This is a genomic window from Pseudofrankia asymbiotica, assembly GCF_001983105.1.
Taxonomy (GTDB): Bacteria; Actinomycetota; Actinomycetes; order Frankiales; family Frankiaceae; genus Pseudofrankia; species Pseudofrankia asymbiotica.
This window is the reverse complement of the sequence record NZ_MOMC01000029.1, coordinates 57,672-102,264: the sequence shown is the minus strand read 5'-3', so window position 1 is coordinate 102,264 and position 44,593 is coordinate 57,672. Positions and strand designations below refer to the sequence as shown.

At 70.4% G+C, this 44,593-nt stretch carries 36 protein-coding genes, 4 tRNA genes and 1 pseudogene (1 of these 41 running past the window's edge); 10 read left to right on the top strand and 31 right to left on the bottom strand.

Going from position 1 to position 44,593, the window contains the following annotated elements:
* From BL253_RS15940 to rpsL, 3 genes are all read right to left on the bottom strand, one after another.
* Positions 1–267: GTP-binding protein (locus BL253_RS15940; RefSeq protein WP_116438861.1), on the bottom strand; the 267-nt coding region annotated here is incomplete at its 3' end.
* A gap of 6 nt (positions 268–273) precedes the next feature.
* Positions 274–744, bottom strand: a complete 471-nt coding sequence (gene rpsG, locus BL253_RS15935) for a 30S ribosomal protein S7 (RefSeq protein WP_076817685.1) — start codon at positions 742–744, stop codon at positions 274–276.
* Positions 744–1,118, bottom strand: coding sequence for a 30S ribosomal protein S12 (gene rpsL / locus BL253_RS15930; RefSeq protein WP_007514810.1), 375 nt, complete (start codon positions 1,116–1,118; stop codon positions 744–746). The genes rpsG and rpsL overlap by 1 nt, the downstream gene beginning before the upstream one ends.
* Positions 1,119–1,957: 839 nt before the next feature.
* On the opposite strand from rpsL, the gene mug reads away from it, so the two are divergent.
* The gene (mug, locus tag BL253_RS15925; protein ID WP_076817683.1) at positions 1,958–2,599 is read left to right on the top strand and encodes a G/U mismatch-specific DNA glycosylase; all 642 of its coding nucleotides are present in this window, start codon (positions 1,958–1,960) and stop codon (positions 2,597–2,599) included.
* A 45-nt stretch (positions 2,600–2,644) separates the two neighbouring features.
* On the opposite strand, the gene BL253_RS15920 is transcribed toward mug, so the two are convergent.
* Entirely contained in the window at positions 2,645–3,034 is a 390-nt protein-coding gene (locus BL253_RS15920) for a winged helix-turn-helix transcriptional regulator (protein WP_076817681.1), read from the bottom strand.
* A gap of 73 nt (positions 3,035–3,107) precedes the next feature.
* Between BL253_RS15920 and BL253_RS15915 the strand changes: the two genes are divergently transcribed.
* The gene (locus BL253_RS15915) at positions 3,108–3,827 is read left to right on the top strand and encodes an SDR family NAD(P)-dependent oxidoreductase (RefSeq protein WP_076817679.1); all 720 of its coding nucleotides are present in this window, start codon (positions 3,108–3,110) and stop codon (positions 3,825–3,827) included.
* Between the two features lie 168 nt (positions 3,828–3,995).
* Here BL253_RS15915 and BL253_RS15910 read toward each other — a convergent pair whose 3' ends face one another.
* The 11 genes from BL253_RS15910 to BL253_RS15860 form a co-directional block, all read right to left on the bottom strand.
* Entirely contained in the window at positions 3,996–4,415 is a 420-nt protein-coding gene (locus tag BL253_RS15910) for a PIN domain-containing protein (protein ID WP_076817677.1), read from the bottom strand.
* Positions 4,412–4,720: a type II toxin-antitoxin system CcdA family antitoxin gene (locus BL253_RS15905; protein ID WP_076817676.1), complete on the bottom strand. Its 309-nt coding sequence runs from the start codon at positions 4,718–4,720 to the stop codon at positions 4,412–4,414. Before BL253_RS15905 ends, BL253_RS15910 begins: the two co-directional genes overlap by 4 nt.
* 154 nt (positions 4,721–4,874) lie before the next feature.
* Positions 4,875–8,768 (bottom strand): DNA-directed RNA polymerase subunit beta', encoded by a 3,894-nt coding sequence (locus BL253_RS15900; protein ID WP_076817674.1) that lies wholly within the window; start codon positions 8,766–8,768, stop codon positions 4,875–4,877.
* Positions 8,769–8,865: 97 nt separating this feature from the next.
* Positions 8,866–12,288, bottom strand: a complete 3,423-nt coding sequence (gene rpoB, locus BL253_RS15895; RefSeq protein ID WP_076817672.1) for a DNA-directed RNA polymerase subunit beta — start codon at positions 12,286–12,288, stop codon at positions 8,866–8,868.
* Between the two features lie 1,363 nt (positions 12,289–13,651).
* The gene (gene rplL / locus BL253_RS15890) at positions 13,652–14,044 is read right to left on the bottom strand and encodes a 50S ribosomal protein L7/L12 (protein ID WP_076817670.1); all 393 of its coding nucleotides are present in this window, start codon (positions 14,042–14,044) and stop codon (positions 13,652–13,654) included.
* 120 nt (positions 14,045–14,164) lie between these two features.
* The gene (rplJ, locus tag BL253_RS15885; RefSeq protein ID WP_076817668.1) at positions 14,165–14,725 is read right to left on the bottom strand and encodes a 50S ribosomal protein L10; all 561 of its coding nucleotides are present in this window, start codon (positions 14,723–14,725) and stop codon (positions 14,165–14,167) included.
* Positions 14,726–15,442: 717 nt separating this feature from the next.
* Positions 15,443–16,156, bottom strand: coding sequence for a 50S ribosomal protein L1 (gene rplA, locus BL253_RS15880; RefSeq protein ID WP_076817666.1), 714 nt, complete (start codon positions 16,154–16,156; stop codon positions 15,443–15,445).
* A 105-nt stretch (positions 16,157–16,261) separates the two neighbouring features.
* Positions 16,262–16,696 carry a 50S ribosomal protein L11 gene (gene rplK / locus BL253_RS15875; RefSeq protein WP_076817664.1) on the bottom strand — a complete coding sequence of 145 codons (435 nt, stop codon included), beginning with the start codon at positions 16,694–16,696 and terminating at the stop codon, positions 16,262–16,264.
* Positions 16,697–16,838: 142 nt separating this feature from the next.
* A complete protein-coding gene (nusG, locus tag BL253_RS15870; protein WP_076817662.1) occupies positions 16,839–17,615 on the bottom strand; it encodes a transcription termination/antitermination protein NusG in 777 nt (258 codons plus the stop codon).
* A gap of 301 nt (positions 17,616–17,916) precedes the next feature.
* A complete protein-coding gene (gene secE, locus BL253_RS15865) occupies positions 17,917–18,165 on the bottom strand; it encodes a preprotein translocase subunit SecE (RefSeq protein WP_076817660.1) in 249 nt (82 codons plus the stop codon).
* A gap of 33 nt (positions 18,166–18,198) precedes the next feature.
* A tRNA-Trp gene (locus BL253_RS15860) sits at positions 18,199–18,271 on the bottom strand.
* Between the two features lie 218 nt (positions 18,272–18,489).
* On the opposite strand from BL253_RS15860, the gene BL253_RS15855 reads away from it, so the two are divergent.
* Entirely contained in the window at positions 18,490–19,689 is a 1,200-nt protein-coding gene (locus BL253_RS15855) for a pyridoxal phosphate-dependent aminotransferase (protein WP_076817659.1), read from the top strand.
* Positions 19,690–19,776: 87 nt separating this feature from the next.
* On the opposite strand, the gene BL253_RS43765 is transcribed toward BL253_RS15855, so the two are convergent.
* Both BL253_RS43765 and BL253_RS43760 read right to left on the bottom strand, forming a co-directional pair.
* Positions 19,777–20,172 carry a MaoC/PaaZ C-terminal domain-containing protein gene (locus BL253_RS43765; protein WP_338013719.1) on the bottom strand — a complete coding sequence of 132 codons (396 nt, stop codon included), beginning with the start codon at positions 20,170–20,172 and terminating at the stop codon, positions 19,777–19,779.
* Between the two features lie 105 nt (positions 20,173–20,277).
* Positions 20,278–20,727, bottom strand: a pseudogene (locus tag BL253_RS43760) (FAS1-like dehydratase domain-containing protein); the annotation flags it as partial.
* Between the two features lie 153 nt (positions 20,728–20,880).
* Here BL253_RS43760 and BL253_RS15845 point away from each other — a divergent pair.
* A complete protein-coding gene (locus tag BL253_RS15845) occupies positions 20,881–21,297 on the top strand; it encodes a VOC family protein (RefSeq protein WP_076817657.1) in 417 nt (138 codons plus the stop codon).
* A gap of 193 nt (positions 21,298–21,490) precedes the next feature.
* Here BL253_RS15845 and rpmG read toward each other — a convergent pair whose 3' ends face one another.
* The 3 genes from rpmG to BL253_RS15830 all read right to left on the bottom strand — a co-directional run bounded on the left by rpmG (position 21,491) and on the right by BL253_RS15830 (position 22,500).
* A complete protein-coding gene (gene rpmG / locus BL253_RS15840; RefSeq protein ID WP_007514786.1) occupies positions 21,491–21,655 on the bottom strand; it encodes a 50S ribosomal protein L33 in 165 nt (54 codons plus the stop codon).
* A 608-nt stretch (positions 21,656–22,263) separates the two neighbouring features.
* Positions 22,264–22,337 (bottom strand) — tRNA-Met (locus BL253_RS15835).
* 90 nt (positions 22,338–22,427) lie between these two features.
* Positions 22,428–22,500 (bottom strand) — tRNA-Thr (locus BL253_RS15830).
* A 635-nt stretch (positions 22,501–23,135) separates the two neighbouring features.
* On the opposite strand from BL253_RS15830, the gene BL253_RS15825 reads away from it, so the two are divergent.
* Positions 23,136–24,782: a GH25 family lysozyme gene (locus BL253_RS15825; RefSeq protein WP_081438355.1), complete on the top strand. Its 1,647-nt coding sequence runs from the start codon at positions 23,136–23,138 to the stop codon at positions 24,780–24,782.
* A 232-nt stretch (positions 24,783–25,014) separates the two neighbouring features.
* Here the strand turns inward: BL253_RS15825 and BL253_RS15820 are convergent, their stop codons facing one another.
* The 3 genes from BL253_RS15820 to BL253_RS15810 form a co-directional block, all read right to left on the bottom strand.
* Positions 25,015–25,557, bottom strand: coding sequence for a gamma-glutamylcyclotransferase family protein (locus BL253_RS15820; protein ID WP_076817656.1), 543 nt, complete (start codon positions 25,555–25,557; stop codon positions 25,015–25,017).
* Between the two features lie 161 nt (positions 25,558–25,718).
* Entirely contained in the window at positions 25,719–26,486 is a 768-nt protein-coding gene (locus BL253_RS15815) for a TIGR01458 family HAD-type hydrolase (RefSeq protein WP_241834829.1), read from the bottom strand.
* Between the two features lie 327 nt (positions 26,487–26,813).
* A tRNA-Tyr gene (locus BL253_RS15810) sits at positions 26,814–26,898 on the bottom strand.
* A 127-nt stretch (positions 26,899–27,025) separates the two neighbouring features.
* On the opposite strand from BL253_RS15810, the gene BL253_RS15805 reads away from it, so the two are divergent.
* Positions 27,026–27,514: a YajQ family cyclic di-GMP-binding protein gene (locus BL253_RS15805; RefSeq protein WP_076817652.1), complete on the top strand. Its 489-nt coding sequence runs from the start codon at positions 27,026–27,028 to the stop codon at positions 27,512–27,514.
* 93 nt (positions 27,515–27,607) lie between these two features.
* On the opposite strand, the gene pyrE is transcribed toward BL253_RS15805, so the two are convergent.
* From pyrE to BL253_RS15790, 3 genes are all read right to left on the bottom strand, one after another.
* Entirely contained in the window at positions 27,608–28,150 is a 543-nt protein-coding gene (pyrE, locus tag BL253_RS15800) for an orotate phosphoribosyltransferase (RefSeq protein WP_076817651.1), read from the bottom strand.
* Positions 28,151–28,353: 203 nt separating this feature from the next.
* Positions 28,354–29,220, bottom strand: coding sequence for a zinc metalloprotease HtpX (gene htpX, locus BL253_RS15795; RefSeq protein WP_076817649.1), 867 nt, complete (start codon positions 29,218–29,220; stop codon positions 28,354–28,356).
* A gap of 227 nt (positions 29,221–29,447) precedes the next feature.
* Positions 29,448–30,521, bottom strand: a complete 1,074-nt coding sequence (locus tag BL253_RS15790) for a Rossmann-like and DUF2520 domain-containing protein (protein WP_081438353.1) — start codon at positions 30,519–30,521, stop codon at positions 29,448–29,450.
* Positions 30,522–31,208: 687 nt separating this feature from the next.
* Here BL253_RS15790 and BL253_RS15785 point away from each other — a divergent pair.
* The 4 genes from BL253_RS15785 (at position 31,209) to BL253_RS15770 (ending at position 38,195) form a co-directional block, all read left to right on the top strand.
* The gene (locus BL253_RS15785; protein WP_076817648.1) at positions 31,209–33,095 is read left to right on the top strand and encodes a 2-oxoacid:acceptor oxidoreductase subunit alpha; all 1,887 of its coding nucleotides are present in this window, start codon (positions 31,209–31,211) and stop codon (positions 33,093–33,095) included.
* A complete protein-coding gene (locus BL253_RS15780) occupies positions 33,092–34,165 on the top strand; it encodes a 2-oxoacid:ferredoxin oxidoreductase subunit beta (RefSeq protein WP_076817646.1) in 1,074 nt (357 codons plus the stop codon). Before BL253_RS15785 ends, BL253_RS15780 begins: the two co-directional genes overlap by 4 nt.
* Positions 34,166–34,430: 265 nt before the next feature.
* Positions 34,431–36,329 (top strand): hypothetical protein, encoded by a 1,899-nt coding sequence (locus BL253_RS15775; RefSeq protein WP_076817644.1) that lies wholly within the window; start codon positions 34,431–34,433, stop codon positions 36,327–36,329.
* 282 nt (positions 36,330–36,611) lie between these two features.
* The gene (locus BL253_RS15770) at positions 36,612–38,195 is read left to right on the top strand and encodes a hypothetical protein (protein WP_131831499.1); all 1,584 of its coding nucleotides are present in this window, start codon (positions 36,612–36,614) and stop codon (positions 38,193–38,195) included.
* A gap of 84 nt (positions 38,196–38,279) precedes the next feature.
* Here the strand turns inward: BL253_RS15770 and BL253_RS15765 are convergent, their stop codons facing one another.
* The 5 genes from BL253_RS15765 to nuoK form a co-directional block, all read right to left on the bottom strand.
* Positions 38,280–39,281, bottom strand: a complete 1,002-nt coding sequence (locus BL253_RS15765; RefSeq protein WP_076817641.1) for a polyprenyl synthetase family protein — start codon at positions 39,279–39,281, stop codon at positions 38,280–38,282.
* 7 nt (positions 39,282–39,288) lie between these two features.
* Positions 39,289–40,875, bottom strand: coding sequence for an NADH-quinone oxidoreductase subunit NuoN (gene nuoN, locus BL253_RS15760; protein WP_076817639.1), 1,587 nt, complete (start codon positions 40,873–40,875; stop codon positions 39,289–39,291).
* Positions 40,872–42,434 carry an NADH-quinone oxidoreductase subunit M gene (locus tag BL253_RS15755; protein ID WP_076817637.1) on the bottom strand — a complete coding sequence of 521 codons (1,563 nt, stop codon included), beginning with the start codon at positions 42,432–42,434 and terminating at the stop codon, positions 40,872–40,874. The genes nuoN and BL253_RS15755 overlap by 4 nt, the downstream gene beginning before the upstream one ends.
* Before the next feature lies 1 nt (position 42,435).
* Positions 42,436–44,409, bottom strand: coding sequence for an NADH-quinone oxidoreductase subunit L (gene nuoL, locus BL253_RS15750; protein ID WP_076817635.1), 1,974 nt, complete (start codon positions 44,407–44,409; stop codon positions 42,436–42,438).
* A 151-nt stretch (positions 44,410–44,560) separates the two neighbouring features.
* On the bottom strand, positions 44,561–44,593 hold the 3' end of the coding sequence (gene nuoK / locus BL253_RS15745) for an NADH-quinone oxidoreductase subunit NuoK (RefSeq protein ID WP_076817633.1). It continues 267 nt past the right edge of the window; 33 of the gene's 300 nt are visible here — the last part of the coding sequence; the start codon falls outside the window, past its right edge; the stop codon is at positions 44,561–44,563.

Here is a 44,593-nt window from a genome sequence, read left to right as displayed (position 1 = left end):
GAAGTCGACGTGGCCAGGGGTGTCGATGATGTTGATGGTGTGGTCACGCCAGATGCAGGTGGTGGCGGCGGAGGTGATGGTGATTCCCCGCTCCTGCTCCTGCTCCATCCAGTCCATCGTGGCGCCGCCGTCGTGCACTTCACCGATCTTGTAGTTCACACCGGTGTAGTAGAGGATGCGCTCGGTGGTGGTGGTCTTGCCCGCGTCGATGTGGGCCATGATCCCGATGTTGCGGGTCGTGGCCAGAGTGGCACGTACGTCAGCCATAACAGGTCACCAGCGGTAGTGGGCGAAGGCCTTGTTGGACTCCGCCATCTTGTGGGTGTCCTCCCGGCGCTTCACGCTCGCGCCGAGACCGTTGCTCGCGTCGATCAGCTCGTTCATGAGCCGCTCGGTCATCGTCTTCTCACGGCGGCCGCGCGAGTAGGCGACCAGCCAGCGAAGCGCCAGCGTGGTGCTGCGGCCGGCGCGGACCTCGATCGGCACCTGGTAAGTGGCGCCACCGACCCGGCGGCTGCGCACCTCCAGCGTCGGCTTGACGTTGTCCRGCGCGCGCTTGAGTGTCACGACCGGGTCGTTGCCGGTCTTCTCACGAGCGCCCTCGAGCGCGCCGTAGACGATCCGCTCCGCGATCGACTTCTTGCCGCTCATCAGCACCTTGTTGACCAGAGAGGTCACCAGCGGCGACCCGTACACCGGGTCGACGACGACAGCGTGCTTGGGAGCGGGCCCTTTGCGCGGCATTAGCCCTTCTCCTTCTTCGCGCCGTAGCGGCTACGAGCCTGCTTGCGGTTGCGGACACCCTGGGTGTCCAGCGCGCCACGGACGATCTTGTAACGAACGCCCGGAAGGTCCTTCACTCGGCCGCCGCGCACCAGGACCATCGAGTGCTCCTGGAGGTTGTGGCCGACACCCGGGATGTACGCGGTGACCTCGATCCCGCTGGACAGCCGGACACGGGCGACCTTGCGCAGCGCCGAGTTCGGCTTCTTCGGGGTGGTCGTGTAGACCCGGGTGCACACGCCACGACGCTGCGGGCTCCCCTTAAGGGCAGGGGTCTTGGTCTTCTCGACCTTGTCCTGCCGGCCCTTGCGGACCAGCTGCTGGATCGTGGGCAACTGCGCTCCCGTTCCTCTTCCGTCGCGGTGCTGTTCTCCTCGCCTGGCGTGCCGGACACACCAGGACGGCTGCCACCTGGGCTTCCAGGTTGCCCGCCGACCCACGCGGTCGGGCGTGTCGCGCCTGTCAGTACCTCTCGGCTGTTGCCGAGCCGTCCTGAGAGGAGCGCGCCTTCCTGCTCATCAGCACAGTCCCGCCGGCATCCGCCGACGTCCCTGAGATGAAGCAGGCCCGACAGTCGCCGACGGCGTCCAGTTCGCCAACCATCTCTGGCCGCGGCCGGCCCGGGGATACCCGTAGGTCACCCGTGCTCCGCGGCCCGCGTCATCTACCCGGGGAGAACTCCCCAGACAGAGACGCCCGGTTGTCAGTCTGGCGCCACAGCGCCACATCGGGGCGCAGGACACACGCCAGAGTCACGTGGACTCTGGCCACAGGACGCAACATTACTCCACGCCCACGTCAAGTGTCGAACCGGGTGTCATCCGCGCCCACGGCCCTTCTCGGGCCGCCCGCCGAGCGCCACCAGAGGGTGCGGCGCCTCGCGCGCCGCCCTCTGAGATGACCGTCGAGTCCGGGGTGTCCCCAGGCTCGCACAGCCGGTCGGTTCGTCGCCGTTGACGTGTCGTGTGCTGGCTATGGGGCCAGCCGCCCGGTTCCGCTGCTACCGGTCTTCCGGTAGCAGGCCTCGCCCGTGTTGCGGTGGGTTACCTATGTCGGTCCCGCGGGTGCCATTGTGCAGCTCTGGCAGGCTGAGCGGGAGCGAAACGACAAGGTTGGCGTTATGGAGACACCGGGGTCACCGGGTCTTCGCCCAACGATGACGATGGGAGCGCGCATGGTGARCACAGACACCACGACAGACGCAGTACCAGGCGCCAGCGCCGGTGCGAAGACCGACGAGGGCACGTCCGCGGAGCCGCGCCGAAGGCCGACTCGAGCCGAGCTCGACGCCGCCTACGGACGCGCTGTCCCAGACCTGATCGCCCCTGGGCTGAAGGTGCTCATCTGCGGGATCAACCCGTCGCTCGCCGCCGGCGCGACCGGATTCCACTTCGGCGGCACCGCCAACCGCCTGTGGGCGACGCTCCACCAGGCCGGCTTCACCGACCGCCAGCTGCACCCGTCCGAGACCGGCGACCTGCTCGCCCGCGGCATCGGCATCACCAACATCGTCAACCGCGCCACCGCCCGCGCGGACGAGATCCACGACGACGAGATCCGCGCCGGTGTCGGCCGGCTCACGGCCACCGTCGAGCGCTTCCAGCCTGGCTGGCTGGCCTTCCTGGGTCTCGGGGCCTACCGCGTCGCCTTCGGCCAGAAGAAGGCCCCTGTGGGCCGCCAGCCCGACCACCTGGGCTCGACGGGAGTCTGGCTCCTCCCCAACCCCAGCGGCCTCAACGCCCACTACTCGCTCCCGGCCCTCGTCGAGGCCTACCGCGAGCTCCACGACGCCGCCTACGGGCCTTCCCTTCCGTAACGGGTTTGGGGACCTGGGCGCGCATGCCGCCCCTCCGTGTCGCCGTCACGCCGCTTGGCGCCGTACCACCCATTCGGCGAGGCCGGTGAGTGGCACGAGCAGGCTTCGCCCCTGATCGGTGAGGGAGTAGTCGACAGCCGGCGGAACGGTCGGATGGACCGTACGGGCGACCAGCCCGTCGGCCGTCAACGTCTGCAGTGTGCGGGTAAGCATTCGCTGGCTGATCCCGGCGATCCGCCRCCGAAGCTCGTTGAAACGGTGTGGCCGCTCGGCCAGGAGCATGAGGACCAGTAGGACCCATTTGTCGCCGAGCAGGTGAACCATCCTCGTCACCGGGCAGGCCTCGTAGTCCTCCGACTCGACCTGCTCCGGCAGCGCCACCGTCAGCGCCGTAGGGATCCGGGTAGCGGTCACATCGGTGTGCGCAGCGGACATGAATGTGCCTTCTTTCGGATTCCGCGGGCGGCGATCAGGGTTGGTCTCCGACGACGCTACGTGGGAGGACATCATGAATTCGACGGGCACGCTGGTGGTTTTGGGTGCGGGGCCGGGCCTGGGGATGTCCGTGGCCCGACGGTTCGGCGCGGCGGGATACGCGGTCGGCCTGATCTCCCGCGGTACCGACCGCCACGACGACTATCTGGCCGATCTCGGACGCGCGGGAGTGCGCGCGTTCGCGACAGCCGCGGATGCCCGCGACCCCGGCCAGCTGCACCGTGCCCTCGACGAGACGCAGGCCGCGCTCGGCGCGGTCGACGTCCTCTACTGCGGGCCCGGCGCGGACGACCCGGCGGCCTACCCTGTCGAGATCCTCCAGACCCAGCCCGGGGATGTCCTCGAAGCGGTCGCGGCGGCCGTTAGCCCCGCTATCGAGGCCACGAACCGCCTGCTGCCAGCCATGATCAGGCGCGGAGCCGGCGCGCTGGTGTACGTGACGGGCCTGAGCGCCGTCGTACCCCTGCCGTTCCTCGGCCCGCTCGCTCCCGCGTCGGCGGCGCTGCGGACGTACGCCCTGACGGTCGCCGAGGCGGTGGCCCCACGCGGTGTCCAGGCCGGCGCCCTCGTCGTCGGCGGTCTCATCGAGCGTGGCGACATCCACCGCCTGGCCACGGCGGCCGCTCCGAACGGGGCATATCCGACCCTCAACCCCGACGACCTGGCCGACGCCGTCTGGCGGATCGCCATCAATGGCGAGCGTGAGGTCATCGCCAGCGCATTGCCGGCCTGAGCGAAGGGACGTACACAGCCGACCTCGTGCTCATTACCCGGTCCTCATCGAGGCGGTCGAAATTGGGCCAGAAAGCGCGGTCACGGCCCAATTTCACCTGCCTCGACGCGCCGACCCACCCGAACGAGCAGCGGTCACGCCTCTCCCAAGCCGTGACGGATCCCGGTGCTACTTGCTGCCCAGCTCCTCGATGACCACCGTCCGGTAGGGCGCGGCCAGGCGGGACAGGTCGTCGGGATCGCCGGTCAGCACCACCCCACCGCCGACCTCGACCGCCGCCGCGACAGCATGCGCGTCCGCGAGGTACTCAGAACCGACGTGTGCCTCCGCGAGGATCGCCCCAACGAGGCGGGCAAGTCCGCGGTCGGTGTCGCGCAGCAGCAGGGCGGCTGACTCACGCGCCAGCATCGCGTCCAGGGCACGGTTGCGGCCGGCGCCCCGATAGAGCTCCGCGAGTGTCACGGTCGGGACGACGACGTCACGGCCGAGTCGCTCGGCCGCCGTCATCGCGCGTCGAACGGCGAGCCGGGCCGGATGYCGCTCCTGAATGAGCGCGTTGACCGCCTCCGCGTCGAGGACGACGTTCACCGGACGGGACCGCGCCGCGCGGCCGGCTGCTCAGCCTCGCCCACCGGACCGCCCAGCAGTCGCATATACCGCGCGATCTCCTCCTGGTCCTCGGCGGTGTCGAGAGGACCATCCTGCTGGTCGAGCCGGTCCAGCAGGGCTCGCAACGCGCGCCGACGGCGGCGGCGGGCCAGCTCGTCCCGGAGCACCATGTTGACCTCAGCCGACAGGTTCTCGCCGCCGGATTCCACCTCGGCGACGAGGTCCGCATCGAGTGTCAGCGACACCTTCCGCTTCGCGGGCTGGGGCTGAGGCTCCCGGATCACGGAGCCAATCCTACTCCCATCCTCCTCCAGTCCTACCCTGGCTGTGTCGAGGGAGGAGCGGCGGAGGGCATGGTGAGGAGGCAGCCGAAACGCCGATGGCGGGCGTCCCATAGGGGCGCCCGCCATCGTTCGTTCTGGTTCGTTCCAGAGCCGACTAGCGGTAGTCGCGGCTGCCGAAGTCGAACTCGTCGAGCGGGACGGCCTGGCCGGTGCCGCCGCCGAAGGCGCCGTACTCGACCGTGCCACCGTCGTCGAAGCCGCCGACCGTGTACATCGCGGCCCGCGCCTCCTCGGTCGGCTCGACCCGGATGTTGCGGTACCGCGTGATGCCGGTACCGGCCGGGATGAGCTTGCCGATGATGACGTTCTCCTTCAGGCCGACCAGCGAGTCCGACCGGGCGTTGATCGCCGCGTCGGTGAGCACCCGGGTGGTCTCCTGGAAGGAGGCCGCCGACAGCCACGACTCGGTGGCCAGCGACGCCTTCGTGATGCCCATGAGCACCGGCCGGGCCGACGCCGGCTGGCCGCCGGACTCGACGACGCGCCGGTTCTCGCCCTCGAACCTCGTCCGCTCGACCAGCTCGCCCGGCAGCAGGGTGGTCTCACCCGACTCGAGGACGTTCACCCGCTTGAGCATCTGGCGGATGATGATCTCGATGTGCTTGTCGTGGATCGACACGCCCTGCGACCGGTACACCTCCTGCACCTGGTCGACCAGGTGCAGCTGGACCTGGCGCGGGCCGAGGATGCGCAGCACCTCGTGCGGGTCGACGGCACCGTCGATGAGCTGGGTGCCCACGTCGATGTGCTCGCCCTCGGCGACCCGCAGGCGCGAGCGCCGCGGCACCGGGTAGGCGATCTCCTCCGAGCCGTCGTCGGGGACGATGACGACCTTGAAGGTCTTCTCCGTCTCCTCGATCTTCACCCGGCCGACGACCTCGCTGATCGGGGCCTTGCCCTTGGGGCTGCGGGCCTCGAACAGCTCGACCACTCGCGGCAGACCCTGCGTGATGTCGTCACCGGCGACGCCGCCGGCGTGGAACGTACGCATGGTCAGCTGGGTGCCCGGCTCGCCGATCGACTGGGCGGCGACGATGCCGACCGCCTCGCCGACGTCGACGAGCTTGCCGGTCGCGAGCGAACGGCCGTAGCACTGAGCGCACACGCCGCGGCGCGACTCGCAGGTCAGCGCCGAGCGGATCCGGACGTTCTCGATCCCGGACTCGAGCAGCTGACCGATGACGACGTCGCCAAGGTCGGCGCCCGCCGGCACGATGACCTCGCCACCAGAGTCGACGGCGTCGGTGGCCAGCGTCCGCGCGTAGGCCGACGTCTCCGCGTACCGGTCGCGGACCAGCTGGCCGCTCGCGCGGTCCTTCGTCGCGATGCGGGTCATCACACCGCGCTCGGTGCCACAGTCGTCGTCGCGGACGATGACGTCCTGGCTGACGTCGACGAGCCGGCGGGTCAGGTAGCCGGAGTCGGCGGTCCGCAGCGCCGTGTCGGCGAGTCCCTTGCGGGCGCCGTGCGTGGAGATGAAGTACTCCAGCACGGACAGGCCCTCGCGGAAGTTCGCCTTGATCGGCCGCGGGATGATCTCACCCTTCGGGTTGGAGACCAGACCACGCATACCCGCCAGCTGGCGGATCTGCATCATGTTTCCGGCCGCGCCCGAGTTGACGAGCGTCGCGACCGGGTTGGTCGGCGGGAAGTGGTCCTCCATCGCCTTCGCGACCTCGGCCGTCGCGTTGGTCCAGATCTGGACCAGCTCGCTGCGGCGCTCGTCGTCGGAGAGGAAACCGCGCTCGAACTGCTTCTGGACCTTCTCGGCGAGGTCCTCGTACTTGGTGAGGATCTCGGTCTTGTTCGGCGGCGCGATGACGTCCTCGATCGCGACGGTCACACCGGACCGGGTGGCCCAGTAGAAACCGGCGGCCTTGAACGCGTCCAGCGTCGCCGCGACCTGGGCCTTCGGGTACCGCTCGGCCAGGTCGTTGAYGATCGCGGCCTGGTCGCGCTTGTGCAGCAGTTCGTTGATGAACGGGTAGCCCTCCGGCAGCGCCTCGTTCAGCAGGCAACGCCCGAAGGTCGTCTCCAGGGTGAACGGGTCGCCGGGGATCCAGTCCGCGGGCGCCTCCCAGTCGGTCGGCGGCGTGTGGTCGCGCAGCCGGACCTTGATGAGCGCCTGCAGGCCGATCTCGTGCGCGTCGAAGGCCATCTGCGCCTCGGACACGCTGGAGAACGACCGGCCCGCGCCGAGGCCGCCGTCCTCGGCCAGCCGGGTCAGGTGGAACACCCCGGTGACCATGTCGAGGCTCGGCATGGCCAGTGGGCGGCCGGACGCCGGCGAGAGGATGTTGTTGCTCGACAGCATCAGGATCCGGGCCTCGGCCTGCGCCTCGGCGGACAGCGGCAGGTGCACCGCCATCTGGTCGCCGTCGAAGTCCGCGTTGAACGCGGTGCAGACCAGCGGGTGGATCTGGATGGCCTTGCCCTCGACCAGCTGCGGCTCGAAGGCCTGGATGCCGAGACGGTGCAGCGTCGGCGCCCGGTTCAGCAGCACCGGGTGCTCGGTGATGACCTCCTCGAGCACGTCCCAGACGACCGGCCGCGCGCGCTCCACCATCCGCTTGGCGGACTTGATGTTCTGCGCGTGGTTGAGGTCGACCAGCCGCTTCATCACGAACGGCTTGAACAGCTCCAGCGCCATCTGCTTGGGCAGGCCGCACTGGTGCAGCTTCAGCTGCGGGCCGACGACGATGACCGACCGGCCGGAGTAGTCGACGCGCTTGCCGAGCAGGTTCTGGCGGAACCGGCCCTGCTTGCCCTTGAGCATGTCGGACAGCGACTTGAGCGGACGGTTGCCGGGCCCGGTGACCGGGCGGCCGCGGCGGCCGTTGTCGAACAGCGCGTCGACGGCCTCCTGCAGCATCCGCTTCTCGTTGTTGACGATGATCTCGGGCGCGCCGAGGTCGAGCAGCCTCTTGAGCCGGTTGTTCCGGTTGATGACCCGGCGGTAGAGGTCGTTCAGGTCCGACGTGGCGAACCGGCCGCCGTCGAGCTGCACCATCGGGCGCAGGTCCGGCGGGATGACCGGGACGCAGTCGAGCACCATCCCCATCGGGGAGTTGCGGGTGTTCAGGAACGCCGAGACGACCTTGAGCCGCTTCAGCGCCCGGGCCTTCTTCTGGCCCTTGCCGGTGCGGATCGTCTCCCGCAGCGACTCGGCCTCGGCATCGAGGTCGAAGTCGGCGAGGCGGCGCTGCAGCGCCTCCGCGCCCATGCCGCCCTCGAAGTACTGGCCGAACCGGTCGCRCAGCTCGCGGTAGAGCAGCTCGTCCGGCTCCAGGTCCTGGACCTTCATGCCCTTGAAGCGGTCGAAGACCCGGTCCAGCTCGTCGATCTTGCGCTGGGCGCGGTCACGGATCTGGCGCATCTCGCGCTCGGCCGACTCCCGCACCTTGCGGCGCGCGTCTCCCTTGGCGCCCTCGGCCTCCAGCTGGGCCAGGTCCGCCTCCAGCTTGCGCTGGCGGGCCTCGACGTCGGCGTTCTTCCGGTCCTCCATGCCCTGCTTCTCGACGCCGATGCGGGCCTCGAGGGTCGGCAGGTCACGGTGGCGCGCGTCGACGTCCACCTTCGTGATCATGTAGGCGGCGAAGTAGATGACCTTCTCGAGGTCCTTCGGCGCCAGGTCCAGCAGGTAGCCGAGCCGGCTCGGCACACCCTTGAAGTACCAGATGTGCGTGACGGGCGCGGCCAGCTCGATGTGGCCCATCCGCTCACGGCGCACCTTGGCGCGGGTCACCTCGACGCCGCAGCGCTCGCAGATGATGCCCTTGAACCGGACCCTCTTGTACTTACCGCAGTAGCACTCCCAGTCCCGGGTCGGACCGAAGATCTTCTCGCAGAAGAGCCCGTCCTTCTCCGGCTTGAGGGTGCGGTAGTTGATGGTCTCCGGCTTCTTGACCTCGCCGTGCGACCACTGGCGGATGTCGTCCGCGGTGGCCAGGCCGATGCGCAGCTCGTCGAAGAAGTTGACGTCCAGCAAGACTGTCGCCTGCTCTCTCTTTCTCAGTCGGGACGCTCAGTCAGGTCAGCGGGTGTTGGCCGGGCCGCCCGCGATCGCGGGCGGCCCGGCCGGCCGCCTAAACCTCCTCGACGCTGCTCGGCTCCCGCCGAGACAGGTCGATCCCAAGCTCCTCCGCCGCCCGGAACACGTCCTCGTCGGTGTCGCGCATCTCGATCTGAACGCCGTCGCTGGAAAGCACCTCGACGTTCAGGCACAGCGACTGCATTTCCTTGATGAGCACCTTGAAGGACTCGGGAATCCCGGGCTCCGGGATGTTCTCACCCTTGACGATCGCCTCGTAGACCTTGACCCGGCYGTGGACGTCGTCGGACTTGATCGTCAGCAGTTCCTGCAGGGCGTAGGCGGCGCCATACGCCTCCAGCGCCCACACCTCCATCTCGCCGAACCGCTGGCCACCGAACTGCGCCTTACCACCCAGAGGCTGCTGGGTGATCATCGAGTAGGGACCGGTCGAGCGAGCGTGGATCTTGTCGTCGACGAGGTGCAGCAGCTTGAGGATGTAGATGTAGCCGACCGCGACCGGGTACGGGTACTGCTCACCGGTTCGGCCGTCGAACAGCTTGGCCTTGCCGGACGACCCGATCAGCTGGACGCCGTCCCGGTTCGGGAGGGTGGAGTCCAGCAGGCCGGTGATCTCCTCCTCGCGGGCGCCGTCGAACACCGGGGTGGCGACGTTCGTGCCCGGGTTGGCCGCGTCCGCGCCGATGCCGCGCAGCCGCTCCTTCCACTCCTCCTTGCCGGTGTCGACCTGCCAGCCGGTCTTGGCGACCCAGCCGAGGTGGGTCTCCAGGATCTGGCCGATGTTCATACGACGCGGCACACCGTGCGGGTTGAGCACGACGTCGACGGGGGTGCCGTCCTCGAGGAACGGCATGTCCTCCTGCGGCATGATCTTCGCGATGACGCCCTTGTTGCCGTGCCGGCCGGCGAGCTTGTCACCGTCGGTGATCTTCCGCTTCTGGGCGACGTAGACCCGGACCAGCTCGTTCACGCCGGGCGGGAGCTCGTCGCCGTCCTCGCGGGCGAACACCCGGACGCCGATGACCTTGCCGGACTCGCCRTGCGGCACCTTCAGCGAGGTGTCCCGGACCTCCCGGGCCTTCTCACCGAAGATCGCGCGCAGCAGCCGCTCCTCCGGGGTCAGCTCGGTCTCGCCCTTGGGGGTGACCTTGCCGACCAGCACGTCGCCGGGGTTCACCTCGGCGCCGATCCGGATGATCCCGCGCTCGTCGAGGTCGGCGAGGACCTCTTCGGCGACGTTCGGGATGTCGCGGGTGATCTCCTCCGGACCCAGCTTGGTGTCCCGGGCGTCGACCTCGTGCTCCTCGATGTGGATCGAGGAGAGGACGTCGTCCTGGACGAGCCGCTGAGAGAGGATGATCGCGTCCTCGTAGTTGTGCCCCTCCCACGGCATGAAGGCGACCAGCAGGTTCTTGCCGAGCGCCATCTCGCCGTTGTCGGTGCACGGACCGTCCGCGATCACCTGGCCGGCCTCGACGCGGGCGCCCTCGTCGACGATCGGCTTCTGGTTGATGCAGGTGCCCTGGTTGGAGCGGCGGAACTTCGCCAGCCGGTAGGTGCGCCGGGTGCCGTCGTCGTGCATGACGGTGATGTAGTCGGCGGACAGGTCCTCGACCACGCCGGCCTGCTGGCAGACGACCACGTCGCCGGCGTCCTTGGCGGCGCGGGCCTCCATGCCGGTGCCGACCAGCGGCGACTCCGAGCGCAGCAGCGGCACCGACTGGCGCTGCATGTTCGAGCCCATGAGCGCGCGGTTCGCGTCGTCGTGCTCAAGGAAGGGGATCATGGCGGTCGCGACCGACACCATCTGGCGCGGCGAGACGTCCATGTAGTCGACCTCATCCGGCGGGATGAACTCGACCTCTCCGCCCTTCCGTCGCACCAGCACCCGGTCCTCGGCGAAGGAGCCGTCCCCGGTCAGCGGGGCGTTCGCCTGGGCGACGACGTGCCGGTCCTCCTCGTCCGCGGTCAGGTAGTCGATCTGGTCGGTGACCCGGCCGGCGACGACCTTGCGGTACGGGGTCTCGACGAAGCCGAACGGGTTGACCCGGGCGAACGTCGACAGCGAGCCGATGAGGCCGATGTTCGGGCCTTCCGGCGTCTCGATCGGGCACATCCGGCCGTAGTGGCTCGGGTGCACGTCGCGGACCTCCATGCCGGCCCGCTCGCGGGACAGACCGCCGGGGCCGAGCGCCGAGAGGCGGCGCTTGTGAGTGAGGCCGGCCAGCGGGTTGGTCTGGTCCATGAACTGGGACAGCTGGCTGGTGCCGAAGAACTCCTTGATGGAGGCGACGACCGGCCGGATGTTGATCAGGGTCTGCGGCGTGATCGCCTCGACGTCCTGGGTGGTCATCCGCTCGCGGACGACGCGCTCCATCCGGGCGAGGCCGAGCCGCACCTGGTTCTGGATCAGCTCGCCGACCGTACGCAGGCGCCGGTTGCCGAAGTGGTCGATGTCGTCCACCTCGTACGCCGGGTCGGTGCCCTCGTGAAGCTTCACGACGTACTCGATCGTGCGGACGACGTCCTCTTCGGTGAGCACGCCCACCGGGCCCTCGACGTGCAGGCCCAGCTTCTTGTTCACCTTGTAACGGCCGACCTTGGCCAGGTCGTAGCGCTTCGGGTTGAAGAACAGGTTCTCCAGCAGCGTCTGCGCGGACTCACGCGTCGGCGGCTCGCCCGGGCGGAGCTTGCGGTAGATGTCGAGCAGCGCGTCGTCCTGGCTGGAGGTGTGGTCCTTCTCCAGCGTGACGCGCATCGACGGGTAGTCGCCGAAGCGCTCGAGGATGCGCGCCTCATCCCAGCCGAGCGCCTTGAGCAGCACGGTGACGGACTGGCGGCGCTTGCGGTCGATGCGGACACCGACCGTGTCCCGCTTGTCGATCTCGAACTCCAGCCAGGCACCCCGCGACGGGATGACCTTGCAGGAGAAAAGGTCCTTGTCGGACGTCTTGTCGAGCGACTTCTCGAAGTACACGCCAGGCGAACGGACGAGCTGGCTGACGACCACCCGCTCGGTGCCGTTGATGACGAACGTGCCCTTCGGGGTCATGAGCGGGAAGTCGCCCATGAACACGGTCTGGCTCTTGATCTCACCGGTGGTGTTGTTGGTGAACTCGGCGGTGACGAACATCGGCGCCGAGTAGGTCATGTCCTTGTCCTTGCACTCCTCCACGGAGTACTTGGGCGGCTCGAACCGGTGATCCCGGAACGACAGGGACATGGAACCGGAGAAGTCCTCGATTGGAGAAATCTCCTCGAAGACCTCCTCCAGACCCGAGGTGAGGGGAACATCGTCGCGGTCGGCGTCGACGGCCTCCTGAACCCTCTCCTGCCAGGCATCACTGCCGATCAGCCAGTCGAACGACTGCGTCTGCAGGGCGAGCAGGTCCGGGACCTCGAGGGGTTCGACAATCTTGGCGAACGAGATGCGGGAGGCGGAGCGCGAGGCGGCCAAGGTGGTCCTTCCGGGGGCCTGGCGTCGGGCGGGAGACGCCGAGGAGCCGTCGGGGCGGTCAGGTGATCAGTGTCTCGCCGTGTTTACACGCGGCGTTAGCTGGGTAGTGCGGCAGGTTGTCTCGGTGAGGACCGTCACGCCAGATCGGGCCGGATGCCGGGCCGTCGGACACGTCCGTCGGTCCCGGTCGCGCGAGGCGCGGCACCAGGAGGTCCGGAGTTCGTCCAAGGGCGGGCGTCACAGCCGCCGTGCCGGCTGACGCCGGCGGGCGGGACGAGCTGGCGGTGGCGGTTTCTCGTGGGTGGGCGGGCAGAGACCGCACCGGTACGACCGGGGCGATCACGCTGACCCCTTTTCGCCGCACAGAGCCCATCAGACCTGGTCCCACGGGTGCACGGACCCACCGGCCTGAACGTGAGGCGGCGGGAAGTCGCCCCAGCGGCCCTTGTGGGAGGAGTACCGGCGGGTCCGCCACGGTCGGCGGAGCGGATCTGAGAGGCTCAGTGCAACGAAAAGGACAGCGCAAACTAGCAGTGTAGCCCTAGGCCGCACTGCTGACAAGCCCCGTCGTCATGTCCGTTGTGCACTACTTCCGCGCTGCTCGCTGTCTGCCGCCGACCCGCCGTGTTCCCGCCGCTCCCGCCCTTCCCGCCCTTCCCGTTCGTCTACCGGCCGCGCGCCTACCCGGCGCCCGCGGCCCTTCGACCACCGCCACGCTGTGTCGCCGTGGTGGGATCGCCGCGACCGGCCAAGCCGAGGCCCTCAGGCCCGACCCACCGGCCACGCGCCGCTCCGGCTGGTCGGCTCGGGTTGCCCCGATGGGAGATACCCTGCCCGACTTCGTCAGATCACGGCGGTGGTCCGCCAAATGATGGAACTCCGTTGTTGGGGATGGAGTCAACCCCTCAGACGGACCGCATGTGCGGGTAGTTACCGTTCTGCCGCCCCGCCAGGCCGCGGCCATGCCGCCCGAAGTCACACAGAGCGCGCAACGCCCGGGCACCCGGCCCGCCCCGGTCCCACCCCGAGGCGTCACACCAGCATCGGACACCCCGACGGCCTTGGCCACTCCGGATGGGCCGGCGCCGAGCGCCGTCCTCACATGATTCCGGGTTCAGGCAGGTGGTGTGGGGGCCGGCCTGGTGTCGGGCCGATGAGGGGCTGTGCTGGCGCTGCGCTGACGCGCCGTCACCCCCTGGCAACCGGCCCGACGGACCGTAACCCATCCGGCCGGAGCGAGGCCACAACCAGGTCGGCGTGCCGGGCGCCAGGGCGCCCAGGACCGTCCAGAACGAAAGAAGCGAGCCTGGTGGTGGGCCACCAGGCTCGCTTCGTCACGCGGCCTCAGCGGCCGCGCGGGGTGCTACTTGACGGTGACGGTGGCGCCGGCGCCCTCGAGGGCCGCCTTGGCCTTGTCCGCCGCCTCCTTGGTGGCCTTCTCCAGGACCGGCTTCGGCGCGCCGTCCACGAGGTCCTTGGCCTCCTTGAGGCCCAGGCTCGTCAGGGAGCGGACCTCCTTGATGACCTGGATCTTCTTGTCGCCAGCGGCCTCGAGGATGACGTCGAACTCGTCCTTCTCCTCCTCGACCGGGGCGGCCGCGCCGGGGGCACCCGGGCCGGCGGCGGCCGCGACGGCGACCGGCGCGGCGGCCGTGACGCCGAAGGTCTCCTCGAACTCCTTCACGAACTCGGACAGCTCGAGCAGCGTCATCTCCTTGAACGCGTCGAGCAGGTCGCCTGTCGAGAGCTTCGCCATGATGGCGGTTCCTTCCTGTCTGTGTCTTAGATCGTCATGGTGCGAGCTGGCAGGCTGGGCCACGTGGGCTCGCCAACCGTCGCGGGTGTTGCCTGGCTGGCAGGTCGCCGACCGGGACGGTTACTCGGCCGAGACAGCCTCGGCCGGCGCCTCGGCGGCGCCACCCTCCGCCTCGCGCTTGGCGCGCAGCGCCTCGGCGAGCCGGGCGGCCTGCGACAGCGGCGCGGCGAACAGGCCGACGGCCTTGGCCAGCGAGCCGTTCATGGCGCCGGCCAGCTTGGCCAGCAGGACCTCACGGGACTCGACGTCGGCGAGCTTGCGGATGTCGTCAGCCGACATCGGCTTGCCCTCGACGAAGCCACCCTTGACGACCAGGGAGGGGTTCGCGCGGGCGAAGTCCCGAAGGCTCTTGGCGGCCTCGACCGGGTCGCCGGTGACGAACGCGACGGCCGTCGGCCCGGCGAGCAGGCCCTCGATGCCGGTCACGCCCGCACGCTCGGCGGCGATCTTGGTGAGGGTGTTCTTGACGACCGCGTACTTGGTCTCGGCGCCCAGCGTCCGCCGCAGCTCGGTGATCTGGCTGACGGTCAGGCCGCGGTACTCGGTCAGGACAGCCGCGGTGGAGCCACGGAACTGGTCGGTGATCTCCGCCACGGCGGCGCTCTTCTCAGGGTTCGCCATCGGGCTCCTTGGGGGAACGGTGCCGGCCGTACCCGAAGGGCCCCTGGAACGACGAACGCCCCGGCGCAGGCGCTCGGGGCGGGATGCCGTACCCGCCTGGCCGGCACCGAGGTGCCCACCGACTGGATGTACGGCTCACGTCCGTCACCTGCGCGGGCCGCCCGGATGTTCTCGGGGCCTTCGGCCGTCCTCCGGCGGAGCAGGTGGACGGCGACCAGCGGTCTGTGGTGTGGAACTGCTGTCAATAGTAGCAGTTACTAGTTGCGTCAACTAGTAACCACCGCCGCACGGCACGGGCTCGCGAGGCCGCGAACAGGACAAACCACGCGGATCGGGCCGGAAGGTTGTTTTTGGTTCGCTCCGTCCGGGCGGCGCGCTACGGCCCCTTACTCGCTTCGCTCCCAAGGGACCTCCGCGCGCCGTCCTCCTGCGCTCACGGGCGCTCCGGCGACCTCGCTGCGGCCCAACCCACCTCGCTTCGCTCGTGGGTCGGGCCTCCGCGAGGCGCGCCTCCGCGCCCAGCGGGGTTGCGTGCCGCTGGAACGTCACCAACCCACAATTCGCCCAGCCACAAGGCACTTCGCTTCGCTCGTGGTCGGGGTTCGCGGCGGCTTGAGTGCGGTCCACGAACGGCACGAGCCGTGCCGGTCGTGGGACCGGCACGGCTCGACGCGTGTCAGGAGGGCGGGCCCGCGGGGGCCGGCGGCCCTGGCGGCCCTAGTTGGCCGCGTCCTCCAGGAGGTTGCGGGTGCGGTTCGGGTCCACCGAGATGCCGGGGCCCATGGTGGTGGCGACGGTGATCTTCTTCAGGTAGCGGCCCTTGGCCGCGGACGGCTTCACTCGGACGATCTCGTCGAGCGCGACGCCGTAGTTCTCGATCAGCTGCTGCGCGGTGAAGTTCGTCTTCCCGATGACGATGTGCAGGTTGTTCTGCTTGTCAATCTTGAAGTTGATCTTACCGCCCTTGATCTCCTTGACCACCTTCGAGACGTCGAGCGTCACGGTGCCGGTCTTGGGGTTGGGCATGAGGCCGCGCGGGCCGAGGATCCGGGCGATCCGGCCGACCTTGGCCATCTGGTCGGGGGTCGCGACGGCGGCGTCGAAGTCCAGGAAGCCTTCCTGGATCCGGGCGACCAGGTCGTCGCTGCCGACGACGTCGGCACCGGCGGCCTGCGCCTCGGCGGCCTTCTCACCGGCGGCGAACACCACGACCCGCGGGGACTTRCCGGTGCCGTGCGGCAGGTTCACCGTGCCACGGACCATCTGGTCGGCCTTACGGGCGTCGACACCGAGCCGGAAGGCGACCTCGACGGTCGCGTCGAACTTGGTGGCCGACGTCTCCCTCGCGAGGCTCACGGCCTCCAGCGGGCTGTACAGCTTCTCCGGGTCGACCTTCTCGGCCGCCGCCCGGTACGCCTTGCTGCGCTTCATTCACTTCTCCTCGTGGTCACGCGGVCTCCCCCAGGCCGATGTGCCTGGCGCCCTCCCACCGGTGGGACTGGTGCTTCCTGCCGTACCGCCGTGCTCTCGCCCGGCCTACTTCTCGACGACGATGCCCATGGAGCGGGCGGTGCCAGCGATGATCTGCTCCGCGGCCTCGATGGTGGTGGCGTTGAGGTCGGGCATCTTCATCGTGGCGATCTCGCGCAGCTGCGTCGCGTTCAGCTTCGCGACCTTGTCGCGGTGCGGCGTCGCGCTGCCCTTGTCGACGCCGGCGGCCTTGAGGATCAGCCTCGCGGCCGGCGGGGTCTTGGTGATGAAGGTGAACGAGCGGTCGTCGTAGACCGTGATCTCGACCGGCACGACGTTGCCGGCCTGCGACTCGGTGGCCGCGTTGTACTGTTTGACGAACTCCATGATGTTGACGCCGTGCTGGCCGAGCGCCGGGCCCACCGGGGGCGCTGGCGTGGCCTTGCCGGCGTTGATCTGGAGCTTGATGACCGCGGTGATCTTCTTCTTCTTAGGAGGCATCTCGTTCTTCCTGAACTTTCGGTGGGGGTTCCAGGGGGTCGTCCCCTGGGCCAGTATCACGCGGGAGCCTGGGAGCGTCCCTGGAAGGAACGCGAACAGGCCGCCCCCGATCGCGCCCCGCCCGGCGGCCCACCGGGACGGGTCAGATCTTCGCGACCTGGTTGAACTGCAGCTCGACCGGAGTCTCGCGGCCGAAGATGGAGACCAGCACCTTCAGCCGCTGGGCGTCCGTGTTGATCTCGCTGATGGTCGCCGGCAGCGTCGCGAACGGCCCGTCCATCACGGTGACGGACTCACCGACCTCGAACTCCTGCACCTTGACCGCCTCGACCTTCTTCTCCTTCTTCGCCACCGGGGCAAGGATGGAGACCACCTCTTCCCGACGCAGCGGGGAGGGCTTGTTGGTCAGGCCGACGAACCCGGTCACTCCGGGGGTGTTGCGCACCGCGGACCAGGACTGGTCGGTCAGGTCCATCCGGACATAGATGTAGCCCGGGTACTTCTTCTGCAGGACCATCTGGCGCTTGCCGTTCTTGACGACCGRCACCTCCTCGAGCGGCACCTCGATCTGGAAGATGAAGTCCTCCATGTTGAGGCTGGAGATCCGGGTCTCGAGGTTGGTCTTGACTTTGTTCTCGTAACCCGCGTACGAGTGGATCACGTACCACTCGCCGGGTGCCTCCTCGAGCGCTCGACGCAGCTCGTCGACGTCGTCCTCGTCATCGGCGGTGCTGGTGGAGCTGAGGGGGGCGGCCGAGCCGGCGGTCAGGTCGGCCGGCGCGGCGGCCGTGTCGTCCTCACCCGGAGCGGCGCCGGCGTCCGTGCTCGCCACCTCGTCGTTCTCGAACGCCGCGAGCGGGCTGAGGCTGTCGAAGGCCTCTCCCTGCTCGGAGGCGGCATGCTCGGGAGACTGGGACACGCGGACGATCCTTACTCGTGTGGTCGCCCGCGGAGACACGTTCGGTGACGTGCTCCTCCGGGCGGGTGCGCTGGTTCGCGGCTGCGACTCGGACCTTGACTTCGGACTTGGTGGCTAGTGCTGTCGTGCTGGCGGGCCGACGCTGGCGGAGCGACCCGTCTGGCCCGCATCCAGTGGTACCCCGACTGGTGCGAGGCACCAGCCCGACCGGTCACGACCGAGCCACCGCACCCACCATTTCCAGGCCGGTCATACCGGCCACGGACCACCAGCACCGCCACATCAGGCGGGCACGGACCGGTCAGCCGAAGATCTGGAGCACCAGCTTCGTGAGGCCGAAGTCGAGAGAGGCCACGATCGCGGTCATCACGGACACGAAGATGAGCACGACCACCACGTAGGTGATCAGCTCTGTCCTGCTCGGATAGACGACCTTCCGCAGCTCCGCCACGACCTCGCGGTAGAACCGCAGCGGTGACGTACGACGCCGGCCGCCCGCCCKCGCGGGCTGGTTGACCCGCGCTGGCGCGTCAGTGTCGGTCGCCGCCACAGCTCTCCRCCACTCTCGATCGTCTGACCTGCGCAGGGGCGACAGGACTCGAACCTGCAACCGCCGGTTTTGGAGACCGGTGCTCTACCAATTGAGCCACGCCCCTTGGAGCCACCCGGACCAACTCCGCCTGGTAACTGCCGCACCGCCAAGATACCTACAGGCCAGTATCTACCCGACCAGGTATCAGCGGGCACRCACAGTCGTTCAGCGATGATCGCCACCAGAGATGACGGCCCGAGCGGATCGAGCATACCCCTTGGACGCGGGCACGCCGCTCCTGGCTCACACGAGGTCCCCAACATCTCTGGCAGCATGGTTCGCATGAGCCGGATCTCGCGCCGCATCGGCGGCATCGCCCCATCCGCCACCCTGGCCGTCGACGCCACCGCCAAGGCGATGCGCGCGGCGGGCCGCGACGTGATCGGGTTCGGCGCGGGCGAGCCGGACTTCCCGACTCCGGACCACATCGTGGCCGCCGCGGAGAAGGCGTGCCGGGACGTGAAGATGCACCGCTACACCCCGGCCGGCGGCCTGCCCGAGCTGAAGGAGGCCGTCGCCGAGAAGACCCGCCGCGACTCGGGCCTTGTCGTCGAGCCGAGCCAGGTGCTCATCACCAACGGTGGCAAGCAGGCCGTCTACGAGGCGTTCGCGACCCTGCTGGACCCGGGTGACGAGGTGCTGCTGCCCGCGCCCTACTGGACCACCTACCCGGAGGCGATCCGGCTCGCCGGCGGCGTGCCGGTCGACGTCGTCACCGGACCCGAGCAGGGCTACCGAGTGACCGTCGAGCAGCTGGAGGCCGCGCGCACGCCGCGCACGAAGGTCCTGCTGTTCTGCTCGCCGTCGAACCCGACGGGGGCGGTGCACAGCCCCGAGGAGGTGCGCGCGATCGGCCAGTGGGCCGTCGAGGCCGGCCTCTGGGTGGTCACGGACGAGATCTACGAGCACCTGGTGTACGGCGACGCGCGGTTCACGTCGGTACCGGTCGAGGTGCCCGAGATCGCCGACCGGTGCGTGGTGCTCAACGGAGTCGCCAAGACCTACGCGATGACGGGTTGGCGGGTCGGCTGGCTGATCGGCCCCGCGGACGTCGTGAAGGCCGCGTCKAACCTGCAGTCGCACCTTTCCTCGAACGTCGCGAACGTCTCCCAGGCGGCGGCGCTGGCCGCCGTCGCGGGCCCGCTGGACGCGGTGGCCGACATGCGCAAGGCCTTCGACCGGCGCCGGGTCACCATGCACGGGCTGCTCAGCGACATCCCCGGCGTGCGCTGCCCGCTGCCGGAGGGCGCCTTCTACGCCTATCCGTCGCTGCGGGACGTCGTCGGCCGGACGATCCGCGGCAGGACGCCGGCGTCGTCGAACGAGCTCAGCCAGCTGATCCTCGAGGAGGTCGGGGTCGCGATCGTCCCCGGCGAGGCGTTCGGCACCCCCGGCTACGCCCGGCTTTCCTACGCGCTCGGCGACAACGACCTCGCGGAAGGCGTTCGTCGCGTCGCCACCCTCCTCGGCGAGGCCGGCTAAGCGCCATCAGGCGGTCCTGTGACGGGCGCTCGGCGTCCGTCACAGGCTCCCCCGTCCCCGGGACGGCACCGCCGATGGCCCGCCGCGTCAGGACAACTGGATCCTGGCCTTGGCGGCCATGAGGACCTTCGCGCCGTCGCAGCGGACGGTCAGGTTCACCACCACGATGTTGTCGGGCAGCTTCTTCTCCACCGCGGCGCGGACCTCGACGACCGCGCCGGTGTCGTCGTTGGGGACGACGACCGGCGAGGAGAACTTGACGCCGTACTCACGGATCGCGCCCGGGTCTCCCGCCCAGTCGGTGACGACACGGCCCGCGGTGGCCATCGTCAGCATGCCGTGCGCGATCACGCCCGGCAGCCCGACCTCGGCCGCGACCTTCTCGTTCCAGTGGATCGGGTTGAAGTCACCGGAAGCCCCGGCGTAGCGGACCAGGTCCGCGCGCCGGACCGGGAAGTCCCGCGCCGCCAGCTCGGCGCCCACTTCGATCTCGTCATACCGGACGGGGGCGACGCGGGCGGCCCCACCGGCGGGCTCGGCCACGCCGCTCGCGCCGGCCGGCGCCTCGACGCGCACCGGGCCGGCGTTCGGGTCGGCGGTGCCGCGGGACACCAGGCCACACTGGCCAGTCGCCACCGGCTCGCCGGCGGCCGTGCGGAACTCGTAGCCCGCGGTCAGCACCTCGTTGGTCGCGACGGTGCGCAGGCCGGTGAGGGTGGTCACGGCGGTCAACTCGTCGCCAGCGACAAGCGGGCGCGACAGGGCGAACCGCTGCTCGCCGTGCACGATGAGCGAGAAGTCCATGCCGAAGGCGGGGTCGTCGACTGGCAGGCCGAGTTGCCCCGGGATGGCGGCCACCAGAAAGGTCGGCGGCGCCACCAGGTCCGAGTAGCCGGCGGTTCGCRCCGCTTCCAGATCGTGGTAGAGCGGGTTGGGGTCCCCGATCGCCCGCGCGAACTGCCGGATGTGCTCACGACCGACGAGAAAGGGCCTCGCGGCGACGAACTCACGCCCGACAAAAGCCTGGCTCAACGGCATGAACGGCTCCGATCCACAGGGTGCCCCGGCTCTGACCGGGACGACCATCCCTACCACTACCACGCGATCGCTCTCATCAGCCCCGCGCGTCGCTCGGCCGGCCCGACCGCCAGTGCGATCCAGTCTGTCGGTAGGCCATGGCACGGTGCGGCTATGGACCAGCGAATCAGCTTTGTCACCCTCGCCGTCGCCGATCTCGCCGCCACCCGCCGCTTCTACCTCGACGGGCTGGGTTGGACAGCCGAGCTGGACGTGCCCGGCGAGGTGCTGATGATCAGAACCGGCGAACGCCTCGTCCTCTCGCTGTGGGCTCGCGCGGAGTTCGAGAAGGAGGTCGGCGCGATCGGTACCGGCACCGGCGTCCCTCCGATCACCCTGGCTCACAACGTGCCGACCATGGCGGAGGTCGACGCGGTCCTCCGTACCGCCCGCGCCGCCGGCGCCGATCCGGTGCGCGACGCGGTGGAGCGTGACTGGGGCGGCTACACCGGCTACTTCGCGGACCCCGACGGGTACCGCTGGGAGGTGGCCTACAACCCCGGGCCGATCGGCCAGCTCGTCCTGCCGTAGTCAGGCAGAGGACGCTACAAGATCAATTCATTGAGGAGACGAACGCAACCAGGCCAGCGACCCCTGGTCGCTGGCCTGGACGGTGCGTGTGCGGCGATCTCTCACCGTTGTCACCACCGACCCGGCGCGCGGAGCGCGATCTCGGAGGCCCGCGGGAGATACCCCCGCTGGCGGCCGGTGGTGGAGCTGGGAACTAGCGCGTCTCGCGGTGCTCCGTGTGCTTCCGGCAGTTCGGGCAGAACTTCTTCAGCTCAAGGCGGTCCGGGTCGTTGCGCCGGTTCTTGCGCGTGATGTAGTTCCGGTGCTTGCACACCTGACACGCCATAGTGATCTTCGGACGAACGTCGGTGGCGGCCACGGCGTGTTGCCTCTTCCTCTAGCGGTTATCGGTTGCAAATCTCAACAGCCGCGAAGTCGACGCCTCTTCCCGAGGCCGCCACTCCACGACCAGCCGCGCACTACACACGGCCCCTCAGGCCGGGGCTACCCCCAACCGAAGTCCTGACGAGTCTAGCCGACGCCCACACCCCGACTCCGCGCCCACCAGCCTCACACCCACCCACGCCACGCCAGCCCCCGCGCCAACCCGCCCGGCCCCGCCCCCTGATGACCCACGAGAAGCAGGCCACCCACCCATCAGCAAGAAGCCGAAGCCAACCAGCGCAGCACCGAAGCCCTAGGAAGAACCGCGAGCATCCAGCGACACTTCCCACAGAGGAAGCCCCCCGCCACCCCGGCGACGCGCAACAAGCTCCCGCAACGCGCGAAGCGCGGAGCCCCAAAATCAACCCGTACCATTACAAGGCCCCGCAACCCCCCAGCAACGCGCGAAGCGCGGAGCGATGGGGGTGTCGGGGGGCGAAGCCCCCTGACATCGGGGGTTCCAGGGGGTCGCCCCCCTGGGCAGACATTGCGGGCCCTGGCGAAKCTCCCCGAAGGGGAGCGAGCAGGATGAGCCCGCCCCGGTAGCGGTGGCCGGACTTGAACCGGCGACACAGCGATTATGAGCCGCTTGCTCTGCCAGACTGAGCTACACCGCCTTGGGCCGCTACGCAGCGGCCTATGCGACAGCGTACCGGCCAGGACCGCTACATGACATCGATATGATCACGATGACAGGCGGACCATCGAGCCCCTTTACGGAATCGAACCGTAGACCTTCTCCTTACCATGGAGACGCTCTGCCGACTGAGCTAAAGGGGCCTACTCTCATGCTCGCGCGGGACACACGTTACACGATGGCGGGGCGGGCGTGGGAAGCAGGTTCCGCGACGACGCCCACAGCCATCACATGACCGGCATCGCGCTTCTCGAAGGTCAGCCCTTTCTGGCGCCCCCGCCCGGCCAGGCGCTTCCCAGCCGGTCGCGATCCTCGCTGGCCACCGGTGAAGGCCACCCGGTCACCCGCCCGCACCCACGCCCACGCCCAGCGGACCATCCGCATGCCCGTCCGGCGTTCCCAGTCCGCCCGGGTACCCCTGATCACCAACCATGAGCAGGAACGGCATCCGCGGACGGGCGACGACCGCGACCGCGACCGCGACACCCGAAGATCCACAGATGGATCCGAGCCCCGCCACGCCGGGGCATCGCCCGCGCTGGAGCTGGCGGCACAACGGAGGCGCCCGAGTCGCCGGACCTTCCGGAAACGCCAGGACATGCCGAATGATCATCAGTGAGGACGTCGACAAACTCGACGCGACCCGCGAACCGATTGCGCTAGGTAGCCAATCTGCCGCTTAGCGTAGTCGTCGGCCGTCGGCATCCGCTGATCGGACGCACGGCCGCGCTCTGTCCGAGCGGACCCGAGCGGAACCCGCGAGCAGCGAGGGTTGCCCATGCGCCTCACGCACCACCCCGGCATGCACCACCAGGACAGACAGGCGACTGGCGTCGCCGACGGCGCGGCTGACGACCTGCCGCCAGGCAGCGGCCTGTCGTGGAGCAAGGGCGTGGACGGAGGGCCGCGCGGCGTCCGCGTGCCGGCTGGCACACCGCTGCCGCCCGGTACGACCTTCGGCGATCCTCGGCGGATCGGTGACCACCGTTCCACGCCGTCACGCGCGTTGCCACCAGCGCAGCCTCCCGTAGGCGGCCAGCGTGTCGCCGACGGGCGTCCCGGGCGCGAACAGAACTCGGCGGGTGCCGCGGCGAGGGTCACCCCCACCCGTGCGGGCACCCCGCCGCGGACGCGCCCGGCTGGCGGCCGCGGTTCGCGCGCGGCCGAGCGGGGTTCGACCGGACAGTTCGCTCCGCGGATGGCCCTGCTGGCCGTCACCGCCCTCGCGCTCTCGACGACGGCGACCGCGGCCGCGGCCGCGCCCAGCCCAGCCTGGCCGCGCGGTGTCGACGTCTCGTCCTGGCAGCACCAGAACGGCGCGTCGATCGACTGGAACGCCGTCAAGGCGGCCGGCAACTCGTTCGCCGTCGTCAAGGCGACCGAGGGGACGACGTACGTCAACCCGCACTACGCGGCGGACAGGGCAGGCGCCCAGGCCGCGGGCCTGGTAATCGGCTCCTACCACTACGCCCGACCCGCGCTGCCGATCTCCACAGCCGTCGACCAGGCCCGCCATTTCCTCGCGACGATCGGCAACGTCAACGCCCCCGGAATGCTGGCCCCGGTGCTGGACCTGGAGACCACCGGTGGCCTCAACCCCACCGACCTGACCGCCTGGACCCAGGCGTTCCTGCACGAGGTGGAGAGCCAGACCGGCCGGACACCGATTCTCTACACCTTCCGCTCGTTCTGGACCGACAAGATCGCGAACACCCCGTCCTTCGCGAAGTACCCGCTCTGGTTCGCGATCTACAACAGCAACGCCGACCCCGGCTGGCTGCCCGGCGGCTGGCAGAAGTGGCTGATCTGGCAGTACGACTCCAGCGGCGCGGTAAGCGGCATCCCCGGGAAGGCCGACGTCAACGCGTTCTGCTGCAGCGCGGCGGACCTGGCGAGCAGCGCCGACGGAACCCGCGACGAGATCGCCGCCCGCTACGCCGCCGAACCACTGCTGCACATCTCCCTGGGCGCGCCGGCCCGCGCCGAGGGACCGGCCGGCGGGGGCGGCCGGTGGCAGCCGTACGCCAACGGGCTGATGTTCTGGTCGGTCGAGACCGGCGCCCGCGCGCTGTTCGGCCCGATCGCGCAGAAGTACCTCGCCTACGGCGGCAGCAACGGCTCGCTGCGCCGCCCGCTGGAGGACATCTCCTGGACGACGGCGCCCGACGGCCTGCAGGCCGTGTTCGAGGGCGGCTGGATCTACTGGCACCCGGCGCTCGGCGCGTTCGTCGTGCACGGCGAGATCCTCAACAAGTACCTGGCACTGGGCGGCTCCGCTTCCTGGCTCGGCATGCCGACCAGCGACGAGTACGACGTGCCCGGCGGCCGGGAGAGCGCCTTCCAGAACGGCAAACTGCGCTGGACCGCCGCGACGAACCAGGTCACGGAGATTCACAACACGCCGGTCGCCGCGCCCGCTCCATAGCCCCGGCTCGACAACCGCCGTCCCATCGTGGCGCCGGCCGGCAGCGTTGCCGGCCGGCGTCGCTGTCGTCCCGCCCGGCGCCGTGGTCGCGGGTACGGACGCGGACGCACGCACACGCCGCCCGCGACGACACGCCGCCCGCGACGACATGCCGCGCGTCCGACCGCCGTGTGCCTCCGAACCCGCGCGTCTTTGATCCAGCGTGTCTTTGGCTGACCGGCGGGCGTCGAGGTCAGGCGTCCACGTCCGAACGCAGGCGGGCGGCATAGCGGCCAAGTCCGCGCGCCGCGAACCAGCCGGAATCCCAGTCGCTCTCGTCGACGTCGTCGACGGCCCGCCAGGCATAGGCCAAGGCCGGCGTGCCCAGCGCCACGTCCTCACCATGGCCGCGTCCCCCGACCCGACCGTCTCCCCCGGCCCGACCGTCTCCCCTGGCCGGAGCGCCCTCCCCGGCCAGGCCGCCCGGCACACCGGTTCCGCCGAGGGTTTCCGCCTCCACCAGGCACAGGACGTACGCGTCGCCCTCGAAGGCGTCGAGCAGGGCCCACTCGGCGGCGCTGAGCCCGGACAGCAACAGCCCCGACGCCCGCCGGCCCGCCGCCGGGACCAGGCCCGGGTAGACCCGCCCCGGCAGCCGCGCGGCGCGCCACCCCGCGACGGCCGCCGCGGTGAAGGCGGGGCGGCGGCCGAGGAGCGCCTCCACGATGTCGCCGAACATCAACGTGCCGTAGGCGAACAGCGCGAGCCCCGCCCGCTCGCCCACCGGCACGCCCACCCCGTCCCGCCCGGCCCACGGTTCCGGCCGCGCCCCGGATCCCGTTACGCCCGCGGATCCCGTTACGCCCACAGATCCCGCGCCTACCGCTCCTGCTACTTCCGCGGATCCCGCGCCTCTCGCGGGTCCCGCGGATTCTCGCCGCTCCGCGTCAGCGGTCGTCATGGGGCCAGGGCCAGGAGTGCTGGAAGATCCGCCACCGAGTCGATGACGTGGTCCGGGGTGCCGTCCGCGGCGGCGAGCGTCTCCTCCCGGAACTTGCCAGTACGGACCAGCACTCCGGTCAGGCCCATAGCCTGCGCGGCAAGCACGTCGCTGGTCACGTCGTCGCCGATCATCAGGGCCTCCGCGGCCTCGACGCCGACCAGGTCCAAGGCGGCACGGAAGAACTCGGGTGCCGGCTTGCCGACGACGCTCACGCGCACACCGGCCGCCTGCTCCAGGCCGGCCAGGTAGGCACCTGTATCGAGGGTGAGGCCGTCGTCGGTCGCCCAGTAGTGGTTGCGGTGCAGGCCGACGAGCGCCGCGCCGTCGAGCAGATGCCGGAACACCGACGTCAGCGCCTCGTGCGTGAATTCGGGCCCGGCCCCGCCGAGGATGACGACGTCCGGCCGCTCGTCGGGGCCGGCGACGGTGACGCCCACCAGGTCCGCGGTGATGTCGCCGCTGTTGAGCAGGTGCACCCGGGCGCCGGGGTGCTGGCGGCGCAGGTACGCGGCACCGATCACCGGGGCCGTGATGATTTCGTCGTCGCCGGCCCCGATCCCCTCCGCTCGCAGCGCCGCGCCGATGGCGGCCCTGGTCCGCGAGGTCGTGTTCGTCAGGAACGCCACCGCCAACCCCGCGTCCCGGAGCTGGCGCACGGCCTCCGCCGCCCCCGGCAACGCCCGCCACGAGACGGTCAGCACCCCGTCGATGTCAAAGAACACCGCCCGACACCCCATCCCGGCACCGTAACCGCCGACGAACCCCCGAAAACCCACCCACTCAACCCGGAACCCAGCCGTAACACCCGCCCCGAATCCCCTCACCCCCACCACCCGCCACCCACCGCTGACTCTCTCGCCCCAGCCGCCCGGGATCAGTCAGACGAGGCGCGCCACTGGTGACGCCGACCGTCTGACTGATTTCGACAGGACGTGGACATAGGTGGGACGGTGATGGCCGTGGTCGGTCGGGACTGATCGCGGGCATGAAAACGGCCCCGGTGATCGTTACCGGGGCCGGTGACCTGCTGCTTCGCAACTAGATCGGGGTGGTGGCAGGTGATGGATTCGAACCATCGTAGGCTGAGCCGACGGTTTTACAGACCGCTCCCTTTGGCCGCTCGGGCAACCTGCCGTGTCGTGGACGAGCATACCGGTCGCGGCGGAGGTGCCACCGAGGCGAGGTCCCCGTCATGCGGCCCTGGCCTTGTGGGCAGCGGTGACCGCTCCTCCCAACCGACCCCGACAGGAGGTTCCTCGCTGTGGCGGACCCGTCCTTCGACATCGTCAGCAAGGTGGACACCCAAGAGATCGACAACGCGGTCAACCAGACCRCCAAGGAGATCAAGACTCGGTTCGACTTCCGGGGCACCGACGCCTCCGCGACCCACTCCGGCGACTCGATTTCGCTGGTCGCGAACAGCGAGGAGCGGGTGAGGGCGATCCTGGATGTGCTGCAGGAGAAGTTCGTCAAGCGCGGCATCTCGCTCAAGGCGCTCGACTATGACGAGCCGAAGCAGGCCGGCAAGGAGTACCGCCTCGCCATCACCGTGACGCAGGGCATCCCGGACGAGAAGGCCAAGGCGATCGCGAAGAAGATCCGCGCGGACGGCCCCAAGGGCGTGCAGGCCCAGATCCAGGGTGACCAGCTCCGCGTCACCGGCAAGAAGCGCGACGACCTGCAGGCCGTCATCCAGATGCTGAAGGCCGAGGACTTCGAGGTCGCGCTGCAGTTCATCAACTACCGCTGACGGATCGAGAACCTCCGTCACGCGTGAACGCGGCCGGGTCCGAGCGGGCCCGGCCGCGCCCGTTGGTCCATGCGGACCGGCCGGCGGGCCCAGTTATGCGGCGGCGTCGAGCTGGGCGCGGGTGAGCGCGGGGTGGAGGGTCAGGCCAAGATCGGCCAGGCGTTCGGCGCCGCCTTCCTGGCGGTCGATGACGCAGATGACGTGCTCGACGGTCGCCCCCTGCTCGCGCAGTACCTTCGTCGCGTCGAGGACGGCGCCGCCGCTGGTGACGACGTCCTCGACGAGGACCACGTACCGGCCGGCGAAGTCACCCCCCTCGGCGATCTGGCGGGTGCCGTACTCCTTCGCCTTCTTGCGGACGAAGCGTGCCGGCAGTCCGGTACGGGCCGACAGCAGGGTGGCCAGCGGCACGCCGCCGAGCTCCAGGCCGGCGAGCAGCTCGGCCCGGGTGGGCACCAGCGGGACCATCGCGGTGACGATGTCCGCGAGAAGGACCGGATCCGCCTCGAACCGGTACTTGTCGAAATACTCGGTGCTCGTCTTCCCGGAACGCAGCACGAAGCTGCCGGTCAGCAGGGCCGCCGCCCGAACCCGGGCGGCCAGCGTCGAGGTCTCTGTCGCGGAGTCGTCGGCCACGCCTGCCGACTCTAGCGATCGACCACCCTGCCCATCGCCGCCCAGCCCCTCCAAGATCACTTCCGTCAAGCGGCGACGCCGCGGCGCCGACGCGGACGGGTGCGGGTGCGGGTGCGGGTGCGGGTGCGGGCCACGACCCGCGCCGACGCACCGCGGCACCGCACGGCACCGGCACCGGCCGGACGACCAGACGACCGGCGAAATCAGCGGTAAGGGTTCAGCCGGGCCATCTCTTCGAGGCGGGCGATGCGCTGGTCCATCGGGGGATGGGTGGAGAAGAGCTGGACGACCCCGCCGGCCCGGAACGGGTTAGCGATCATCAGCGAGGAGACCGGAGCCAGGCGGGAGCTCTGGGCGAGCGGGCGGGCGGCGGTGCCGGCCTCCAGCTTGCGCAGGGCGCTCGCGAGGCCGAGTGGGTCGCCGGTCAGCGTCGCGCCGGACTCGTCGGCCTTGTACTCCCTGGCGCGGCTGATGGCCAGCTGGATGATCGTCGCGGCGACGGGGCCGAGAATGATCAGGAGCAGCAGCTCGAACATGCCGGGGCCGTCCTCGTTGCGCCCGCCGCCGAAGATCGCCGCGAACTGGGCGAAGTTGGCGAGGTAGACGATCACGCTGGCGAGCGCGCCGGCGACCGAGGCGATGAGGATGTCCCGGTTGTAGACGTGGCTGAGCTCGTGGCCGAGGACGCCGCGCAGCTCGCGGTCGTCCATCAGCTCCATGATCCCCTCGGTGCAGCACACCGCCGCGTTCTTCGGGTTGCGGCCGGTGGCGAAGGCGTTGGGTGCGCTGGTGGGGCTCAGGTACAGGCGCGGCATCGGCATACGAGCGCGCGTCGCGAGATCACGGACGATGGCGTAGAGGCGTGGTTGCTCGACCTGGCTCACCGGATACGACCGCATCGCGCGCAACGCGAGCTTGTCCGAATAGAAGTACGAGAAACCGTTCATCAGGACCGCGAGGACGAGCGCGATGATCAGCCCGTTCCGGCCGAAGATGGATCCCACCGCCAGGATCGCGGCCGACAGCAYTCCGAGCAGCAACGCGGTCTTGAGACCGTTGAGGTGAGACATGGCGTCCCGTTGTCCTGTCGTATTAGAAGGTTGCACCCAGCTCAACGCCAGAGGTGTCGCGAGGCGTTCCCATCCAGGTCCGTAACGTCGGCAACGCCCGGCTTGCGTGGCCGTCTCCGCGGGTCGACCAGCGGCCTTGGTGCCCCGACCATCCCCGGGCAGCACGGCTCTGAACCCTCCGTCCGGCTCGGGTCACGGTTCGCCGGAGGCGTTCGAGACGTCTGAGGTCAGACGTCGGAGGCATCAGGAAACGGACGGTCAGTCGTCGGACGGTCAGTCGTCGGACGGTCAGTCGTCGGACGGTCAGTCGTCGGACGGTCAGTCGTCGGAGGGTCAGCGGAGTCCGACGGGCCGGAGGCTTCGAGCGTGGCATGGAGGCTCGTGGCCGCGCGAGTAGAGAGCAGGCCCGCGGCCTCCAGTCGCCCGGCCGCGAGACGGGAGAGCGCGCGGTAGGCGGGGACGACGGCGGGGTCCGCCGCCCGCAGCGCCTCCAGGTGGGCGGCGACCGTACCGGCGTCGCCGCGGCGCACCGGTCCGGTGGTGGCGGCATCGCCGTCGCGCAGCGCGTTGTCGAGCGACACCCGCAGCAGCGGTGCGAGCGCCGCGCGCGCGTCGGTCACACCCGCCGCGGCCAGCAGGTCGGCGCTCGCGCCGGCGAGCGCCGCCAGGTAGTTCGCTCCGAACACGATCGCCGCGTGGTAGAGGGTGCGCGCCTCGTCCGCCACCTCGACGAACCGGCCGCCCACGTCCGCGACCAGCCGGCGGGCGATGGGTGTGGCCGCCGGGTCGGCGGTGACGCCGAAGGTGGTGGAGCGCAGATGAGCGGCGTCCGCGGCCGGGTCGAGGCCGGCCAGGCTCATGATCGGGTGGACCGCCGCGCGGGCGGCGCCGCGGGCCGCGACCGGGGCGAGCGGGGCGAGCCCATGCCGTCCGCTCAGGTGAACGACGACGCCGCCTACCCGCGGGCCCGCCGGCTCGGCGGCGGCGGCGAGTTCGGCGGCGACCGGCGCGATCGCGTCATCGGAGACCGCGAGCACCAGAACGTCGACGCGGGCGGCGAGCTCCGCCGCGGCCAGCGGCCGCGCGCCGGGAAGGCAGCGTCGGGCGCGGTCGGCCGACGCGCTCGAGCGCGTGTTCACCCCGACAAGGCGATGCCCCGCGCTGGCCAGCGCGACGGCGAACGCCGCGCCCGCGCGGCCGAAGCCGACGAACCCGACGTCCAGGGAACCGCCTCCGGTCCGGCCGGCCACGCCCGGACCGACGGGAGCCGGGCCAGCCGAGTCGGAGATGTCCGCGTCCACCCGCCGATTCTCCGCCGCCCGTCCGCGCTTGTTCGGGATAGGGATACGGCGAGGCCGGGCACAGCGCCAGCGTGCGTGGCACCAATGGCGCCGTGGCTGGCGCGCCGGCAGCGCCAAAGCCGGGTCGTGCCCGGCCAAGCGCCGAACGGGTGGCGGTCGATCGGACGGGGGACGTTGTCGTCCGGCGATGCGTCATCACCCTGCCCGGGTGAGGCCGCGCCTTTCGGCCACCCGGACCGCCACCAGCGGCATGGGGGTCAGCGCCTCGGCACCGCCAGCCAGAAGCGAGACGAATCACACACTGTGGGCGAAGTCATCGGATGAAGCGCGTAGCGACCCGTCGGAATGGCGTTCTCCCCGGCAGTGTCGGAAGTGGCCGAGGAGAGTCGACCGGTGACAAATACCCGACATCGGCGGCAATCAAGGAGCCGACGTGCGCAATTTCGCCGGTAGGGATGCCAGCTTGGCCAACCCGGCTACCAGCCGGGACGCCGCTACCGCCCGGCAACCCGCAAGCAACACGACAGGCAGAGATGTCTCCAACACGGAGCGTGATAGGACTACGGACGAGCTGGTGCCACCTCGACCTGCTGGACGGCTCGCCCCCTGGCGGCACAGGCGCCGCTATGCGCGCGCCCAAATAGGCCGACAGGTAGGCTGGGCCCGTACCTGAGGAGGTTACTGAAGGTGTCTGAGCAGGTCCGCGAGCAGGCCCGGGAGCGGGAGACCCGCCGGCTCGACCGGGTCGYCGTGCGGTTCGCCGGCGACTCCGGCGATGGCATGCAGCTCACCGGCGAGCAGTTCACGAGCGAGACGGCGACATTCGGAAACGACCTGTCGACGCTCCCTGACTTTCCCGCCGAGATCCGCGCCCCAGCCGGTAGCCCGGCCGGTGTGTCCGGTTTCCAGCTGCATTTCTCCGACCACGACATCCTGACGCCCGGCGACGCGCCGGATGTCCTGGTGGCGATGAACCCGGCCGCTTTGAAGGCCTATCTGAAAGACCTCCCGGCGGGTGCCGACCTCATTGTGAACACCGACGCCTTCACAGGTGGAAACCTGAAGAAGGCGGGCTACGCGGCGGACCCGCTGACCGATGGCACGGTGGACAAGTACCGCGTCCACAAGGTCCCGCTGACCTCGATGACCATCAACGCGGTGAACGCCGCCGAGGGCGTCGCCGGCGCGGTGAACAAGAAGGAAGCCGAGCGGGCGAAGAACATGTTCGCCCTGGGCCTGATGAGCTGGCTGTACCACCGGCCGACCACGGGCACCGAGGAGTTTCTCCGGCAGAAGTTCGCGAAGCGCCCGGAGATCGCCGAGGCGAACGTCGCGGCCTTCCGCGCCGGCTTCAACTACGGCGAGACGACTGAGTCCTTCTCGGTTACCTACGAGGTAGCGCCGGCCCGGATGAAGGCGGGCACCTACCGCCGCGTCTCCGGCAACCTGGCTCTGTCCTACGGCCTGGTCGCCGCCGGTGAGCTCACCGGCCTGCCGGTGTTTCTCGGCAGCTACCCGATCACCCCGGCGTCCGACATCCTGCACGAGCTGTCGAAGCACAAGCAGTTCGGCGTCCGCACCTTCCAGGCGGAGGACGAGATCGCCGGCATCGGCGCGGCGCTCGGCGCCTCGTTCGGCGGCTCGCTCGGCGTGACCACCACGTCCGGCCCGGGTGTGGCGCTCAAGAGCGAGACGATCGGCCTCGCCGTCAGCCTCGAGCTCCCGCTGGTGATCGTCGACATCCAGCGCGGCGGCCCCTCCACGGGTCTGCCGACCAAGACGGAGCAGTCCGACCTGATGCAGGCGATGTTCGGCCGTAACGGCGAGGCGCCGGTGCCGATCATCGCCCCGCGGTCGCCGTCGGACTGCTTCGACGCCGCGATCGAGGCGGCCCGGATCGCGACCAAGTACCGCACCCCGGTGTTCATCCTTTCCGACGGCTACCTGGCCAACGGCTCCGAGCCGTGGCTCCTGCCGACCAGGGACCAGCTGCCGGAGATCCCGATCCAGCTCACGACCGAGCCGAACCACGACGGCGACTTCTGGCCGTACCTGCGTGACCCGCAGACGCTGGCCCGCCCGTGGGCGGTGCCGGGCACGCCGGGTCTCGAGCATCGGATCGGCGGCCTGGAGAAGGCGGACGGCTCGGGCACGATCTCGTACGACGCGAACAACCACGACCAGATGGTCCGGCTCCGCCAGGCGAAGATCGACGGCATCGCCGCCGACATCCCGCCGCTGGAGGTCGACGACGCGTCCGGCTCGGCCCGCGTGCTCGTGCTCGGCTGGGGCTCGACGTACGGCCCGATCGCCGCGGCCGTCCGCCGGGTACGCGCCAAGGGCCTGCAGGTGGCCCAGGCGCACCTGCGCCACCTCAACCCCTTCCCCGCCAACACCGGCGAGGTGCTGCGGTCCTACGACCGGGTGCTGGTGCCTGAGATGAACCTCGGTCAGCTGCGCACCCTGGTCCGGGCCGAGTTCCTGGTCGACGCGATCGGCTACAACCAGGTCCGAGGCCTCCCGTTCAAGGCGGCGGAGCTCGCGGGCGTTCTGGAGGATGTGATCAACCAGTGACCATCACCACCAACGGCAAGGTCGGCGGTGACCGGGTAACCAACCGGCTGCTCGACCTGGTCCCGGCTGCCCCGGGCAAGCAGACCCGCAAGGACTTCGCCTCGGACCAGGAGGTCCGCTGGTGCCCCGGCTGCGGTGACTACGCCATCCTCTCGACCGTGCAGGGCTTCCTGCCGGAGCTGGGGGTAGCTCGCGAGAACATCGTCTTCATCTCGGGCATCGGCTGCTCGTCGCGCTTCCCGTACTACCTGCAGACCTACGGCATGCACTCGATCCACGGCCGCGCGCCGGCGATCGCGACGGGCCTCGCCACCTCGCGGCCCGACCTGTCGGTGTGGGTCATCACCGGCGACGGCGACTCGCTGTCGATCGGCGGGAACCACCTGCTGCACGCGCTGCGCCGGAACGTGAACATCAAGATCCTGATGTTCAACAACCGGATCTACGGCCTGACCAAGGGCCAGTACTCCCCGACCTCCGAGATCGGGAAGATCACGAAGTCGACGCCGCACGGCTCGCTGGACCGGCCGTACAACCCGACGTCGCTGACGCTCGGCGCGGAGGCGACCTTCGTCGCCCGCTCCATCGACTCGGACCGCCAGCACCTCACCTCGGTGCTGCGGGCGGCCGCGGAGCACCCCGGCGCGGCCTTCGTGGAGATCTTCCAGAACTGCAACATCTTCAACGACGGCGCCTTCGAGACCATGAAGGACCGGGACACCCGCGACGACGTGACGCTGCGCCTGGAGCACGGCCAGCCGCTCGCCTTCGGGGCCGACGGAAGCAAGGCRATCCGTCGGGGTGCCGACGGGGGCCTGGAGGTCGGCGCCGCCGGCGACGCGGGCGTGCTCATCCACGACGCGCACGCCGTCGACCCGAGCCAGCAGTTCGCCCTGTCCCGGCTGACCGGTGACACCCACGGTGTCACCCCGATCGGCGTCTTCCGCGACGTCGACGTGCCCAGCTACGACGAGGAGCTCAACGCCCAGATCAATCGGGCGAAGCAGCGCCAGGGTGACGGCAACCTGATGTCCCTGGTCGCGGGCAAGGAGACCTGGACGATCTCCTGATCCCAGGCTGACCGACGTCGACGGAGTCGGCCCCGGTCGCTGGACAGCGATCTCCCGATGGCCGGGGCGGCACACCAGCCGCCCCGGCCATCGTCGTCTCGGGTTCTACCGACTCGTCCGGCAACGGTCAGGCCACGAACTCTGTGCGCAACTCACCCGCCGCGGGAGAGTCGCGGGTCTCCGGTGGAACTATGGTCAGTGACAGGTCCGTTCCATTCGCGAACGGCGGTACGACCGGCCCAGGGACGCGGAGGCGCTACCGGCGATGGATGGCAACCCGGCCCGGTCTGGCGGCGAAGCCGACGGCTGGGGCACAGCCGCCGGCCCGGACGGCGCCGCGCCCGTCCCGGACGACGTCTCTCCGTGGCCGCGGACCGGTGAGTTCACGTTCTCGTACCAGCCCCCGCCCACCGACTTCGGCGGCGGCTTCCTCCCCAGCGAGACGAGCGCCATCCCGCTGGGCCCGCTGTACATGCAGACGCCGTACCGCGACCCGGTCGACGACGTCTCTCCCCCGCCGCCGCCCGCCTATCGGGGGCAGGCATACAGCCAGGCAGGCCACCCGTCACCGCCGTACCCGGCCGCGCCCGCCGATGACGCCGCCCGTCACGAGCCGGTGCCCTCGCCCTGGCTCGAGCAGCCCGAGCCCTGGCCGTCGGCTCCCCCGGAGCGGTCAGGCTGGCCGCAGCACGGCGACACCTGGACGTATCCCGCCCCCGGCCAGGGCCAGGCGTCGGTGCCCGCCGACACCTCCGCCGACTACGGCATCCCTCCGCCGGCGCCCTATGGCCAGTGGGGGTACGACCAGCCCGACCAGGGGGCGGCACCGCCCGGTCCGGGAAGCTGGTTCGCTCCCGCCGACACCGACATTGACACCGGCACCGGCACCGGCACCGGCACCGGCACGATCCCGATCGGCCCGCCCCACGAGCAGGGGCCGCCGCACACGTCGCACCAGTACCCGACCGGCGCGTTCGCCGGGCCACCCTCCCAGCCCTCCGGGCCCTACCAGGACCAGTTCGCTCCGGGCGCCTACKGGCAGGACGCGTACGGGCAGAGCCCGTACGGGCAGAGCCCGCCCTACACCGGCCAGCCGGACCCGGGGCAGCCTCACCAGGTCGCCGGCTACCAGCTCGAGTTCTACGCCTACCAGCGAACGATCTACCAGCAGCCGCCCGGAGTCACGGGAGGGACACCGTTCCCGGGCGCGGCGGATCCCGCGACGCAGACAGGCGCGTTTCCGATCTACTACGCGCCGCCGCCGACCGACTTCGGCGGCGGCGGGTTCGCGGCTACGGACACCAGCGCCATCCCGATCATGCCGGCGGCGCCCGCCTGGTCCGACAGCCGCCTGTCGCCGGCTCCCACCGCGCCGGACCTGACCCGGCCTGACCTGATGCCGCCGGACCCGGCGCCGCCCGGCGCGCCGTGGCCCTATCCGGCGTGGCCGGCGGAGGCGGGCGATCCGTGGCCAGCGACGGCGGCCGCGGCTCCGGAGGTCACGACGGCCTTCCCGGCGGGGACCTGGACTGACGGCTCGTCGCCCTACGACTCGCCCTACGGCTCGCCGCCCTATCACCCGGCGGGCGACGACTCGCCGGCCGACGATCCCGCGGGGGACGACTCGCCGGCCAGCGGGACGGCGGCGGAGCAGCCCGCGGCGGCGAACGGCGAGCCGGCCAAGGCCGCCGCCGTCAGGTCGGCCAGATCCGGCGGCCGCCGGGCCAGGCGGCGTCGCCGCCGGGCCGTGCTGCTCGTGGTCTGCTGCCTTGTCGCCGCCGCGATCGCGGGAACCCTCTCGTTGCGGCTGGCCTCGACCGGCGACGATCAGGGCGGCAAGGACACGCTGGCGGCCGGTGCGCTGGCTCCTGGCACCGCGCAGCCGCGCGCGACGAAGACCTACCCCTTCCCGGTGATCCCCCTGACCCAGCGCGGCGCCACCGGCGCGCCGAGCCCTTCGGCGGTCCGGCCCCTCCCGCCGGGTGGCGCCTTCGGCCAGGCCGTCGGCGCCCCCGTCCTCCCGCTTGCCGCGGGCGCGACGCCCAGTGTCGGGAAGCCACCCGCTCCGGCGGAGGGCGCCGCTCCGACGGCGACCGTGACGCCGGCGGCGCGCGGCAACTGGCCGCCAGCGCCACCGGCTCCGTTCCCGGTCCCGGGGGCCTGACGTCCACTCACCGTTCATTGGGCGTCAGTTGTGTATCGGGCTGGTCGCCGATGGCGATACCCCGGTGCGCGAACGTGACGGATGTCCGATACTGTGTGAGTGCGCGTGGGGGTGCGTGCGGTGTCGCCCGGGGGGGTCCACACCGAACCAAAGCCGGAGGCTCCGTGCATCGCCGTAACAGGCACAGTCGTGACTGGCACAGGCACTACTTCCGTCACCACGGGAACGCGGTCGGGCGCCAACTGGTGCTGGTCGACGCGCTGACGCCCGCTGGAGCGCGACGTGGTTAGCTACGTGGCCGGCCAGCAGGGCTGGACCGATACCCAGGACGCCCCACCGGCCGAAGAACCCTCGGGCTGGCCGTATACCCGCGGCCGGGCCTTCGCCCCTCCGCCGGCCTTCTTGGCACCGCCTCCGGCGCGCCCACCGGTGCTGCCGCCCGGCGAGCTCGACACGGTGACCGGTCCGATCTCCCTGAGCGCCTCCGCGCGCCGGGACCGCGCCGCCGAACGGCAGGGCGGCGGCTACGGGTACGGCTACGAGGGCTACTCGGGCCACGCGGACTCCGCTGGCCAGGGCCACCTCGACTATTCGCGCGGCGACGGCTACCCGGAGGCCTACGGCTACCCGGACGACGGCGGCGGTGACGCCGTCGACGGCCCGTACGCATACGTGGACGACACCGACTACACGGACGACGCCGACTACACGGTCCTCGAGGACGAGCCGTTGTACGGCGTCCCGATCGTTCCGATGGGCACGACGTTCGTCGCCGCCACTCCCGCCGCCTTCTCGTCACGGGGCATCGACACCGGTGGCCTCGCCACCGGAGCCGGCCGTGAGGCGCGTTCCACCGGCAGGCGGGCCTCGCCGGGCGGTGGCGGTACCCGGGCCAGGGGTGAGAAGCCCGAGGGAGGGCAGCGGGCGCCGGGAGCGCACCGGGCGCCCCTCGGACGGCCTGGCAGCGCCAGGGCGAAGCTCGCCATCGCCAGCACGGCCTCGCTCGCCGGCCTTTCCGCGCTCGTCGGCAGCGCGGTGCTCGCCACGGACACCGGCCCGCTGATCATTCCGCCCGGGCCCGGCGCCGGAACGGCGGCGGGCCAGTTCCCAGCCGTCCAGACCTCGGGATCCGACGCGGACACGTCGGCGGCGAGCGCCTCGTCGCCGATCACGCCTGGTCTGACTCCCCAGGTCCCGGTGGTGCCTCTGGTGCCCCGCCAGCCGGGCTCCGGCGGGCAGCAGCCGTCGGACGACGGTGGCGGCCTCGTCGACGCCGCGGGCGCGTACAACCCTCTGGTCGACTCCTACGCCCCGGCGTACGCCCCCTCCGTCGACAGCTCGGTGGATTCCCCGTACCCGACGAACGGCCTCAGCGGCGGCGAGATCCCGGTCATTCCGCTCGCCCCGCGGGACGGGTCCGCGGCCGACCCGACGACCGGTGCCCCGGCCGCCGCGGCGGACCAGCCGGCGACCGGCAGCCCGGTGTTCAACTGGTTCGGGATCGGCGACCTGCCGGGGACCGACACCACCACGCCGCCCCCGGCGCCCACGGACACGCCGGAGCAGGGCGAGGCGACGACTCCCCCGCCGGACGCCACCGCGGACCCCAGCGCCGACCCGACCGCGGCGGCGCCGGGTGACACGGCGCAGCCGCAGGGGACGGACCAGGCCCCCCCGGCCAGCGAGCAGGCCGCGGCGGCCGACCCGACCGCGACCGGCTCAGGGACCCCTTCCGACGCGACCGCCTCGACGACGTCCGCCCCCGCGGACCCGATCACGGTGACGGACCCCGATCCCGAGCCCGACCCCGACCCGCTCGAGAACGCCGACTGGTTCACCAAGGCGACGATCGGCTGGTACTCCTAGGCCTGGCAGGTTCCAGAAAAAAGAACGGCCCCGTACCCGCCTCGGCGGGTACGGGGCCGTTCTCATGCCAGCCCCGGTCGGGCGTCAACCCGTACGGGCGACGACGAAGTCGGCGAGGCTCTCGAGGGCGGTCTTGGCCGAACCCTCCGGGAGCGGAGCCAGGCAGTCGCGCGCGCTTGACGCCCACGAGTTCAGCTGGGCCCGGGCCTCGTCCATCCCGGGGTGGGAGCGCAGGATCTCGATCGCCTCGCCGAGCGCCGCGTCGGAGGCGAAGCCCGCGGCCAGCAGCTCGCGCAGCCGGTCCGCGCCCGCGTCCTGGCCGCGCAGGGCGTACAGCATCGGCAGCGTGCGGACGCCGGCCCGCAGATCGGTGCCGGGAGTCTTGCCGGAGGCCGCGGTCTCCGAGGCGACGTCGATGATGTCGTCGGAGAGCTGGAAGCCGACGCCGATGCGCTCCCCGAAGGTGGCGAGGATGTCGGCCGTCACCGGGTCGGCACCGGCCATCATCGCGCCGAGGCGGCCGGACGCGGCGATCAGCGACGCGGTCTTGCCGGTGACGACCCGAAGGTAGTGCTCGACGGGGTCGTCGTCCGGCATCGGCCCGACGGTCTCGCGGATCTGGCCCTCGCACAGCGTCGCGATCGTCTGGGCGAGGATCCTCGTCGCCTCCGGGCCGAGATCCGCGGTGATCTCCGAGGCGCGGGCGAACAGGTAGTCCCCGACGAGGATCGCCACCGTGTTCGTCCACCGGGCGTTGGCGGACGCGGCCCCGCGTCGGAGCGGGGCCTCGTCCATCACGTCGTCGTGGTACAGCGTCGACAGGTGGGTCAGCTCGATGGCGGCCGCGGCCTGGATCACCTCCGGCGCGGCCGGGTCGGCGAACTGCGCCGCGAGCAGCACCACCATCGGGCGGAAGCGTTTCCCGCCCGCGTCGGTGAGATGTCGCGACGCTTCCGTGACGAACGTGAACTCACTGCGGACCGCGTCGCGCAGCAGTCGCTCGACGTCCGTGAGGCCCGCTCGCACGGCGGATTCGAGATCAGGGTCCGCCCTGATCCCCATGGTGTCCAGCCCGGTTCTGCTCATACCGCCATCAGCGTACGAAGCCTGAGGCCGCCGCGTGACTCGCGAGGTCCAACAAAGGCTGCGGAGCCACACCGAGAAGCAGTGTGACGAGCGCGCCGACGCCCACGGTGGCGTAGGTGAGGCTGGGCCGGGTGACCACGACCGGGCCGTCGACGGGCGGGTCGGAGAAGAACATCAGCACGATCACCCGCACGTAGAAGAACGCGGCGATCGCGCTGCACACCAGCGCGATGACGACCAGCGGGGTGGCGTCGCCCTCGATGGCCGACTGGAACACCGCGAACTTGCCGGTGAAGCCGCTGGTGAGCGGGATGCCCGCCAGCGCGAGCAGCAGGAAGGCGAAGATGCCCGCGAGCCACGGCGAGGTGCGTCCGAGGCCCTGCCACTGGGACAGGTCGCTGGCCTCGCCGTCGCCGGTGCGCACCAGGGAGACGACGGCGAACGCGGCGATCGTCGTGAAGCCATAGGTCACCAGGTAGAACATCGAGCCGGACAGGCCGTCGGTGTTCGCGCTCGCCAGGCCGACGAGCAGGAAGCCGGCGTGCGCGATGGCCGAGTAGGCCAGCATCCGCTTGATGTCGCGCTGGGTCAGGGCCARCACGGCGCCGATGGCCATGGTGAGGATCGCCACGCCCCAGATCACCGGCCGCCAGTCCCACCGCAGGCCGCCGAAGGCGACGTAGAAGACCCGCAGCAGCCCGCCGAACGCGGCGACCTTGGTGGCGGCGGCCATGAAGGCGGTGACCGGCGTCGGCGAGCCCTGGTAGACGTCCGGCGTCCAGGAGTGGAACGGCGCCGCGCCGATCTTGAAGAAGAAGCCGACGGCGAGCAGGCCCATCCCGAGGTAGAGGTAGGTGTCGTTCCCGCTCGCGTTGCCGGCGGCGTCCGCGATGGCGCCGAGGCGCACCGTGCCGGCGTAGCCGTAGATCATCGCCAGGCCGTACAGGAAGAACGCCGACGAGAACGCGCCGAGCAGGAAGTACTTCAGCGCCGCCTCCTGCGAGAGGAGCCGCCGGCGGCGGGCGAGCCCGGCCAGCAGGTAGAGCGGCAGCGAGAGGATCTCCAGCGCGACGAACATCACCAGCAGGTTGTTCGCCGCGACGAACATCAGCATTCCGGAGACCGAGAAGGCCAGCAGCGGGTAGGCCTCGGTCTGGACCTCCTTGGAGGTCTGCATCGCGGTCGACCCGGCCGAGCCGGGCGTGACGGACGCGGCGGCGACGATGGCGCCGCCTGAGGAGTCCAGCCGGCGCTCGGCGACCAGCAGCACCGCGAACAGCCCGAACAGCAGGATCGTGCCCTCGAGGAACAGCGTCGGGCCGTCGATGGCGAGCGCGCCGGACACCAGCGTGGACCGGCGGGAGTGCAGCGCCACGACGGCGATGAACGCCGCGGCGAAGCCCAGGAAGGCGAGCACCGGCTGGATCCGCCGGCGGGCCGCCGACGCCGCGAACGCCTCGACCAGAATGCCGGCGAACGCGAGCCCGAGCACGATCAGCAGCGGGCTGATCGAGGAGTACTCGACGTGCGGCGTCTGGATGGGCGCGACGGTCGTCGCCGACGACGCGGCGAGGACGACGGGAGCGGCGCTCACGAGTGGCCTCCGGTGGTGGTCACGCCGGCTACCGGGACAGTCGGCGCCGGGTCATGGTGCCCGACATCGGTGAACGTGGCCGTGACCRTCGGGCGGATGATGTCGATCAGAGGCTTCGGGTAGACGCCGAGCGCGACGATGAGCGCGACCACCGGGGCGACCACCAGCTTCTCCCGCATGGACAGGTCGGCGACGAGCTTGTTCTCCTCGTGCACGATCGGCCCGGTCATCGTCCGCTTGTACAGGTGCAGCACGTAGATGGCGGCCAGCACGATGCCGCAGGTCGCGACGATCGCCAGCGCCTTGTACTCGGTGAACGTGCCGACCAGGACCAGGAACTCGGAGACGAAGCTGTTCAGGCCGGGCAGCGCCAGTGACGAGAGCCCGGCGATGAGGAACACGCCCGCGAKCAGCGGGGTGACCTTCGCCATGCCGCCGTAGGCGTCGATGTCCCGGCTGCCGCGGCGGGCGACCAGGAAGCCGACCACGAAGAACAGCAGGCCGGTGGAGAGGCCGTGGTTGACCATGTAGAGCACCGCGCCGGTGCCCGCCTGCGAGGTGAAGGCGAAGCAGCCGAGCGCGATGAAGCCGAAGTGCGCGAGCGAGGTGTAGGAGACCAGCCGCTTCATGTCACGCTGCCCGATCGCGAGCAGCGCGCCGTAGAAGATGCCGATCACCGCGAGCGCGAGCACCAGCGGGGCGAAGTAGTCGGCCGCGTCCGGGAACAGCGGGATGCAGTAGCGGATCAGGCCGAAGGTGCCGATCTTGTCCAGCACGCCGACGAGCAGCACCGCGCCGCCGGTGGGCGACTGGGCGCCCGCGTCCGGCAGCCAGGTGTGGAACGGGAACAGCGGCGCCTTGATGGCGAACGCGATGAAGAAGCCGAGGAACAGCCACTTCTGCGTGCCCTCGTCGATGTGCATCTGGCGCAGCGCGGCGAAGTCGAACGTGCCGTGGCCGAGCTGGTGCACCGAGACCACGTAGAGGCCGATGACCGCCGCGAGCATCAGCAGGCCGCCGAACAGGCTGTACAGCAGGAACTTGACCGCCGCGTACGAACGCTGCGTCTGCTCCTTCGGCGCCCCGTAGCTCCCGATGATGAAGTACATCGGGATGAGGATCGCCTCGAAGAAGACGTAGAACAGGAACACGTCGGTGGCCGCGAAGACGCCGACCATGCCGGCCTGCAGCGCGAGCAGCAGCGAGAAGAACGCCCCGACGCCGCGCTTGCCCTGCTCGGACTCGTGCCAGGACGCCAGCACCACGACCGGCATCAGGACCGAGGCCAGCAGGATCAGCACGATCGAGATGCCGTCCGCGCCGACCGAGTAGGACACGCCGAACTGCTTGATCCAGTCGTATCGCTGGGCGAACTGGAAGCCGGCCTTGTCGGGCTCGTAGGCGATGGTCGCCAGGATCGCGAGCACCAGCTCGACGAGCGTGAGGACCAGGGTGGCCTGCTTCGCGAGCCGGCTCGCGCTCTTGGGCAGCAGCGCGACCAGGATCGCGCCCGCGGCCGGGATGACCAGCAGGATCGTCAGCCAGGGAACGGTATGCACGTCAGCCCGCCCTCACCAACAGCAGGGCACCGACCACGAGGATCGTGCCTCCCAACATCGATAGTGCGTAGGTGCGGACGTAGCCGGTCTGGGTGCGCCGCAGCCGGCCGGACAGGCCACCGATGGCCGCCGCGGTCCCGCCGACCAGGCCATCGATGATGATCTTGTCGAACCAGACCAGGAAGCGGACCAGGTAGTTGCCCGGGATCATGAACGCGGCCTCGTTGAAGGTGTTCGCGTACAGGTCGTGGCGGGCGGCGACGGTCAGCGGGCTGACCGCGGCGTCGGGCTTCGCCACCGCGTCCACCGGGCGCAGCTGGTAGCGCAGGACGGCGCCGGCGAGACCGCCGGCGACGACGACGAGGGTGAGCAGCGTGAGCACCGTCGGCGAGATCACGTGGTCGGCCTCGCCGTGCTCGCCGACGACGGGCGCCAGCCAGTCCTGCAGGGTGCCGCCGAGGATGAACAGGCCGCCGGCGGCGACGGAGCCGACCGCCAGCAGGATCATCGGGCCGGTCATCGTGGCGGGCGACTCGTGCGGGTGCTTGGCGTCCTCGCCCTCGTGCTCCCAGCGCGCCTTGCCGTGGAAGGTCATCAGGAACAGCCGCGTCATGTAGAAGGCGGTGATCCCGGCGCCGAGCAGCGCGACGATCCCGAGGATGTAGCCGGACGTCCCGCCCTTGTCGAACGCCGTCTCGATGATCTTGTCCTTGGTGAAGAACCCGGAGAACGGCGGGCAGCCGATGATGGCCAGGTAGCCGAGCCCGAACGTCACCCAGGTGACCTTCATGTACTTCCACAGGCCGCCGTACCTGCGCATGTCCTGCTCGTCGTCCATCGCGTGGATGACCGAGCCGGAGCCGAGGAACAGGCCCGCCTTGAAGAAGCCGTGCGCGAGCAGGTGGGCGATGCCCAGGGCGTAGCCGGCCGGCCCGAGCCCGACGGCCAGGAACATGTAGCCGATCTGGCTGACCGTCGAGTAGGCGAGCACCTTCTTGATGTCGTCGTAAGCGCAGCCGATCACGCACCCGATGAGGATGGTGACGGCGCCGATGATGGCGACGACCGTGYGGGCGTCCTGCGTCTCGTTGAAGACCGGCGCCGCCCGGGCGATCAGGTAGACGCCGGCGGTGACCATCGTCGCCGCGTGGATGAGCGCGGAGATCGGGGTCGGGCCCTCCATGGCGTCCGGGAGCCAGGCCTGCAGCGGGAACTGGCCGGACTTGCCGCAGGCGCCGAGCAGGAGCAGCAGCGCGATCGCGGTGATGGTGCCCTGGCCGATGGCGCCGCCGGCGGCCGCGGTGAAGACGTGGTCGTAGTTCGTCGAGCCGAGCGTGCCGAACATGAACATGATGGCGATCGCGAGGCCCACGTCGCCGACGCGGTTCATGTAGAAGGCCTTGTTCGCCGCGGTGGCGGCGGCCGGCTTGTACTCCCAGAACTTGATGAGCAGGAAGCTCGAGAGGCCGACGAGCTCCCARCCGGCGTAGAGCGCCAGGAAGTTGTTCCCCAGCACCAGCAGCAGCATGGAGGCGAGGAACAGGTTCATGTAGGCGAAGAACTTCCGCCGGCCGGGATCGTGCGCCATGTAGCCGATCGAGTAGATGTGGATCAGCGTGCCCACACCGGTGATCAGCAGGACGAAGACGACCGAGAGCTGGTCGACGAGCAGGCCGGCGTCGACCTGGAAGCCGTTGACCGGGATCCAGGAGAACAGGTGCTGGGAGACGGCACGGTCGGAGCCGTCCCTGCCGACCAGGGTGAAGAAGATGACCAGACCGACGACGAAGCTCGCCAGCGCCGCGAGCGTGCCGAGCACGTGGCCGAACCGGTCGGTGCGCTTCCCGCCCAGCAGCAGCACGGCGGCGCCGGCCAGCGGCAGCGCGATCAGCAGCCACGTCAGGGAGAACGCGCCACTGGCCGCGGCGTAGTGGACGGCGCCTCCCTCGGCGCCCGCGGCAACCGCCGGCGTCATCGCGGACCGGTCCCGAGGTGCGACGGCGTCGCGCCGTCAAGGCCTTCCAGCTTCACTGCAGTTCGTCCGTTCTTCGCTTAGCCGGCAGCGCGCGCGCATGTCGCGCGGGGCCGCGTCGGCCTCGTCCGGATCACTTGTGGGCTTTGGCCCTCTAGTACTTGAGCAGGTTCACGTCGTCGATCGA

What these genes read in the sequence shown, in the direction of transcription:
- rplK (WP_076817664.1), bottom strand. Translation starts at nt 16,696, where the DNA reads ATGCCTCCTAAGAAGAAGAAGATCACCGCGGTCATCAAGCTCCAGATC.
- BL253_RS15825 (WP_081438355.1), top strand. Translation starts at nt 23,136, where the DNA reads ATGCGCCTCACGCACCACCCCGGCATGCACCACCAGGACAGACAGGCG.
- rplL (WP_076817670.1), bottom strand. Translation starts at nt 14,044, where the DNA reads ATGGCGAAGCTCTCGACAGGCGACCTGCTCGACGCGTTCAAGGAGATG.
- rplJ (WP_076817668.1), bottom strand. Translation starts at nt 14,725, where the DNA reads ATGGCGAACCCTGAGAAGAGCGCCGCCGTGGCGGAGATCACCGACCAG.
- BL253_RS15915 (WP_076817679.1), top strand. Translation starts at nt 3,108, where the DNA reads ATGAATTCGACGGGCACGCTGGTGGTTTTGGGTGCGGGGCCGGGCCTG.
- BL253_RS15765 (WP_076817641.1), bottom strand. Translation starts at nt 39,281, where the DNA reads ATGAGCAGAACCGGGCTGGACACCATGGGGATCAGGGCGGACCCTGAT.
- BL253_RS15845 (WP_076817657.1), top strand. Translation starts at nt 20,881, where the DNA reads ATGGACCAGCGAATCAGCTTTGTCACCCTCGCCGTCGCCGATCTCGCC.